The organism is Paraburkholderia acidicola (assembly GCF_002362315.1).
In the GTDB taxonomy this organism is placed as follows: Bacteria; Pseudomonadota; Gammaproteobacteria; order Burkholderiales; family Burkholderiaceae; genus Paraburkholderia; species Paraburkholderia acidicola.
This window is the reverse complement of sequence record NZ_MTZV01000004.1, coordinates 1,654,602-1,712,272: the sequence shown is the minus strand read 5'-3', so window position 1 is coordinate 1,712,272 and position 57,671 is coordinate 1,654,602. Positions and strand designations below refer to the sequence as shown.

The window sequence follows — 57,671 nt, the reverse complement described above, 5'->3', positions numbered from 1 at the left end:
CTCGGCGGGTTCGGCGAAGCACGGCGGTGTCCTCGTGCTCGCCGGCGACGATCATGCCGCGAAATCCTCGACGCTCGCGCACCAGTCGGAGCACATGTTCAAGGCATGCGGCCTGCCGGTGCTGTTCCCGTCGAACGTGCAGGAATATCTCGACTTCGGCCTGCACGGCTGGGCGATGAGCCGTTACTCCGGCCTCTGGGCCGCGATGAAGTGCGTGACCGACGTGGTCGAATCGTCGGCTTCGGTCGATATCGATCCGCACCGCACGCAGATCATCCTGCCGTCCGATTTCGCCATGCCCGACGGCGGCCTCAACATCCGCTGGCCCGATCCGCCGCTCGTGCAGGAAGCGCGTCTGCTCGACTACAAGTGGTACGCGGCGCTCGCGTACGTCCGTGCGAACAAACTCGATCGCGTCGAGATCGATTCGCCGCACGCGCGCTTCGGCATCATGACCGCCGGCAAGGCGTATCTGGATGTACGCCAGGCGCTGACTGACCTCGGTCTCGACGACGAAACCTGCGCGCGCATCGGCATCCGGCTCTATAAGGTCGGCTGCGTCTGGCCGCTCGAAGCGCAAGGCGCGCAAGCGTTCGCTCGCGGCCTCGACGAAATTCTCGTGATCGAGGAAAAGCGCCAGATTCTCGAATACGCGATCAAGGAAGAGCTGTACAACTGGCCCGACACACAACGGCCGCGCGTGTACGGCAAGTTCGACGAGAAAGACGGCGCCGGCGGCGAATGGTCGGTACCGATGGGCAAGTGGTTGCTGCCCGCGCACTATGAACTGTCGCCGGCGATCATCGCGAAAGCGATCGCGACGCGGCTCGACAAGTTCGACCTGCCGTCGGACGTGCGCGCACGCATCGCGACGCGCATTGCCGTGATCGAAGCGAAGGAAAAAGCGCTCGCCCGGCCACGCGTCGAAGTCGAGCGCAAACCGTGGTTCTGTTCCGGTTGCCCGCACAACACGTCGACCGCCGTGCCGGAAGGCTCGCGTGCGATGGCCGGCATCGGTTGTCACTACATGACCGTGTGGATGGATCGCAGCACGACGACCTTCAGCCAGATGGGCGGCGAAGGCGTCGCGTGGACCGGCCAGGCGCCGTTCACGAACGACAAGCACGTGTTCGCGAATCTCGGCGACGGCACGTACTTCCACTCGGGTCTGCTCGCGATTCGCGCGGCGATCGCGTCGAAGGCGAACATCACGTACAAGATTCTGTACAACGATGCGGTCGCGATGACCGGCGGCCAGCCGGTTGACGGCACGCTGACCGTGCCGCAGATCACGTTGCAGCTCGCCGCCGAAGGCGCGACGAAAATCGTGATCGTCACCGACGAACCGCAGAAGTACCAGGGCGCGATGCAGCAGCTCGCCGCGGGCGTGACGATCCATCATCGCGATCAGCTCGATGACGTGCAGCGCGAGCTGCGTGAAATCGCCGGCACGACGATCCTGATCTACGACCAGACCTGCGCGACTGAAAAACGCCGCCGCCGCAAACGCAATGCGTACCCCGATCCGGCGAAGCGTGTCGTGATCAACGAGGCGGTCTGTGAAGGCTGTGGCGATTGCTCGGTGCAGTCGAACTGCCTGTCGGTCGAGCCGCTCGAAACCGAGTACGGCACGAAACGCCAGATCAACCAGTCCACCTGCAACAAGGACTTCTCGTGCCTGAAGGGCTTTTGCCCGAGCTTTGTTTCGGTCGAAGGTGGTCAGTTGCGTAAGCCGAAAGCTGCCGGCGGCATCGCCAGCGATACGTTGGCGCCCGTGCCGGATCCGCAAGTGCCGGCAATCGGTCGTCCGTACGGCGTGCTGATCACGGGCGTCGGTGGTACGGGGGTTGTCACGATCGGTGCGCTGCTGGGCATGGCTGCGCACCTCGAGAACAAGGGTGTGACGGTACTCGACGTTACCGGCCTCGCCCAGAAGGGCGGTGCCGTGATGAGCCACGTGCAGATCGCGAACCAGCCCGCCGACATCCACGCCACGCGTATCGCGATGGGTGAAGCGAGCCTCGTGATCGGCTGCGATGCGATCGTCACCGCCAGCGACGAATGCGTGTCGCGGATGCAGGGTGGACGCACACGCGTCGTGTTGAACAGCGCGGCCACACCGACCGCCGAGTTCATCAAGAACCCGAACTGGCGTTTCCCGGGCGCTAGCGCCGAAGCCGACGTGCGCGCCGGTGCGGGCGACGACGGTGTGTCGGCTGTCGACGCGAACCGCTTCGCGCTCGCGCTGCTCGGCGACGCGATCTACACGAACCCGTTCATGCTCGGTTACGCGTGGCAGCGCGGCTGGATTCCGCTCACGCACGAATCGCTGATCCGCGCGATCGAACTGAACGCCGTGCAGGTCGACAAGAACCGCGCAGCATTCGAATGGGGTCGCCGCACCGCCCACGACCCTGCCGGCGTGAGCAAGCTCGCGAACCTGCAGGGCCGCAGCGAAGAAGCCACGGATACGGCAAGCAGCAAGATCATCTCGCTGCATACGCCGAAGGCACTCGACACGCTGATCGACAAGCGCGTGCAGTATCTGACCGCTTACCAGAACGACGCGTATGCGGCGCGCTATCGCAAGCTCGTCGATGAGGTACGCGCAGCGGAAACGTCGCTCGATTCTATGGACAGCCAGTTGCCGCTCACCGAAGCCGTCGCGAAGAATCTGCACAAGCTGATGGCCTACAAGGACGAGTACGAAGTCGCGCGTCTGTATGCCGACCCGGCATTCGTCGAGAAGCTGAAGGCAAACTTCGAAGGCGACTGGAAGCTCAAGCTGTATCTCGCGCCGCCGGCGTTCTCGAAGAAGGATTCGCACGGGCATCTCGTGAAGAAGCAGTACGGTCCGTGGGTGTTCAGCGCGATGCGCGTGCTCGCGAAGCTCAAGTTCCTGCGCGGCACCGGCCTCGATGTATTCGGCAAGACCGAAGAGCGTCGTACCGAGCGTGCGTTGATCGGCGAGTATGAAGCGCTGGTTCGCGAGCTGGCCGGTAGTTTGAGCCCGCAGAAGCGTGCTCTTGCCATCGAACTCGCCAGCCTGCCGGACGGCATTCGCGGCTATGGTCACGTGAAGGAAAACAACCTGAAGGGCGTGCGGACGAAGTGGACCGCGTTGCTTGCGAAGTGGCGGGCGCCGGAAGGGACTGGCGAGCGGCACGTCGCTTAAACCGGCAGCGGTCCGGTAAGGACCGTGCATGAACAAGGGCGCTACGTCGAAGCCGACGTAGCGCCCTTTTCTTTTGCTACGCGTCCGGCCTTTTGAGCTGGACGTACAACGTGTACTAACTAGCGATTACTTCACCGCCGCCCGCTGCACGTTCGCGTTGGCCGACGCAACCGCCGTCATGTTGATGATCCGGCGCACGGTCGCAGCCGGCGTCAGGATATGCACCGGCTTTTCCGCGCCCAACAGGAACGGACCAACCGTCACACCGTCGCCACCGATCATCTTCAGCAGGTTGTACGTGATGTTCGCTGCTTCGACGTTCGGCATGATCAGCAGGTTTGCTTCGCCGGTCAGCGTCGAGCCCGGGAACGCCGCCTTGCGGACTGCCTCCGACAACGCCGCATCGCCGTGCATTTCACCGTCGATCTCGAGCGTCGGTGCGCGTTCCGCGATCAGCTTGCGCGCCGCCGCCATGCGCTGCGACGAAGCCGACGGAATGCTGCCAAAGTTCGAGTTTGACAGCAGCGCGACCTTCGGCGTAATGCCGAACTTCTCGATTTCACGCGCGGCGAGGATCGTCATGTCGGCGAGCTGCTCGGCAGTCGGCACTTCGTTGACATACGTATCGCAGATAAACAGATTGCGGCCCGGCAACATCAGCAGATTCATCGCGGCGAAGTTCTGGACGTTCTCCGCCTTGCCGAGTACCTGTTCGACGAACTTCAGGTGGCTGTGATAGTTGTCGATCATCCCGCAGATCATGCCGTCCGCGTCGCCGAGACGCACGAGGATCGCGCCGATCAGCGTGTTGGACTTGCGCATCGCGGCCTTCGCGAGTTCCGGCGTCACACCCTCGCGTGCGCCGATCTCGTGATAGGCCTGCCAGCATTTCTGGAAGCGCGGGTCGTCTTCCGGATTGACGATCTCGAAGTCCTCGCCGCACTTGAGCTTCGAGCCCATCTTCTGCAGTCGCATCTCGATCACCGCCGGCCGGCCGATGATGATCGGTTTCGCGATCTTCTCGAGCAGCACGAACTGCGCCGCGCGCAGCACGCGTTCGTCCTCGCCTTCCGCGAACACGATGCGCGCCGGCTCCGACTTCGCCGCGGCGAACACAGGACGCATCACCATGCCCGTGCGGTACACGGTCGTGCCGAGTTCCTCGCGGTACGCATCCATGTCCTTGATCGGCCGCGTCGCCACACCCGAATCCATTGCGGCTTGCGCAACGGCGGGCGCGATCTTGATGATCAGGCGCGGATCGAATGGCTTCGGAATCAGGTAGTCCGGGCCAAATTCCAGCGAGTGCCCTTCATACGCCTTCGCGACTTCGTCGCCCTGATCGGTTTCTTCGGCGAGTTCCGCGATCGCGCGCACGCAGGCGAGCTTCATTTCTTCCGTGATCGTCGTCGCGCCGACATCGAGCGCGCCGCGGAAAATAAACGGAAAGCACAGCACGTTGTTGACCTGGTTCGGATAGTCCGAACGGCCTGTCGCGATGATCGCGTCCGGGCGCACCTTCTTCGCATCTTCCGGGCGGATTTCCGGCTCGGGGTTGGCAAGCGCGAGGATCAGCGGGCGCGTGCCCATCTCCACGACCATTTCCGGCTTCAGCACACCAGCGCTCGAACAGCCAAGGAACACATCGGCACCGCGAATCGCGTCGGCCAGTGTGCGCGCATCGGTATTCGCCGCATAACGCTCCTTCGACGGATCGAGATTGCCGCGTCCTTCGTAGATCACGCCCTTGGAATCGGCGACGAGTACGTTCTTCTTCGACAGCCCGAGGTGCACCAGCAGGTCCAGACACGCAATCGCCGCAGCACCTGCGCCCGAACAGACCAGCTTCACTTCGTCGAGCTTCTTGCCGACCACCTTCAGACCATTGAGAATCGCCGCCGACGCGATGATCGCAGTACCGTGCTGATCGTCGTGAAACACCGGAATCTTCATGCGCTCGCGCAGCTTCTTCTCGATGTAGAAGCACTCCGGCGCCTTGATGTCCTCAAGGTTGATACCGCCGAGCGTCGGTTCGAGCATCGCGATCGCATCGACGAGCTTGTCCGGGTCGGTCTCGGCCAGTTCGATATCGAACACGTCGATGCCCGCGAACTTCTTGAAGAGACACCCTTTGCCTTCCATCACCGGTTTCGCCGCGAGCGGTCCGATGTTGCCGAGGCCAAGCACCGCGGTGCCGTTCGTCACCACACCGACGAGGTTGCCGCGCGAGGTGTACTTCTGCGCGTCGAGCGGTTCTTCGTAGATCGCCATACACGCGGCGGCCACGCCCGGCGAATACGCGAGCGACAGATCGAGCTGGTTCGACAGCGGCTTGGTCGGCGTGACCGAGATCTTGCCGGGTTTCGGATTCTGGTGATACGCGAGAGCGCTTAGCTTCAGTTGTTCGTCCATTTTTGGCCTGCGAGGCGAGAGAAATTGGGTCCGGCGCATCGCGTCATGAGTGCCTGGTCGCTTGCAAGTATCGAAGGGGTAGTCGACTGTGCGGCGGTTCGAGCGTGCGCCGGTTGGGCGCGGCATTGAACTTCGGCGGGAGGCAGATGACGCAGGGAGATGCGGGTCGGTTAGTGTACACCGCAGGCGTGTCGCGGCGCCTGGGGCTATAACGGATAGGCGGCTGCGCAAAGGGCGCCGATCATCTTGCGGCGGCGGGTTGGCGGGCCTACTCCAGAGCAGTGCCCCGCCGCTCGGGAATCAGAAACAGCGTCGCCAGTATGTCCAGCGCATAGATCGACGCCAGCATGCCAAGTGCGACACCGAACGAAAAGCGCGCCGCGAGGGCGCCGACCGCCACCGGCCCAAAACCGCCGACCGCGCGACCGATGTTGAACAACACGTTCTGCGCGGTAGCGCGCGCCTCGGTGGGATACAGCTCGGAAATCAGCGCACCGTATCCACCGATCATTCCGTTGACGAACACGCCCATGATCGCGCCGCCCACCAGCAGCGCAAACGGCGTAGTGAGTTGCGCATAGACGAACACCATGACGATGGCGCCGGCCTGATAAACGAGAAACGTCGGCTTGCGACCAAACCGGTCGGCTGCGATGCCGAACAGCCAGATGCCCGCGCCCATTCCGACGACCGTTGCCGCGGTCCATAGACCGGATTTCGTCAGCGAATAGCCGAAGGTTTTCGACAGATAGCTCGGCAGCCAGATCATCAGCCCGTAGTAGCCGAAGTTTTGCACCGAGCAGAGGATCGCGATGCCGATGCTTGCGCAAGTGCTGCGCCGGTCGGCGATCAGGCTTTTGAGCGGTAGCGGGCGGCGTACGTTGCCAATAGTGCTGCGGCGGTGCGCAGCGCGTTCGGTGAAAAGCGCAGGCTCTTCGACGCGCCGTCGCACGACGAACGACACGACAGCCGGCAGCAGACCGACGGCGAACATGCCGCGCCAACCGATCAGCGGCAGCAGCAGGGGCGTCAGCAACGCAGCGGCCAGCACGCCGAGCTGCCAGCCGAGCCCGACATACGACGACACCCGCGCCCGCCGCTCGGCCGGCCACGCTTCGGCGACGAGCGTCATGCCGATACCAAACTCGCCACCGAGCCCGATGCCCGCGATCGTCCGGTAGAGCAACAGATCCGCATAGCCCTGCGCGAGCGCGCACAACCCGGTGAACACCGCGAAGATCAGGATCGTCCACGTCAGCATCCGCACCCGGCCGAAGTAATCGCTCAACACGCCGAAGATCAGACCGCCCGCTACGGCGCCGATCAGCGTCCACGTCACGAGCGAGCCGGCCTGGGCCGACGACAGATGCAGATCGGCGGCGATGACCGGCAGCATGAAGCCGAGGATCAGCAGATCGAAGCCGTCCATCGCGTAGCCGAGCACCGCGGCGAGCAGCGCACGGCCGGCGTGGCCGCGCCGCACGGTAGCAGCGGGAACGGGTGAAGGGGAAGAAGACGGAACGACGCTCATCGAGGACACCTTGTCGGCGCAGCGAGATCGGTGCGCGCGCCGGACCATGAAAATCGCGTGAGTGTAATGCATGCCGACTCAACGTGACCTCCTGCCCCCGATCCGATTCGGGTAAAATGTCGGCCTACGCGCGCAGCAAACCGGTCTCACATACCGGGCCGCGTGTTCCGCCCGGCTACCGGCCCCGGAACACCGCCCGAATGCCCCGAGCACGTTTTGCCGCGCCATCGGGCCCCGCGCCCACCCTCCCGCTCAGACCAAGGATCCGCCCATGACAGGCTTCGATCGCCAGACGATCTCCGACACCACCGCGCGCATGCTGCTCGAAGTGCAGGCCGTGCACTTCAACGCCGAGAAACCGTACATCTTCACGTCCGGCTGGGCGAGCCCGGTCTATATCGACTGCCGCAAGCTGATCTCCTATCCGCGCGTACGCCGCGGCCTGATGGACATGGCCGAAGCGACCATCCTGCGCGATGTCGGTTACGAACAGATCGACGCCGTCGCCGGTGGCGAAACAGCCGGCATTCCGTTTGCCGCCTGGCTGTCCGACCGGCTGATGGTGCCGATGCAATACGTGCGCAAGAAGCCGAAGGGTTTCGGTCGCAACGCGCAGATCGAAGGGCTGCTGACCGAAGGCCAGCGCGTGCTGCTGGTCGAAGACCTGACCACCGACAGCCGCAGCAAGATCAACTTCATCAATGCGCTGCGCACGGCCGGCGCGACGGTGAACCACTGCTTCGTGCTGTTCCACTACAACATCTTCAAGGAAAGCGTCTCGGTCCTGAAGGACATCGACGTCGACCTGCATGCGCTCGCCACGTGGTGGGACGTCCTGCGTGTCGCGAAGGAAGCCGGCTACTTCGAAACGAAGACGCTCGACGAAGTCGAGAAATTCCTGCACGCGCCGGCCGAATGGTCCGCGGCGCACGGCGGCGCGACGGCTGCACCGCAGTAAGCGTTTCGCAGTTTCGGCCCGGTAGTTACGGGCCGGTGCCGGTGCCGTAGCAAAAACGTAGGGCCGCCAGTCATCACGACTGGCGGCCTTTCTTTTTGGTGTCACTCCGCTGCCGGCCACGTGGCACTCGTTTGATCGTCGATGATTTCCGACATATGCATGTGCGGCGACAGATTCAGCAGCCCGCTGCGTTGCGCATACTGGAAAAGCTGCGCGTCGTGCGCGAGCCCGAGCTTGCGCATGGCCGCCTTCTTTTGCGTGCTGATGGTCTTGATGCTGCGGTTCAGTAACCCGGCGATTTCCGTCGGCGTCATCCCCGACACGAGAAGCCGCACCACTTCGAGTTCGCGTGTCGACAGCATCGCTTCCGCGGCGTTGTCGTCGCTGTTCAGGCGCGACGCATCGAGCGATGCCGCGACCGCGGGGCTCAGATATCCACTTCCGCGAATCGTGTACAGGACCGCGAGCCCGACATGGCTCAACGCATCGGATTTGCTCACAATCCCCAGCACACCGAGGTCGCGCAACCGCTTCAGCAGCGCGACGTTTTCGAGCATCGTCAGCACGACGACCGGCAGCTTCGGGAAGTGGCGGCGCAGATAGACGATCAAGGGCAGGCCATCGCCGTACTGACCGCCGGGCATCGCGAGATCGGTCACGAGCACATCGCAGCGTGTGTTCTGCAGCACGTGGATCAGATCGGTCGACTGGCGGGCGCGTGCCACCACCTTGATGTCCGGGAATGCCTGCAGTGCCTGCTCGACACCGAGCAGTAGCACCGGATGATCGTCGGCCAGCGCGACCTTGACCGGAAGCTGTATCGCGCGCTTTCTTTCGCTCTGTCGCACTGCTGTACCCCGGGCGTTCGTTCGATGCGCTCACCGTGCTCGACGGATGCGATCGAAAAAGCAATGAATCGATTTGTTCGCCAGACTATAGCCGAACGCATCGGCTGAGATGCCTTTCCACGCGGAATGTTGGACGTCAATCGCGTTCGCAGCAGAAAATAGGGACAATGATCGAAGATCGCAGTACGCCCTTCTGAGGAGAACCGGCACATGCGCCCGCGCTACCTGGTCGTTTCGCTTGCGTCGCCCCGCCCTCGGTTGCCGTCTTTCGGGTTGCTGCTGCTCGGTCTCGCGCTCGTCACTGCCCACGGTCCACGCGCGCTCGCTGAAGGACCGTTCTCGCTGACCAGTGCGAGCTTTCACAACGGCGGCACCGTCGACCCCGCCCAGGTCTACGGCCAGGACGATTGCAAGGGTGGCAACCGCTCACCGCAACTGTCATGGCAAGACCCGCCCACCGGCACGCGCAGCTTCGCCGTTACCGTATTCGATCCGGATGCACCTGGCCGCGGCTGGTGGCACTGGGCGGTCGCCGGTATTCCGGCCACAGTTGAGCAGTTACCTGAGAATGCCAGCGCGTCCGGTCTGCTGAAAAAACTCGGTGCCGTCGAGGCGCGCAACGATTTCGACGACGAAGGCTACAGCGGCCCGTGCCCGCCGCCCGGCAAGCCGCACCATTACATCGTCACCGTCTACGCACTCGACACCGTCGACCTGCGGCTCGCACAAGGACGCCCCGCGCTGATGTTCGATCACGAGATCTCGACGGCGACGCTCGGCTACGCACGCATGACTGTCACTTACGGCCGCTAGCATTGGCGTTGCAGGGCACGGAATACCGTCGATGCCCCGCGAATGCGCTATCAACGGCATGCAACTGCGTGCATAACGTGTTTTTTTGCCGACTGCCGCGCACACCGCCGCATCTGTCCGCCAAACGGTCTTAAAATGTCGTTCCGGCGCTGCGGCGCCCGTCTTTCAGCTAGCCAGTGAGAATGAGATGAGCACGAAAGTTTTTGTCGACGGACAGGAAGGCACCACCGGCCTGAAGATCTTCGAATATCTGTCAGCGCGCGCCGACGTGGAAATCCTGCGTATCGACGAAGCGAAGCGCAAGGATCTCGACGAACGCCGCCGCCTCATCAACGCTTCGGACGTGACGTTCCTGTGCCTGCCCGACGTCGCGTCGCGCGAATCGGCGACGCTCGTCGACAACGACCACACCGTGCTGATCGACGCGAGCACCGCGTTTCGCACCAGCGCCGACTGGGCCTACGGCCTGCCCGAACTGAACCGTACGCAGCGCGAGCGGGTTCGCAGCTCAAAGCGCATCGCCGTGCCGGGCTGTCACGCATCGGCGTTCGTGCTGGCCATGCGCCCGCTCGTGGATGGCGGCATCGTGGCGTCCGATTTCGCCGCGCACAGCTACTCGATCACCGGCTACAGCGGCGGTGGCAAGAAAATGATTGCCGAGTACGAAGCCGCCGGCAATGCAAAGCTGAAAAGCCCGCGCGCCTACGCACTGGCGCTCACCCACAAGCATCTGCCGGAAATGGCCGCGCATACGGGCCTGAAAGCGGCACCGCTCTTCACGCCGATCGTCGGCGATTTCTACAAGGGTCTCGCGGTGACGACGTACTTCTCGCCCGCTCAGTTCGCGAAGAAAGCGAAACCGCAGGACGTGCAGGCGCTGTTCGCCGAGTACTACGCCGGCGAAGCGTTCGTGAACGTTGCGCCGTTCAATGCGGACCAGAACCTCGACGACGGTTTCTTCGACGTTCAGGCCGCCAACGACACCAATCGCGTCGACCTCTTCGTGTTCGGCAACGACGAGCACTTCGTCACCGTCGCGCGGCTCGATAACCTCGGCAAGGGCGCATCGGGCGCGGCGATCCAGTGTATGAATCTGAGCATCGGCGTCGCCGAAGACAGCGGCCTGAAACGCTAACCCAGGCGCCGGACCGATCCGGCAACTTATCGTATTGAACCAGCAGCCGGCTTTCAAACAGCCGGCTGTTTTTTTGCCCGCAATTACCCATTATCGAATTGGCGTTAACCCGCCGATCAGTAAAAACCCCGAATAGTATTTAATCATCCCGCATGATTACCAGCCGGTAATTCATTCCTCACTCCTGATTCGCTCCGCATAGTTTTTTCGTCTTAGGGAAAGCACTGACTTTTTCTCGAACGATCGTTCGAAGAAGATAGAGCCATTTTGCCGGCGCCGTTGCCCGACAGGCGCGTGCTGCAAAGCAACGCTATGGCGTGTTCGCTGAAAAATCGTTTTTTGTTTAAAAGGCCCGGCACGCTCGCCATAGTGCGAGTTGCGCGAATCTTTAGTTGTTTGAATCGATCTTTTTAGACGGTTCTATCAATTGACAGTCCTTTTAAGCGCAGCGAAATTACATCGCACAATTAGAGAAGGGAGACAGCAGCATGTCGTACGCCATATTCAGAGGCGTTGCTCTAGCAATTTGCGCAGCGCCCCTGGTGATCGCCTGTGGAGGCGGAAACGCCGGCAATCCCGGGCCGATCAACTCAGCTCAATGCTCGGGAGCGAGTTGTGGCGTACAGGGTCCGCCTACGTCAGGTGCGGGCAATGGCTCTGGCTCCGGCACCACCGCTGGCGCGCTGTGTCCTGCCACCAGCGATATCGTGAAGAGCACTTACCTTGGCGGCGCGGGCAGCGGCGAAGTGGTGTCGTTGAACATCGACGCGCAGGCGATGACCTACACGCTGAAGTGGCTCGAGTCGCCGATTCCGCTACACACCGGCACGGTGACGCCGTCGCGTGCAGGTGTGCAGATCACGGGTGCAGTGGCGCATCCGCCCACCGGCGCACTGCCGACCGCCGAGCAGATCCGCTGCGCGTTCATCCTCACGCCTGGTAGCGGGACGGCTTCGGTCGATGGCTCGACGTACAGCACTGCGGCTGCGTTTAACCAGGCCAATCCGCCGATGATCCTTGTGGGTCTTGGTGTGGCTGGCGGTGGGATTCCTGGTGCGACTGTTGAATTCGATGGCTTGACGATCCCGTTAGCCGGTAGCGGTATCGGCGCGGTGAAGAACCGGCATTTCGATTTCTATCCGTTCCTCGGCTTCGCAAGCACGACTACCGACATCTCCAAGCTGCCTGGCACTTACAACGGCCTGCTCTATCACCTCGTGCCGTCGGGTAACTATCAGACGGTCGCGACGAACACGAGCGAAACCTTTGACGCGAACGGTGGGTGCACGTCGTCGAGTGCGGTACCTGCAGGTGGCACCGCCAGTCCGACCGGCTGCCTGACGACCGGTACAGCGTGGACCGCGAACAGCAGTGGATATTTCGACAGCCAGCAGGCTCCGCAGATCCTGCCGCAATTCCAGCGCCCTCTCAACCTCGGACCAAGCACGCCTAGAACCGGTACTGCCCATATGGTGCTGGGTCAGATTAACGGTGCAGCAGTGCCGCTCGTGGTTCGCACAGGCTCGATCAACCTCGGGACAGCACCGTTCTACCTCGACGCGAAGATCGACGACGAATCCGGCATCTCGCTTCTCGCAAAAGCGACGGCGATCGCATCGGGCGGCTTCGACGGCGGTTACGTCGGTGCCGACTCCAACTTCAAGTACACAGCCTCGCTGATCCAGGGGACGACTGGCTCGTTCATCAGCCCGAGCACGTCACAGCTCGAAGAGCCGCCGTTCACACTGAACTACGGCCTGTCGACGCCAGGTCTCATCGGCGTCACCGACAGCAACGGCAAGACCGGCTACGCGATCGCTTCCGGCGGTCTGTATGCGATCACGATCCAGGGTGAAGAAAACGGTGGTCTGACCTCGACATCGGCCAATTCGGATACCCCGAACACACCGTACTTCGGCGTCGGAGCCCAAATCAGCAAATAGATAGCAAATAGCCGCGATGCAGGCGGGGACAGTGGCAGCAGTGAATTAAAGCAAGAGGCGGCTGGACAGGGAGCTGGCTGCTCACAAACAAAACATAGGATAGGAGGCGCGGTATGGAATGGAAAATCGTCTCGGCGCTCGCTCTTGCTGCGCCGCTTCTCGGGGCATGTAGTGGTGGTGGCAACGATCCGCCGCCGACACCGGAGGTCAGGCTCTGTCCGGCGACCCTCGACTACACCACGGTCTTCACCGGCGGTGGCGGCGACGGCGAACTCGCCAAGCTGCAGATCGACACGACGAAGATGACCTGGCAGGTCAGCTACGTCGAATCGCCGATTCCGGCCACGGTGGGCACGGTTATGCCGACCCGCGCAGGCCAGACGGCGAGCGGCACGATGACGCAGGAAACGACACTGCCGACGAAGAAGCTGAACGAGTGCGCGTACCGTCTGAACGGCGCGAGCCTCGACCCAACCCGTGTGGCGCGCGTCTTCATCGGCGAAGGCGTCGCGGGCGGCACGATTCCGGGGGCAGAAATTTCGTTCGGCGGGGTGCTCGGCACCGGTGCAGTGCCTGACACGAAGTTCCCGTACTACCCGTTCATCGGCTTCTCGACGCTGGAAACGAATCTGGCGAACGTGGCGGGCACGTACAACCAGCTCGGCTATCACCAGGTTCCGTCGCAAGCCTTCGCGCCGGTCGCCGTCAATTCGAAGATTGTCATCAACGCCGACGGTACGTGGACCGAGACCGACCTTACCGGCATCAACACGGGCATCACCCAGCAGCCCGGCTCGAACTTCACGCAGTCGCCGGATGGCAGCGGTGCTTTCGTCACCAACGGCTTCCTCGGTCAGGTCAAACCGACGCTCTCGGCCACGCCGCAAGCGAAGGGCTACATGATCGTCGGCAAGCTGCGCGGCCAGAACGTGCCGATCCTGGTCCGCACGGGTGCGGCCAGTTCGTCGCCGACAGGTCCGTACGCGGACGACGAATCGGGTATCTCGATCCTCGCGCCGCAGACAGTCATCACCAGCGGTTCGCAGGACGGCGAGTACATCGGCGTGGACAGCGAGTTTGACTATCGTACGACCGCGATCGCAGGCACTCAGGCGACGTTGCTCGATCCGTTCCAGCCCTCGCAGGCGTCACTCACGCGGGTGCTGAACTTCGACTTCACGCAGACCACGCCGGGTGTTGTGACGACGACGATGAATAGCGCCGCAGCAGGTAGCGCACCGACCGGGAAGTTCATCTTCACGGGCGGCGTGTTCGGCTACCTCGACCTGTCGACGCCGTCGGCCCCGTATTTCACGGTCGGCGCATTCGTCCAGTAAAGGGGATGCGGCAACGCATCCTGAGCGCAACCACATGACGCCTCCCTGCCCGCCGCCACTGTAGCGGCGGGTAAGGAGCCGAGGGGAATGCGGGTAGCCGGAATGTCGCAGTGTCCAGTGCTGCAGGAAGCCCGCATGAGGTCGGAACAGGAGCTAAAGCGGTTGGAATAAACGCTAAAGCATCGACGCCGATCGACCGCTGTGCATGGGACCGGAGTCAGCGCTAAAGCGCGCACTGCGGTCGACAAGGAGAGGAAAAAGATGAAAAGAATTATTGTTGCAGCGCTGGCCGCCTGCCTGTCGGCAGGCGCCTATGCGCAGCAGGCGGGCGATAACGTCGTCGCACTCGGCTGGTTTCACGTCGCGCCGCTTAACCCGAACTCGGGGCCGCTGACGACGGGCGTCGCACCGACGCCAATCAACACGCCGCTACGGCTACCCAGCTCGTTCACGTCGCAAGGAACGGGGCTGTCGACTAACAACGCCGACACGCTCGGCCTCGTGATCAGCCACTTCTTTACCGATCACATCGCTGTGTCGTCGGTGGCTGGCGTGCCGCCGGTGTTCAAGCTGTCCGGTCACGGCACGATCAAGCCGCCCGGACCGGCCGGTGCGCTCGGTAGCCAGAACCTGAGCGACGGGCCCGCGAACCCGATCGTGAAGAGCGTGCGGCAGTGGAGCCCGGCGGTGATATTCCAGTATTACTTCAACTCGTCGACCTCGAAATTCCGGCCGTTCGTCGGTATCGGCGTGTCGTACAACTGGTTCTCCGACATCCAGCTGAACAACAACTTCGTCACCTCGACGCAGAACAACCTCGGCTCGATACTCGCGGCGGGGGCCGGTAAGCCGGGCCTGACTTCGGTGGAAGGGAAGGCGTCGTCGTCGTGGCAGCCGGTGTTCAACGTGGGTGCGACTTACGCCCTCTCGAAGAACTTTGGCGTCGTGGCATCGGTGACCTACATCCCGTTGAAGACGACCTCGTCGGTCATCATCAAGGCCGCGGACGGCAGCGAACTCGGCGTGAGCAAGGCCGAGCTGAAAGCGGACCCGATCATCACGTTCCTCGCGCTGTCGTACAAGTTCTGAGCGTGACGCGGCGTGCGCCCTGCGCGCCGCGTGCCTAAGCGCAGCATGGGGACACGGCCGCCCTCGCATGCAAAAACTACAGACGAAAAAAAGCCCGCCATGTTTGGCGGGCTGAATCCATATCAGGAGACATGGAGGAGACAGTTCCAACTATAGCAAAGTGCGTGGTGCGACGCAACATTTTTGTCTGAATCCATGCTCTAAAATTGCTCTTCGGTAACAAATACAGGCTATTCCGGGATGGTGCGTCGCACCGCTCCAGCCCTCTTCAGTGCCGTACGAGCGCCATCATGGCGCCAAAACCGACGAACACACTGCCGGTTAGCCGGTTGAACGCCTTCGCGACGTTGCGGCTCTTCAGATGCGCGCCGATCCGCGAACCAAAGCCCGCGTATACGCAATACCAGCTCACCTCGATCACCGACAGCGTGGCCACGAGGATGCCGAATTGCGGCAGCACCGGCCGCGCGGCGTCGATGAATTGCGGCAGCAGCGCGGCGGCGAACAGGATTGCCTTCGGATTGCTGCTCGCCACCAGGAAGCCGTTGCGAAAGAGCGCAGCGCGCGAGCGGAAGTGCGTCGCCGGCAGGTCAGCGGACGGCGCGGACGCTTCAACAGCGGGCGCGCGCCACGCCTTGACGCCGAGATAGACCAGGTACACCGCACCGGCGATCCGCAGCGCGTTGAACATCGCCGGCCATGCCTTCAGAAACACGCCGAGCCCCGCCACCGACACTGCCAGCATCAACACGAGCGCGGACAGGCTGCCAGCCATCGTCGCACTCGAGCGGCGCAGCCCGTGTCGCGCCCCATGCGTCATCATCAACAGCATGTTCGGGCCCGGAATCGCGCACACGACGAACACCGTCGCGAGGAACAGCCACCAGGTATGCAGGCTCATGGCAACGCTTCAGAAGAACGAATGGGCAGCCATTATGCCCGCGTACGGTGCATCGCGGGCAGGCCGATTCAGCGCCCGGCCCGCCGTGCCGCCACCTTGCCCAGCACCGCAAAATCCTTATCGCCGTCACCGTGTGCAATCGCTTCGAGCAGGCTGTCGCGCACGGCGCTGCCCACCGGCAGCGGCGTCGAGACGAGCTCGGCGGCCGCCAGCGCGAGCCGCACGTCCTTCAACCCGAGACGCGCCTTGAAGAGTGCGGGCTCGTAGCGCTGCTCCGCGATCATCTTCCCGTACCCCTGATAAACCGGGCCCGGAAACACGCTGCTCGTGATGATGTCGAGAAAGTCCTGCATCGCAACGCCGTGACCGCCCAGCAGCGCCGATGCCTCACCGAGCGTTTCGACGGCCGAGGCCAGCATGAAATTGGCCGCGAGCTTGGCCACGTTCGCCTGTTGTGCAAGCGAACCGATACGCCACGTCTTCTGGCCGATCGAGTCGAATACCGGCTGCACACGGTCGATTGCTTCGGCGGGACCAGCAGCGATGATCGTCAGTTTCCCGGCGGCGGCGACGTCGGGGCGTCCCATGACGGGCGCGGCGACATAGTGCAGACCGCGTGCCGCATGGGCATGCGCGAGTTCTTCGGCAAGCGTCACCGAAATGGTCGCCATGTTCACGTGAATCAGACCGCGCGCGGCGCCTTCCAGCAGGCTCGCGTCGACGACTTCGCGCAACGCGGTGTCGTCGGCGAGCATCGAGAACACGGCGTCGCCGGCGAATGCCTCGGCGGGTGTCGCGACGACCTGTGCGCCTGCCTGCGCGAGCGGCTGCGCGCGTTCCGGCGAGCGGTTCCAGACCCGTACGCGATGACCGGCTTTCAGCATGTTGGCTACCATCGCGGCGCCCATTCCACCGAGACCGATAAAACCGATGTCCATCTGTCACTCCCAATCTGCGAAAAACGAAAGTAAAGCACAGCCGTGTGACGTGTGCAGTGACACGCCGCACGTGCGGCGCCGCTAGCGGTGGCCGCGATGCGTACAATGCGGACTTGTTCTTTCCGTAGAGGCTATCCGTATGGCAATGAAAAAGACCGACCTTGAGAAAAACAAGGCGCTGAAACTAGGCAACGCAATGAAGCTGGCTACCGCCGACCGTTTCGGCAAAGGCGCAGCCGCACCGAAACTCGACCGCCGCGAGCAGCGCAAGCTCGATCAGGCGCAAGGGCTCGTCCCGTTTGCATGCAAACTCGAAAGCGAACTCGTCGAGCAATTGAAGACACGCGCGGACGCACACGCCGGCGGCATGAACGGCCTGCTCGACGAACTCCTCAAACGCGGTCTCGCCGCCGATGCGTCGTAGCCCGAAACATCTCGTGAAGCCGGGCGCCGACACGTCGGCTCTGGCAGCACGTTGACCGCAACGCGAACTCATGCAGGACTCTTGAGCAAGCAGACCGTAAGAAAAAATTTCAGCCGCTCAGGTATTTTTCATTGACTTGCCATCTGGCGAGTGCCTAAAATCCCGCTGTTATCACAAAAGGGGCGAACGCCTTGGACAGTAGCAGTAGTCGATCTTCGACCAGTTTCTCTGCCTGACAGGCAGGACGTCCCGCGCTAAGTCTCTTCCCTAGCCGCCGTCTTGCCCCAAGGGCAAACGGTGCGCGCCGTAGTTACTCGTAGCAGTATCCGCAGTACTCCTCCGTGCACATTGACTGACCGTTGCCGTTACGGCATGCGTGCGTTTGCGCGTATGCGTCACAGCCGGTCTGGCGTTGCGGGCATTGCCCGTTGCGCTGCGTCGTCACGCCCGTCATCCGCGTTGTCGCGGGACCGGCGTGTGGATCAACGTACCTGCGCACATACACATGCGCAAAGGAGGCCGTCATGCCTGACAGTGACTCTAGTGACTCTTGCCCTTCCCGCTTTTATTGCCGCACGCACTCGCGGCGCATGAGCAGCCCCTGCGCTGCATTGCGCGTCGCCTGACGGAAAGTCCGCCGCATTCTTCCGGTCGCCGCCGCCCTTTGGCGCGGCCGCACGTGAAACGGCGCAGCCGGCTTTCCGCGCGCCCGTTTTAACGTCTTACCGGAGGAATCGCCATGCAATTCGCTCTCCTCGTTTCACAGCTGCCGCGCATCCACGAAGCGCGTACCCACTACAACGACATGCTGTCGCTAGAGCCGCGCCGCCGTAGCCTGCGCGCGTCCGCAGTGGCGGCGTTCAACGCAGTTCGCGCTGCGTTGAAAGTACGGCGTCGATAAAACACATCACACAACGCGGCCGGCAACGGCCGCGAAAACAATACTCACGCTTCGGAGAACAACATCATGTCCACGCCAACCCAGGTTTCACCACCACGCAATGCTGCACTCGAGCGCAGCGCCGTCCTCGACGAAGCGCATCTCGGCGATATCAAGGGGGCATTCGGCACCATTGCACGTCACGACGTCGCCCCACGCAACACCTGGTTCGCACGGATACGCACGCTGCTCGCGATCCTCGGGCCCGGTCTCATCGTGATGGTCGGCGACAACGATGCCGGCGCATTCGGCACCTACACGCAAGCCGGCCAGAACTACGGCACCACACTGCTGTGGACGCTCCTTCTCCTGATTCCCGTCCTGTTCGTGAATCAGGAGATGGTGCTGCGGCTCGGCGCGGTTACCGGAGTCGGCCACGCACGGCTGATCTTCGAGCGCTTCGGCAAATTCTGGGGCGCCTTTAGCGTCATCGATCTGTTCATCCTGAACGCGCTCACGCTAGTCACCGAATTTATCGGCATTACGTTCGCGCTCGACTTTCTCGGTATGCCGAAGATCCCCGGCGTGATCATCGCGGCGCTACTCACCGGCGCGGCGGTCAGTACCGGCAACTTCCGACGATTCGAACGCTTTGCGCTCGGGCTATGTCTGTTGAGCCTGCTGCTGGTCCCAGTGCTGATCTCGATCCATCCACCGGTCGGCCAGATGACGCGCGATTTCCTGATTCCGAACTGGCCCGCCCACTCGAAGCTGAGCGACGTGATGCTGCTCGTGATCGGTATCGTCGGTACGACGGTCGCACCGTGGCAACTGTTCTTCCAGCAGAGCTACATCGTCGACAAGCGCATCACACCGCGCTTCATGAAATACGAAAAAGCGGACCTGTGGATCGGTATCGCGTTCGTGATGATCGGCGCCATCGCGATGATCTCGTTCTGTGCGGCGCTGTTCCAGGGCCGGCCGGAGTTCGGCAATTTCACCGATGCCGGCGGTGTGATCGCCGGGCTCGACAAGTACGTCGGCAAGTGGCCCGCGGTGATCTTCGCGGTGGCGCTGCTGGATGCCTGCATCATCGGTGCGGCTGCCGTGTCGCTGTCGACCGCCTATGCGATCGGCGACGTGTTCCGCATTCGCCACTCGCTACATCGTGGCGTGTCCGACGCGAAGGGCTTCTACTTCGTCTACTTCGGCATCATCGCGTTCGCTGCGGCGCTCGTACTGATTCCCGGCAGCCCGCTCGGTCTGCTGACAGAAGCCGTGCAGACGCTCGCTGGTGTGCTGTTGCCAAGCGCAACCGTGTTCCTGCTGCTGTTGTGCAACGATCGTGCAGTGCTCGGGCCGTGGGTTAATTCGACCCAGTTGAACGTCTTTACGGGTGCGGTGATCTGGGTACTCGTGATGCTGTCGATCGTACTGACCGCATCGGTCATGTATCCGGACATCACCGGTGAAACGATCCTCGAAGTGCTCGGCGGCGGTACGGCGCTCGCACTGGCCGTCGCTGCGATCGCGATCCCGTTGCGCAAGCGCGGGATCAACGGATGGGCGGATGCGCTGTCGGCATCGCTGGAAAAAGGCTCGCGCGACACGTGGCGCATGCCGCCGCTCAATGAGTTGCCGCCACCGAACCTCACGCTCAGCAAGCGGATCTGGATGGGTGTGCTGCGCGGTTACCTGGTGATTGCCGTTGCACTGGTGCTGGTCAAGGTCATCGAAATGGCGCTGCAGTAACTGCATGTGCGCGCCGCGCACGCGGTGCAGAAAACAGAAAGGCCAGAGCAACCGCTCTGGCCTTTCTGCTGAAACGCGTCGCGCCGGTCTACTGCGCGCGTACCGTTCAAGGACGCGCCGACGCAGCGTCCGGCTTACTGTTGCGTACCCTTGTCGTTGGTACCGGCAGCCGATGCTGCCTCTTCAACCTTGGCACGCTTGCCGTGGTGCTTCAGTTGCTTGTGGTGCTTCTTCGGCGTGCTGGCAGCGGCGGCCGGCGCTGCTGCGTCCGATGCCTGTGCGAAAGCCTGAACGGACACCAGCGCCACTGCGACGGTTGCGAGCGAGGCAATGATCTTCTTCATATGTTTATTCCCCAGACCTGAACGACGTTTCAAATTGAATGGAAAAGCAGAACGGTGAAGCGGACACGGCGGCGTTGCGTCGGCCGATTCCCCGCCGGGCAGTATCACGCAGCGTAGGCGGTTTGTCATCTCATAAGAGTCGATATGTATTTTCCTGGAGACACGTTTCTTTCAAAAAGCTTTCTTGCGCTGGAAAGCCCGTCACAGGCCGTACAAAGTCGCGTTTCATCTGCTCGACGATGCCGATTCCTTGTGACGTACGCACACATTCGTTCAGGTAATCGGTGAACGGCAGCGGGTCGAAACCGATCTCTTCACGCAGGTGCCGGTTGTCGAAAACGTAGTCGAGTTGCGCGAAGCCCGCGTACAACCCGAGCGCCCGTTCCACGAGGTGGCTATGGGGCGCGTGGTCGCCGCCGGTTGTCTCGCGCGCAATCGCGCGTAGCTCGCGCGGCGCACACATCGAGTAGCGTCTTCCCGACGTGCCCGTCGCTTCGTCCATTGCATTGACGATCTGCGTGATGGTCGCCGCGTTAGCACCGGCCGACACGTGATACGTGTCGTGCGCAAGCTTCGGCTTGACGGTGAGCAGCGTCAGCGCACGCGCGCAATCGTCCACCGAAACCACGTCGATACGACTCACCGCGCGCGCTGCAAACCGACGCGCAGCATGCACGACGCGAAACACCCAGAAACTGCGTGCCGACGGCGATGTTCCGAGCACCGTGTGTCCGACTACGGTCGACGGTCGTACGACCACCATCGGCAGGCGCGGGTATGTGATGCGCAGCAGCCGCTCCGCTTCGCGTTGGATCTGCGTGTGCGGCACCAGATGCCGCGATTCGCCATAGCCGAATACCGACTCCGGCACGACCGCGCTACAGCGCGTGCCGCACGCCATCGCCGCGCTCACATGCACGAAACGCTGCAACGTCTTGCTGCACGCGAAGTGCGACGCGAAGCGCAGTGTGTCGCGCACATTCATGTCGAGCTGACGCGCGTGCGTCGATAGCGACGCCGGCGCCGCGCAGTTGATCACGTGCGAGGCACCGGTAAGACGTGCTTCGTCGGCGGGCGAGAATTCGCCACCCAGTTCGCCGACGATAACGTTCGCCTGCGTCAGGCGCTCCGCGCGATAACGCGGCAGACCGCTGCGCACCGCCGACATGCGCAGCCGCGCCAGCGCATGCGCCGCGCTCGTGCCGCGCACGAGACAGATCACGCGGTCGAGCAATCCCGCGTTCACCAGCGTCGCCAGCACACTGCCGCCGATAAAACCGGTCGCGCCGGTCAACACCAGCGAGTCGACGCCGATTGCGTGCGTGCGCGCCGAAGTAGTCAGGCTGTCCTTCCATGTGGTCGACAGCGGGGTTTGCCAGGCAAACATCGCGAACTCCATTTGAGCAGCGGCGGTCCGGGGCCGTCGTTACTCAGTATCGATAGGTGACGGCCGTCATGCCGAACCAGTTGTTCTTCGTCTGCACGATCGGGCTGTTGCTCGACGAACCGACGAGACGCGTGAGGCCAGCCGTGGTGTTCAACGACCAGCGCGGCGAGAACGTGTAGTTCCAGGCCGCGGAAATCGTCGCGTGATCGAAACCACCTTTGGTCGAGTACGACTGGAAGCGGCTGGCCGCGGCTTGCGCGTCAGTCACACCGAAGAAGGTCTGCGTATAGCGGCCGCTGCCTGCGTGCAGGCTGCCGGTGATGCTGATGTCGTTGGTTGGCGTCTGCAGTACCGGCACGGTCAGGTCGATGTGGCCGCTGATACCGCGCGTCGTATGCGTGAGCGGCTGGTCGAGCGTGATGCTGACGGTCGAACTACCGAACAGGTGCGCACCAGCCTGCACCGAAACGAGCAGCGAACCCGGGATGTTGCCCATCCCCTTCAGGTAGTCCGAACCGGGGCGGTCGAAGCGCTTTTCGTCGGCGCGGCCGTCGTCGTAGCTAAGCGCTGCCGATACGAACAGCCCGTTGGCGAAGTCCTTGCGATAACCGGCGCCATCGGTCGTGCTGATGAAAAAACCGTTGCCAAATTGCGCCGCGAACGCGGGTCCGATAACCGGCCGATAGTCGCGGCTGCCTTCATAGCGCGACGTCACGCCGGTGGCGAGCGAAAACAGGTAGGTATTCTCCGCGTGAGCGGCAGAGACGCAGGTCAGGCCAAGCAGCGGGGCACAGCAATGCAGGAGACGTTTGCGCACGGTCAGGTCTTTTTGGGATGGAATGCCGCAGTCTAGGGATAGCCCGCACCCACGTCTGTCTCGAAACCCTTTGAATTTGTGCGCAATTGTGTGGAAATGTCCAAGAGTGTCCCGCCCGCCCCTCGCGCGTACGGGGCCGGATAAAATCGGCGCTTCAGCGGGGAGAAAACAATGGAAGAACAGATACCGCTCAAGCATCCGGTCATGCTGATCGAGGACGACGACCGCCTCGCCCAGCTGATCGCCGAATACCTCGGCAGCTACGAATTCGCGGTAACGATCGTGCGACGCGGCGACATCGCTGTCGCCGCGGTGCGCGAACACAAGCCGGCGCTCGTGATTCTCGATCTGATGCTGCCGCATATGGACGGCATGGAAGTGTGCCGGCGCATCCGCGCCTTTTCGAGCGTGCCGGTGCTGATCCTGACCGCACGAGTCGACGTGTTCGACCAGATCGCGGGCCTCGAAATCGGTGCCGACGACTACGTCATCAAGCCGATCGAACCACGCGTGCTGGTTGCACGGGCGCGAGCGCTGCTGCGGCGCGCGCCGCGCGAAAGCGCGGCGGCGACAGACACGGGCGAAATGCTGGTGTTCGGCGAACTGCAGATCTCGCCGCCCAACCGCACCGTGACCTGGCGCGGCCAGCTGGTCGAGCTGAAAACCGCCGAATACAACCTGCTTTTGATCCTCGCGCGCGCCGCCGGCACGGTGCTGAGCCGCGACGACATCCTGAAGCAGTTGCGCGGCATCGAGTTCGACGGCATCGATCGCACCGTCGATTCAGGCATCTCGCGACTGCGCCGCCGCTTCGAGGATGCCTCGCCGGAGCCGCACAAGATCAAGACGATCTGGGGGCGCGGCTACCTGTTCAGCCCGTCGGCGTGGGAGGAGTGACATGCTGCGCTCGCTGATCAAGCTGTATCTGCTGGTGGTGCTGGGCGGCGCTCTCGCCATCGCGTTCATCGACCATTCGTTCCCGCAGCTGTTTCACGACCGTGTCACTGCGGACGCGCGCGACAGCACGAAAGCGTACGCCTTCGTGCTGTCGGAATATCTGCAGCGTCATGCCGGTCCCGAGCGTGCGGCTGCGCTTGCAGCGCTGCAGGCACACGGCAGCGAGGGTTTCAGTCTGCTCACGATGCGTGACGTTATCCCGCTGATGGACGAAGAACAGCTGCGTGATCTGCGCGCCGGCATGCTGGTATTGAGCTTCGATGCCAAAGACTACTATCTGCCGCTGCCGGACGGGACGATCGTTCATGCGCATCCCGACGATGCGGCGAACCTTGGTATCCAGATCTACGCGTACATCGTGATCGCGCTCGCGACGCTGCTCGCGGTGATGCTATGGGTGCACTACCACTGGCGCGATCTACGCAAGCTGCAGGCAGCCGCGCACGCGTTCGGCGCGGGTAAGCTCACCACCCGTGCGCAACTGTCGAGGAAGTCGAACATCTACGAACTGTCGCAGCAGTTCAACGAAATGGCGCGCCAGATCGAAGCATCGATCCTGCACCAGCGCGACATGATGCACGGCATCTCGCACGAGCTGAAGACGCCGCTCACGCGACTCGAATTCGGGCTCGCGCTGTTGCAGTCGCCGGAATCCGCCGAGCGTCAGCGCGAACGGCAACAGGCATTGCGTGCGGACGTACGCGAACTCGACGACCTCGTCACCGAGCTGCTGACGTTGAGCAGCCTCGAACAGGGCGAACGGCACATGCTACTGATGAAGGTCTCGGTCGGCGAACTGCTCGACAGTGTCGCTGCGAGCATCGCGCACGATGTCGCCGACCGCAGGCTGACACTTGCCGTGACGACGGCCGGGGCGCCCGCGTATCATGTGTGCGATCCGAAGCTCGTTGCTCGCGCGTTGCTGAATCTGATTCGCAACAGCACGCGCTACGCGCATCGCTCGGTGTCGTTGCGTGCGTCGATGGGCACAGCCGGCTCGCTGGTGCTGACCGTCGAGGACGACGGCCCTGGCATTCCCGTTGCAGACCGTGCGCGCGTCTTCGAACCGTTTCATCGGCTCGACTCCAGCCGCGATCGCCACACGGGCGGCTTCGGCCTCGGCCTCGCGATCGTGCGGCGCGTGGCGCTCGTACATGGCGGCGAAGTGCACCTCGACGACGGCTCATGGGGTGGCGCACGCTTCGTGATCACGCTGCCGCCGATGTCGATGTCGGTCGCGGATGCTGCCCAGGCCGCGTAACGCCATACAGAAACCGTTATTTGAAGTCCGATTAGAAGCCCGCTTTGAAACCCGATACCCGCAAACACCTCCGTGCCAATCTGTTGATGCTGATCGCCGCGATGATCTGGGGCTCCGCGTTCGTCGCACAGCGCCTGAGCCTCGACACGATCGGACCGTTTCTGTTTACCGGCTTGCGGTTCCTGCTAGGCGCGGGCGTGGTGCTGATCCTGGTGGCGTTCCTGCGGATGCGGCGCAAGGCAAGCGGTGTGCCGCACACCACAACGCACGATACCGCTTCGCTACTGCGCGCCGGCGCGTTGCTCGGCCTGCTACTAGCCATAGCCATCTCGATGCAGCAGATCGGCCTGCGCTACACGAAGGTCGCGAACGCAGGCTTCATCAGTTCGCTTTACGTCGTGATCGTGCCGTTGATCGGCGTGCTGGCCGGCCACCGGACCGGTCTCGGCACATGGTTCGGCGCGCTGCTCGCCGTGCTTGGCATGTACTTCCTCAGCGTCGACGAACATTTCTCGATCCTCTACGGCGACTGGTATCAGCTGGCCGGCGCGGCGGTGATTTCCGCGCAGGTCTTGCTGGTCGGCCGGTTCGCGCGGCGACACGATCCGCTTTCGCTTGCGCTGGTGCAGTTCGTCACGTGCGGCGTGGTGTGCCTGGCGATTGCGCTTGCGTATGAACCGCTGCGCGCCGCCGATATCGTGCGGGCTGCGCCTACGCTGCTGTACGGCGGCGCGCTGTCGGTCGGCATCGCGTACACGATCCAGGTCGTCGCGCAGAAAGACGCGACGCCGGCGCACGCGGCTGTGATCTTCAGCATGGAAGGTGTGTTCGCCGCGCTCGCCGGATGGCTCGTGCTCGGCGAAACGTTGGCGGCGCGCGCGCTGATTGGATGTGTGTTGATGCTTGCGGGGTTGATCGTGTGTCAGGTCATGCCGCTTGCGGCGGCTCGGCGCAGCGTACCGTCGGCGGGATCGGTCTGAGATGCGGTCTGAGATGCGGTCTGAGCTGTGGTCTGAGATGCGTTGCTGCGCTTCTTCGCATGACTGCGAGGTGCGTTATGACGTGCACTAGGCCGCGCGATGGCACACACAACACAGCTTGTTGCCGTCCAGGTCCCTGACGTACGTGCCGTAGTAGTTCGGCGAGTAGTGGAGGCGCAGACCGGGCGGCCCTTCGTCGGTGGCGCCGCGCGAGATGGCGTGCGCGTAGAACGCATCGACCTGCGCACGGCTCGTCGCTTCGAACGCGACGGTTACGCCATTGCCCGCGGTCGCGGGTTCGCCGTTGATCGGTGTGTAGACACAGAACGCCGCGCCGTCGGGCGCGTCCGCGGCGGCGTAGAGCGCGCGCTCCGGGTTATGGCGACGTGCCAGCATCCGGATGCCGAGCGGGCCGAGTGCCGCGTCGTAGAAAGCGATCGCGCGATCGAGATCGCGCGTGCCGACGGTGATGTGACTGAACATGGCCTGTCTCCGTGTGATACCGCCTCACGATGATACCAGGCCATGCTGCGTCGCTCGATCGATCGACGCCTTGCGCTACACGTCGTCCAGCGCCAGCATTTCTTCCGCGTGCCGCAGTTTGTCGGGCGTAGGTGGAAACACACACCAGCATCCGTCGTCGTGGCGAAAGAAAAACAGCGCACGCGAACCGCTCGCATGCCCGGCTTCGACGCAGACATACCGCCGATGGTCCCAGCGCGTGCGGCTGAATTCGATCACGTGAATAGGCGCCGATGGCCCCGGCGAAAGCCATTTCTCGACGAGAAAGCGCAATGAGTGCTCACTGGAGGTTTTCACGGTGGGCTCCCCGAACGAGCGTGATGTCCTGCGAAGCGTCCTGCCCGTCATCGATTTCCAGCGCTTCCTCGCATTCCTTGTCGTTCAGCGTGCGCTCGAGCTCCCTGCTTGCCGCCGCTGACCGCAAAGCCGTACACCTCGCAGCGTAGTTGAGGTCCGAAAGCAAACGGACCAGCTGCCGTGGCGTTCTTCTTTTCATGACACACCCCCTGCACTGCACAATAAACTTGAGAAAGCACTTTAACTTTATGCCTTAAAGCGCCTCTGCGTTTATTTTTTGACGAAATAGCAACACCTGGTTTTAAAACGTGTGATGGTCTGTCACACGGCTCGCTTCCAGCGTGCACCAGGGAGTTCGTCGCGTATGTGCGATATCCGGCGGAGCGTCGAAAGCGTTTTCGACACAGCGTGAGTGGGTTGCAACACCTGTGGTCACTGCGATGTCGTTAATCTATATTCGGCCAAAAAACAGACGAAATAAATGAGGGTATTCGATTGGCCTGGCGCAAATCTTTTGTTCGAACGGGGAATTATTTCCGCTTTAAAACTGCGCGACCGCCGAACTGCATCGGTACCGTTATCGTTAAAGGCCCGCGCCCGGCATCGACCATAGACGCGATCTCGCCGGACGGGCCTCGTTCAACGTGTTACTGGGTTTGCGCCACGGCCTGACGACGCTCCGCGGCCTGCTCCTCAGCGTGTTTCTTCGCGAGATGGTGACCCACTACACAGCCACCCACCGCGCCAACGACCGCGTGATGCCCCGCATAGTGACCCGCCACCCCGCCTACGACGGCGCCCTTCAGGCACCCCGCAGCGTGTGCCGTTCCTGTCGTTGCCAATGCCAGCGCGGCAATCGTGAGAGCGGTCTTGATCGGGCTTGCTTTCATGGAAGTGTGGTCCCACAGAGTTATGTCGACTGCATATTGCGATGTTTTGCGTGGAATCAATATCCGTCGCGCATCTGGGGAAATTGCGTCGGGAATTCAGAAAGAGAAAGTCTATGTTCCTGAAAATATGCAATACGCAAGATATTCACTCGTAACGCCCGATTCAAAAAGCATAACGTTACGTTACATCGTATTCAATAGGAATAATGTTCCTCATCACGTCGATCTCGGGAAAATTTTCCGAATTGGATGATGGCGATATAAACCATTGATTAATTTCAAAAAAATACCCATTCACCGGCAAATTTCCGATGGCATACAACCTGCAAACAACCCGACTTGCCTTTCACCGAAGTACCTACCAAGTCGAGGTCACAAAATGCACGGCAATTTCGCTTATAGCGTTATCGCTATTTCGTTAGCGGCAGCTTTCGGGACGGTGGCAAGCAGTCCCGTGATGGCAGATTCGACAATCGTTGTACCTGTAGCTGGACTAGGCGGTGGTATCAATATCGACAGGCTCTCAACCGGCGATGTTCTGGCGACAGCCAGTTCAAGCGCCTCGCTACCCCAGGCGAATCTCGGCGCGGGCATCAGCGCCACGGGGACTGCCGGGCCGAGCGGCGCGGCAGTTGGTGTGGGTGCCTCGGGTAACGTCGCCGGTGTCTCGGCTGGCTTGAACGGTAGTGGGTCGGTTGGACCCACGGGTGCCGTCGTTAGCCTCGGGGGCTCCGGCAGCGCAGGTGGCGCTACGTTGGGTGCCACTGCCGGCGCATCGGTCAGCCCCGGTGGGATTGCGATCAGCGGAGGGATCAACGGCGCGGGCGGCAACGGCGCTGTGACGATCGGGCTCGGCGGCAACGGCGGGATCAATCTCGGGCTGGGCAGCATCGGCGATCCGGTTGGCGTGGTGACCGGTGCGGTCAACACGGTGACCGGTGCGGTGAGTGGTGTGATTGGAGGTGGCGCAGGTGGTGTGCTGGCTCCGGTTACTGGGGTGGTCAATACGGTCACGGGGACGCTTGCGGGTCTCGGTGGTAGTGGTGGCGCGGGCGGTGTGCTCGCTCCGGTTACTGGTGTCGTCAACTCGGTCACGGGAACGCTCGCGGGACTCGGTGGTAGTGGCGGCGCGGGCGGTGTGCTTGCTCCGGTTACTGGTGTCGTCAACACGGTCACGGGGACGCTCGCGGGACTCGGTGGTAGTGGCGGCGCGGGCGGTGTGCTTGCTCCGGTTACTGGTGTCGTCAACACGGTCACGGGGACGCTTGCGGGACTCGGTGGTAGTGGCGCAGGTGGTGTGCTCGCTCCGGTCACGGGTGTGGTCAATACAGTCACCGGGACACTCGCGGGTCTCGGTGGTAGTGGCGCAGGTGGTGTGCTCGCTCCTGTCACCGGTGTCGTCAATACGGTCACCGGGACACTCGCGGGTCTCGGTGGTAGTGGCGCAGGCGGCGTGCTCGCTCCGGTAACAGGTGTCGTCAACACAGTCACAGGGACACTCGCGGGTCTCGGTGGCAGTGGCGCAGGCGGTGTGCTCGCTCCTGTCACGGGCGTCGTCAACTCGGTCACAGGCACGCTCGCGGGTCTCGGTGGTACCGGTGGCGCAGGTGGTGTGCTCGCTCCTGTCACCGGCGTCGTCAATACAGTCACCGGGACACTCGCGGGTCTCGGTGGTAGTGGCGCAGGTGGTCTGCTCGCTCCTGTCACCGGTGTCGTCAATACGGTCACAGGGACGCTCGCCGGCCTCGGTGGCAGTGGCGCAGGTGGTCTGCTCGCTCCGGTCACGGGTGTCGTCAATACGGTCACCGGGACGCTCGCTGGTCTTGGTGGTACCGGTGGCGCAGGTGGTGTGCTCGCTCCGGTCACGGGCGTCGTCAATACGGTCACCGGAACACTCGCAGGTCTCGGCGGTACTGGTGGCGCAGGCGGCGTGCTCGCTCCGGTCACGGGTGTCGTCAACACAGTCACCGGGACACTCGCTGGTCTTGGCGGTACTGGTGGCGCAGGAGGAGTACTCGCTCCGGTCACCGGTGTCGTCAACTCCGTCACGGGAACACTCGCAGGTCTCGGCGGTACTGGTGGCGCAGGTGGTGTACTCGCTCCTGTCACGGGCGTCGTCAACTCCGTCACCGGAACGCTCGCGGGTCTTGGCGGTACCGGTGGCGCAGGTGGTGTGCTCGCTCCGGTCACCGGTGTCGTCAACTCCGTCACGGGAACGCTCGCAGGTCTCGGTGGTACCGGTGGCGCAGGCGGTGTGCTCGCTCCGGTCACCGGCGTCGTCAACTCCGTCACTGGGACACTCGCGGGTCTCGGTGGTACTGGTGGCGCAGGCGGTGTGCTCGCTCCGGTAACAGGCGTCGTCAACTCCGTCACGGGAACGCTCGCAGGTCTCGGTGGTACCGGTGGCGCAGGCGGTGTGCTCGCTCCGGTCACGGGCGTCGTCAACTCCATCACGGGAACGCTCGCGGGTCTTGGCGGTACTGGTGGCGCAGGAGGAGTACTCGCTCCGGTCACCGGCGCCATCAACACGGTCACGGGAACACTTTCCGGTCTCGGTGGTAGCGGTGGTGCCGGCGGTGTACTCGCTCCGGTAACGGGCGTGGTCAACTCAGTCACTGGTACGCTCGCGGGTCTCGGTGGCAGCGTCGGTGGCGGTAGTCCACTGGCACCGATCACGGGTGCGCTCAACACGGTAACCGGTGCAGTGAACGGCGTAATCGGCGGCGGCGCAGGTGGCGTGCTCGCTCCTGTCACCGGTGCGATCAGCACGGTCACGGGTACGCTCGCAGGTCTAGGCGGCGCCGCGGGCGGTGGCAATCCGCTCGCACCGGTAACGGGTGCGCTCAACGCAGTGACAGGTGTAGTGAGCGGCGTAACCGGCGGGGCCAGCAGCCCCATTGCGCCGATCACCAGTCTTGTCTCGTCCTTGACCGGCTCCCTGTCGGGCAGCGGCGGTGTCGGTGGCGTGCTGGCGCCGGTAACCGGCGCACTCGGCAGTGTCACCGGCACGCTGAAAACCGTGAGCGGAGCATTGGGCGGCACCAACCTCGGCGGCTCGGTGCTCGCACCGGTTACGACGGCACTCAACAGTGTGGTCGGTTCGACTGCCGGTGCGGCCGTCTCAGTCGCCGGTGCGTTAGGCGGCGGCGTGAGCGCAGGCGGTGGAGCGCTCGGCTCGACCCTTGCCGCGGCAGGTGCGGCAACGTCATCGAGTACTGCTGCAATCGGCGGTGCGCTGAGCGCTGGAGCCAATGCCGTCGGATCGGCTGCAGCTCCGACTACAGCGGGTCTGCTCGCACCGGTGACGAGTCTCGTCGCATCGTTGACGAGCGGACTGGCGGGTGGTGTGACGATCGGTGGTGGCGGCACGTCCTACCCGTTGGGCGGATCGTTGAGCGCGGCTAACGTCGCAGCGAAGAAGTAAGCGAAGTCACGCGCTGCACTGGCAGGTCGGGATACCGGATCCCGGCCTGCCGTGCGCAATCGACGCCCGCTCGAGAGAGCGGGCTCACGCTGCACACTCGAGCGACTGCAACAGCTCTCCAGTCGCGAGGCTCAACTGCTGTTCATCTAACTGCAAAAGCTAACGACCAATATCCCAGGGCACCAGTACCGCGCCCATCCCTCTTACCGATCGAAGTAGGTCAAACCCAACGCGCCCTTGACCTCGGACAACGTCCCGCCCGCCACTTCCCGCGCGCGCATCGTCCCTCGACGCACGATATCCAGCACCTCAGCCCGGTCGCCCTCGAACTCACGACGACGCGTACGAATCGGCTCGATAATCGCTTGCAGCCGCTCGTTCAGCGCACGCTTGACGACAGAGTCGCCCAATCCGCCGCGACGATAGTGAGCCTTGAGTTCATCCACCTTCGGCACATCTGGCTCGAACGCATCGAGAAACGCGAACACGACGTTGCCCTCCACCTGACCAGGGTCGCTTGCCCGCAGATGGTTGGGGTCCGTGTACATCGAATTGACCGCCTTCGTGATCTCGTCCGGACTGGCGCCTAGCGGAATCGCATTGCCCAGCGACTTGCTCATCTTCGCCTTACCGTCGAGCCCAGGCAGTCGCGTCACCTGCGACAGCACCGCCTCACACTCGACGAGCACTTGCCGCTCGACGGTGTTGTTAAAGCGGCGCACGAGTTCGTTGGTTTGTTCGATCATCGGTAGCTGGTCGTCGCCGACCGGTACGTGCGTTGCCTTGAACGCCGTGATGTCGGCGGCCTGGCTCACCGGATAGGTGAGGAAACCTGCCGGGATGTCGCGCTCGAAGCCACGCAACTGAATCTCCGCCTTGATGGTCGGATTGCGCTCGAGGCGCGCGACCGTGACCAGGTTCAGCAGATATTGCATTAGCTCGGCGAGTTCGGGCACCTGCGACTGAATAAAGATCGTCGACTTCGCCGGGTCGATGCCAACCGCGAGATAGTCGAGTGCAACCTCGATGACGTTTTCGGTGACCTTCTGATGGCGACCGACATTGTCGGTCAGCGCCTGCGTATCAGCGAGCAGCAGGAACTGCTGCGCCTCGTGCTGCAGTTGTACGCGTGCGCGCAACGAGCCTATGTAGTGACCTAGATGGAGCGGGCCAGTCGTGCGATCGCCGGTGAGGACGACGGGTTGGGTTACGTGTGACATGGTGTGCTATTCCGGATGTTTGTCGACACCGCCAGTCATCGGCGCGCAGATACAAAAATGCCGCCAGGACTGGCGGCATCACGTTTTCAATCTGTATGGGGAAACGGGCCGCCAGGTTCAGGCGCGCCACCAGCAAAGCAGATTCAGCGAGGTTCGTTTCATATCCATCGACGGAGTATAGCGCAGCACGCAGGCAGCAATTGCGCTGGGCGAGCCTCAAAAATCGAAGTCGCCACGGGGTCGTTATGTGCGGCAACGCTCATTCCACGCTATTTCGCCGGATATCTCCGCGCAGCCCCATCTGCATTGACGCGAGCGCTGCGGGCACCCGGTTTTGGCACAGGCAAACGGCTGCACTGTGTTGAAACGCATGAGGGCATGTCCGTTTGAGTTATCAGATTTACCTTTGATACGACCGACGAGGCGCTTGCCTTAAACAGCCACTTCAGTCGCGTCAGAGTCCCTGCATCTCCGCAGAAACAATCATGATTCGCGACTACGAAGGTTGTCCGACATTTCTGTCCGGCGGCTTTTCGACGCCGGTCAACAGAATGATCAGAGGTCTTCATGTACTGGTTTACTCGACAGATCCTGGCACTTGCAAAAGCCAGGGAGGACGACAGGCTCACTATGAGTCCGCTTCGTCTGATGCCCATTTCGCCATTGAGCTGCGCAGTCATGCGCTCGCCATCCGCATCCGTAGCGACGCCGTCAAGCTTGAAGAGAAACAAGCTTCATCTGGTGAGTCAGGCGACCCCACCTGCGGCGGTAAGCGATGTGGCCGCGGACGGCCGATATGAATCGATGGGACAAGGCATATCGATCTGCCTTTCCCGCGTGGGTGCCAACACCTACACATGGTCGTTCCGCAACGACAGCTTTGTCACGGTCACGACCCTGCGGTTTCGTAGCACGTATATCGATCTGAAAACCGGACGGGAAACCTGGGATGAAAACACCGTGCCCGTTCACCTGGCACCGGGCCGCTCGATCGGCGGCTGGAGCGCATGGGTCGCGTATTCACCCACGCCACCGGTCGTGAAATTGCTGGAGATCGAACGAATAACCCAGCGGCTCTACAAACGCTGCAAGCGGTTTTGAGCGCTGCGAATCTGGTCTTTCCGCTTCTGCCAGAGGTTTCTGAAAACCGAAACTATTGGAAATGAGCGAGGTGTACGCACCTGCCGTGTACCGGAACAGTCAGTCTCTCCAGCACGGAGCGCTGGATGGCAAATTGCACTACGTCTAACGCGATGGGTTTTCCTGCCGTGCAAGCGGGCTGCCCGCAAACGGGTCATCTCGCCAGTCCACACCGGCCTTAGGTGCAGGCGCGGCTGCCGGCGTAGCGGACAATTCAAAGTGTTCGATGGATTGCCCCGCGCTGATCGCCTGCTTAAGCCATTGAGGCATCTCCCCCTCGCCGGACCAGGTATTGCCGGTCGCACTGCGGTAGCGCGCGCCCGTCTGTTCCGATTGTCCGCTTGCTAGCGCTTCGGCGAGGTCGTCTGGTGTGATACCAAACTCCTCCATCCTGTGGCGGAGATAAGCAATCATGCTGTCTCTCTTACGTTCGTCCATGAAAGATTCCTTCTTGAGCCAATGGCCTGGCGTTCATTGAACGCCGATTGTGGTAAATCGCACCGTGCGTGGATTGCGCCGATGTAACGAAAATCATGCCTGTAGAGCAGGTTGCCGCATCCCTCGATGCTCGGGGAGCAGGCGCACGTGGCCTTTCCGGGTGAAGAACCAGGATGTCTGGTACTCCGCTGTCGTATTTGGCGGTTGGATTGATCTAGAAGGTTTCCGTTCAACGAGGGTCGCACATGACTGCGACCGGGGCACTTAACGGTCCCTTCAATGCTACATAGTTTATCGCTTCAATCACGATCCGGTACGGCGCAATTCGGGAAATCTGCATTAATTTTACAGAATTCACCCTTCCGAATTACGTCATCAATGTGCAAACCTGTGAACAGATTGTCGATTAGACGTAAGACAAATTACTGCTCACAGATGCAATGAAAGCTCATTATGGCCGCCGGAGTTTGCGTGGAACTCGCCCCCGACACCGAACAATCAGGTTTATCGCTCGCCCGTTCGTAAGGAACAACCTGATTCCGGCCGTTCCGGGCATGTGATCTATCGAAGATCGGCTCACAGCATCCGCGCGAGGCGACGCAACATAGTACAACAGTTCGTCGGCACGTCCGGCGGACGCCACCTCCCCTCATCGCCCGTATTCGACCGTCGGCCTGTCTCTTTGCGATATCGGTCAACGGCTCTGACCATCTCACCTGGCGGCGCTGTCAATCTGGCTGCAAGAAGTCGACCAGATCGACGGCGCGCAGGAATCCTGATTTATGGCTTTCTCCACCATACAAACTTCAGAAAACCTGCCGTAAACCGGAAAGGAGGATAAGCCGACCGGTCTGTCCACAAAGACGCAATATCCAACGATCCAATATGAATAGCGATGTTACTGCACCCGTCGCCGACGCCTCCACGTCAGGCGCCTCTGTACCAGGACCTGCCGCCGGACGACCTCAAACACCGGCCTACCCACCGCCCGCAAACGTTCCAACCCAGCAGGGGCCGGCCGGCATCCACTTCGACTTCAACGACGGTTGTCGCGTCACACTGCCCGTGGGTAACTGGCACGTCTGCCTGCGCGACTGCGATACAGGCAACGTGTTGTTCGAAACGGAAATCGCGCGCGGTTATGTAGCGAGCACGCGAAAGTACTACGCCCGCTTCGAGATTCTCGTCTGGGCGCGTGTCGCGCTCGCACGGGACAGCAAGGCACCGCCGACGCTGCATCACGTCTACGACGCCTCGGGCAAGGAGGTGCTCGTGCAATTCCCGGTCGGCACGATCGGCGACACGATCGGCTGGATGCCGTACGCCGCCGCGTTCCAGCGCCGGCACGGATGCCGGCTCACCTGCGCGATGTCGGAGAAGCTGATTCCGCTCTTTCGCGACGCCTATCCGGAGATCGGATTCGTTACGCATGAACAGGTGCAGCCGCAACGGTACTACGCGACCTACAGCCTCGGCCTCTTCTTCGATGACGACGAAAAAATCCATCAGCCGAGCGACTTCCGCCTCGTCGGACTGCACCGCACAGCGGGCTATATCCTGGGCGTCGATCCGCGCGAGGAGCCGCCGGAAGTCGAACTTCCCGACGATACGCGCCCCATCGACGAACCCTACGTCTGCATCGCCGTGCAGAGTTCAACGCAGTGCAAATACTGGAACAACCCGACTGGCTGGCACGACGTGATTGCGTTCCTGAAGGAGGCCGGCTATCGCGTCGTCTGCATCGACCAGAAGAAAGTGCACGGCACCGGTATGGCGTGGAATCACATTCCGCACGGCGTGGAAGACGAAACCGGCGATCGGCCGCTCGTCGAGCGTGCCCGCTGGTTGAAGCACGCGGCGTTTTTTATCGGCTTGTCGAGCGGCCTGTCGTGGCTCGCATGGGCAGTGCGCACGCCGGCCGTGATGATCAGCGGCTTCACTCATCCGGTCAATGAGTTCCATACACCCTACCGTGTCATCAACTACCACGTCTGCAACAGTTGCTGGAACGACCCGCGCGTGCGTTTCGATCATCACGACTTTCTCTGGTGCCCGCGGCACAAGGACACGTCGAGGCAGTTCGAATGTAGCCGTCTGATCGAATCGAAACAGGTGATCGACGCTATCCGCACGATTCCCGGCGCGCTCCGTTGAGACCCGCGCCCGCAGCAAGTCACCAGGCAAGGAAGCAGCAATGAGGCTAGACGCGACTGACACCAACGCATATTCGACGACCTGGCACAGCATCACACTGCTGGGCGCTGGCCCGGGTACAACTGGCCAGATGCCCGTGCCTGACACGCCGCAGCGGCGCGCCTCGCGTCTGCTGACCGGGTTGCTCGCGACACCCGCGATCTACGCCGCGAGCTTCGCGCCCGCCGCGGCGAACGTGCAAACAACCGTTGCCGCGGGCATCACGGTCAACGGCATAACTGTCGGTCCAAACCAGAGTCTTCTCGTTTTCGGCGAGGCGGACGAATCGACGGTGAACGCGCAAGGTGCACTGAACGTAGAGTCGGGCGGTGTGGCGCGTTCGAGCTTCATCGATCCGTTCGGCCTGCAGGCGGTGATGTCGGGCGGTATCGCGTACGCGACGCACGACCTCGGCACCGAAGTCGTGATGAGCGGCGGGATCGCGAGCGGCACCCTGGTCGGTACCGGGGCCCAGCAGATTGTCTCGTCGGGAGGCATTGCCAGCGGCACGACGATCAGCGGCAGCGGCGCGCAGTCGGTCACAGGTGGCTTCGCCGTGGCGACGCTCGTCACGAGCAACAGCCGGGAAGACCTGTCGTCCGGCGGCGTAACGAGAGGCACGATGCTCGCAAGCGGCGGCGCACAGAATGTGCTCGCGACCGGCGTTGCGAGCGCTACGACGATTGCAGGCGGCGCGGCGCAAACGGTGCAGTCGGGCGGCCTCGCTGTCTCGTCGACGGTGACGAGCGGCGGCCGGTTGCGAATCAGTTCCGGCGGCAACGCAACCGGTGTGGTGCAGCAAAGCGGCGGCATCCTGATCGCGGACACCGGCGCCGGCAACGTCACAGGCACGAATGCGGCCGGCACGTTCGTCATCGGCGGCGGCGTCGCGTCGGGCGTGCTGCTCGACAACGGCGGGCTCTTCACCGTGCTGTCCGGCGGCACGGCGAGCGGCACGATCGTCCACGCCACGCAGATCGTGATGGGTGGCGGAACAGTCGTCGATACGCAGGATATGTTCACGCAGATCGTCTCGTCCGGTGGCCTCGCGCTCGATACGCACGTCTTCGGTTTCGCGCAGCACACGATACTCGCGGGCGGCATCGCGAGCGGCAGCCTCGTCGACAGGAACTCGCGCGAGGACGTCACGTCGGGCGGCATTGCACGCGACACCACGCTCGGCAGTACCGGTGTGCAGAACGTCGCCGGCGGCGGGTTCGCGTCGGGCACGGTCGTGTCGAGGGGCGGCGCGCAACTCGTGGCGGCGGGCGGGGTCGCGGGCAGAACCACGGTGTTCGGAAACGGCACGATCACCGTCAGCTCCGGCGGCACGGCCATCGATATCACGCTGAACGCAGGCGCCACGTTCAGCGGCACCACCGACGACGCGTTCGTTAGCGGCACGAATTCGCTCGGCGCGTTCACGATCTCCGGTGGCATCGCGTCCGGCGTGCTGCTCGAAAACGGCGGTACGTTCATCGTGACGAAGGGTGGCATCGCGAGCGGCACCGTTATCAATGCATACGGCAACGGCTTCGTCGTCTCCGGTGGGCTCGCCGTCGGCACGCTCGATACGTCCCAGTTGACCGTGTCGGCTGGCGGGATCGCGAGCGGCACGGTGGTGTCGAACTTCGGTCGCGAAAACGTCGCGATGGGCGGCGTGACGAACGGTGCGCAAGTGTCGGACTTCGGCCAGGAGAACGTGTCGTCGGGCGGTATGGCAAACGCGACGTCGGTTGGCAATACCGGTTCGATGACGGTTTACAGCGGCGGCGTTGCTAACGGGACCGCCATCGGCAATGGCGGCACGCAGACGATTTCTTCCGGCGGCATCGCGAACGCGGCGACGGTGGCGAGTGGTGGCTTGCAGGTTGTGTCGACGGGGGCTGCTGCAAGTGGCACGACCGTCTCGAGTGGCGGTGCACAGACGGTCTCGGCCGGCGGCATCGCCACAGCGACGACCGTTTCGGGCGGTGGCCTGCAGAGCGTGCTGTCGGGGGCTGCGGCAAGCGGCACGACCGTGTTGAGTGGCGGTGTACAGACGGTCTCGGCTGGTGGCATCGCGATGACGACAACCGTTTCGGGCACCGGTCAACAGAACGTGCTGTCGGGTGGCACGGCCAGCGGCACGACGCTCGTCGGCGGCGTACAGACGGTCTTCGGTGCGGGCCGCGCGACCGGCACACTCGTTTCGAGCGGCGGCACGCAGACCATCTCGGCCGGCGGTACAGCAAGCGGCACCGCGGTGATGAGCGGCGGCGTGCAGAGCATCCTCGCGGGCGGTGTCGCGAGCGGCGCGACCATCGGTCTCGGCGGCGACCAGCGCGTCGCAAACGACGGCGAGGCGGATGGCACGACCGTGTTGAGCGGCGGGCAGCAGATCGTGTCGTCCGGTGGTATTTCGGTCGGCACACGCGTTGCCGACGGCGGCACGCAGACGCTCTATCAAGGCGCGATCGTCGCCGGCACGATAGTTGGCAGCGGCGGCACGCAGTACGTGTCGTCGGGCTCGACAGCGAGCAGTGCGCAGCTTGTCGGCGGCACGCAGTATGTGTCGTCCGGCGGCGTTGCGACCGGCTCGCTGATCAGCGCCGGCGGTACGCAGAACGTGCTGGAGCTCGGCGTCGCGAGCGGCGCGCATATCGAGAGCGGCGGCACTCAGGCCGTGATGTCGGGCGGCGAAGCAGACGCCACCGTCGTCGACGTCGGTGGCAAACAACAGGTCGGTTCCGGCGGTGTCGCGAGCGGCACGCTCGTCAACAGCGGCGGCATGCAATCCGTCGAAGCTGGCGGCATCGTCGCAGCCGCGACGCTGCTGACGGGCGGCACGCAAATCGTCTCTTCCGGCGCGACGACGAGTGGGGTCACGCTGAGTGGTGGCGTTCAGACCGTGCTGTCGGGCGGCGTCGTGACGGCGACCGGTATCGGTTCAGGCGGGCAGCAGTTTGTATCGTCGGGCGCGCTCGCGAACCTCGCTATGGTGTCGAGCGGCGGCACGCAAACGGTGTACGCGGGTGGCATCGTAGGCGGCACGCAGGTGAGCAGCGGCGCGCTACAGGATCTGTTCGGCTCGGCAGACCTGTCGGTCGTACAAGGGACACAGACAGTGCACGCAGGCGGCATCGCGAGCCGCGCGACGATCGACAGCGGCGGCGTGCAGACCGTGATGTCCAGCGGTATCGCCAATGGAACGACCCTGGTCGCTGCACTGCAAATGGTGTCGTCGGGCGGCACGGCCAATGCGACAACGGTCCGCAGCGGCGGCCGGCAGACGGTTGCGAGCGGCGGTGTCGCCAACGGCACAACGATCGCACAGGGTGGCATCGCACAGATTTTCGGCACGCTAAGCGGCGCGACGATCGACACGGGCGGCACGCTGCAGATCGCGGGTGGCAACGTGACAGGCAATCTCGCGAACAACGGCTCGCTCGTCTTCAACCGCACTGACGACAGCCGCTACGCGAACTCGCTGTCGGGTGACGGCGCACTCGTCCAGGCAGGCACCGGCACGCTGACGCTGACTGGCGACAGCGGCGCGTTCGCCGGCACGACAGTCGTGAGCGCGGGACGACTCGCCATCGGTGACGCAGCGAATCCGGCGGCGAAACTCGGCGGCAATATCCAGGTGGAGACGAACGGCACGCTGCTCGGACACGGCACGGTACTCGGTTCGATCGCGAACGCGGGCGTCGTGCAGCCGGGCGGGTCCATTGGCACGTTGAGCGTCGCGGGCGATTACGTCCAGCAACCGGCCGGTACGCTGACCATCGAACTGAACCCGACCTCCGCATCGAAATTGCTGGTGAACGGCATCGCGACGCTCAACGGCGCGCTGCATCTGCTCTACGATCCCGGTACGTACGCGGCGAGCAAGACTTACGAGATCGTCTCGGCGACGACCGTCAATGGCAAGTTCGGTAGCGTCAATGCAGACGGTGCGGGTGCGTCGCAGGTTACGCAGAGCGTCGTGTATGGGGCCACGGCCGTCGACCTGAGCGTCAACGCCATCGACAATGCAGGCACCGGCACACAGCCCCCGCCGCCGCCAGGCCAGCCGGCGCCGCCGGTGACAGTCGTTGCGCCGATCGATACCAGCATCTTCACCGCGCTCGGCTCGACTGCGCTGCTCGCCGGCGAAGCCGCGGCAACGCAGCTGCTGCGGCACGACGCGCGGCGCTGCGATGATGCCGCCGCACATTGCCCTTCGGACGACGGCTCGCTGTGGATCGCGGGTTCCGTAGATCGTCTGTCGCTGCACGGCACAGCCGGCGGTACGCCGGGTTTCAGCGTCAATCAGTATCAATTCACTGCTGGCGTCGACTGGCGGCGTGGACCGTACACCATCGGCGGCGCGTTGGGTTATGGACACAGCGATCTGTCGGAAAGCACGACCGGCGACGATGGCCGCATCGATACGTTGCGTGCCTCACTGTATGGATCGCGCCGTCTCGGACCGGTCGTGCTCTCGGCACTGATGTCGTACGGCTACGACGACATGCACCTGCGTCGACCGTTCGGCGCGACCGGTACGGCGAACGGTGACCCCGACGGACACGACATCGAACTGGGCACGCAGCTGAGCCTACCGATGCCGATACGCACGTTCACGCTGACACCGCGTGTGGGTCTGTTGTACGGCTACTTCCATCGTAGTGTCTTCGCGGAGCACGGCGCGGGAGGACAGGATCTGCAGGTCGGCACCGACAACGCACACAGTGTGCAACCTTACGTCGGCATCGAATTCGACAAGCGCTTCGGCGAAGGTGCGCATCCGCTGACGCTGCAACTAAGCGTCGACTACGCGCAGGAACTCGCGCGGCGTTCGCGCGCAGTGGCGGTGTTTAGCGGCGACGGGACGGTGTTTTCCGCGGTTGGGGCGCCGCTGCCGCACGGTCGGTTGATGACTGCGGCGCGGATCTCGGGCGCGGTGACGTCGAGGATCGAAGTCAGTGTGGGTTACTCAGGGTGGCTGGCGACCGGCGGTGGGCATTCGCAGCAGAGCGTCGATCTGATGTTGCGGAGGTCGTTCTGAGCGGGCGTGGTGGAGTACTGGCAAGCGGGTGATCCCGGTTCAAGGCAGACACCCACGCAACAGCCAATACCCAGTTATTCCACCGTCACCGATTTCGCCAGATTCCGCGGCTTGTCCACATCCGTTCCGCGCGCGCAGGCCGTGTGATACGCGAGCAACTGTAGCGGCACGACATGCAGGATCGGTGACAGCATCCCGTAGTGTTCCGGCATGCGGATTACATGCAGCCCTTCGTCGTTGACGATACGTGTATCCGCGTCGGCGAACACATACAGTTCGCCACCGCGCGCGCGCACTTCCTGAATGTTCGATTTCAGCTTTTCGAGCAGCGCGTCGTTGGGCGCCACCGTGACAACCGGCATCGCCTCCGTCACCAGCGCGAGCGGGCCGTGCTTCAGCTCGCCAGCCGGATAGGCTTCCGCATGGATATACGAAATCTCCTTGAGCTTCAGCGCGCCTTCCAGCGCGATCGGATAATGCAGCCCGCGCCCGAGGAACAAGGCGTGCTCCTTGCGCGAGAACTCTTCAGACCACGCGATGATCTGCGGCTCCAGCGCCAGCACGCTGTTCAGCGCCGCCGGCAGGTGGCGCAACTGACGGATGTAATCGGCTTCCTGTGCCGCACTGACATGGCCGCGCAGCTTGCCGAGCGTCGCCGCCAGCACGAACAGGCCGACCAGTTGCGTCGTGAATGCTTTCGTCGACGCCACACCGATCTCACGGCCTGCATGCGTCAGGAACGACAGCTCGGTGAGCCGCACCATCGCGCTCGTCGCGACGTTACACACCGACAGCGTATGCCGATGCCCGAGCCCCTGCGCATGCTTGAGCGCCGCGAGCGTATCGGCGGTCTCGCCCGATTGCGAGATCACCACGACGAGCGCCTTCGGGTTCGGCACCGACTCGCGATACCGGTACTCGCTCGCAATCTCGACCTGAGTCGGAATCTTTGCAATCGATTCGAGCCAGTATTTCGCCGTCAGCCCCGAGTAATAGCTGGTGCCACACGCAAGAATCAGCAGGCTGTCGATTCCGGCAAATGCCTTTGCCGCATCGGCGCCGAACAGCGACGCATCGAAGCCATCGCTTTGCGGAATCGTGTCGCTGATCGCACGCGGCTGCTCGAAGATTTCCTTCTGCATGAAGTGCCGGTACGGTCCGAGTTCGACCGCACCGCCATACGCAGCTACCTGACGAACCTCGCGCTGTACGTCGCTGCCGCTACGGTCGGCCACCCGCACGCGCTCCAGCGTCAATTCGCAGACGTCGCCTTCCTCGAGGAAAATAAAGCGCTCGGTGCTGCCGGCCAGCGCCAGCGCGTCGGAGGCCAGAAAGTTTTCGCCGTCGCCCAACCCCACGACGAGCGGCGACCCCTGGCGCGCACCGATCACCGTGTGCGGCTGGTCCTTGTGCAGCACCGCGATCGCATAGGCGCCGTGCAACTGTTGCACGGCTTCCTGCACCGTCGCGAACAGGTCGCCGCGATACAGGCTGTGGATCAGATGCGCGATCACCTCGGTGTCGGTCTGCGACACGAACACGTAGCCCTTGCCGCGCAGCATCTCGCGCAACGTCTCGTAGTTCTCGATGATGCCGTTGTGCACGATCGCCAGCGCGTCGCGCGAGAAGATCGGGTGAGCGTTGTCGGTCACCGGTGCGCCGTGCGTCGCCCAGCGCGTATGCGCAATGCCCGTTGTGCCTTCGAGATGCGACTCGCGCACCTGCTCATCGAGGTCGGCCACGCGCGCCACGCTACGGGCGCGGCGCGGTTCGCCGTCCGCCAGCACGGCGACGCCACACGAGTCGTAACCGCGATATTCGAGGCGCCGCAAACCTTCGATGAGAACGGGAACGATGTTACGTTGCGCAACCGCGCCAACAATACCGCACATGATCTATCTGTCCTTGCAGGATGGAGGTCCGCGAGCGCGGCCCTTCAGCTTTTCTTTTTGACCGGGCGCACGTAGCCCGGTTTGCTTGTCTGGGTCTTGTCGTTCAGCACGAGCTGGTCGGCGGCAACGTCCTTCCAGACGGTCGTGCCCGCTGCGATCGTCACGCCGCGGCCCACGCGCACCGGCGCGACGAGCTGCGTATCCGAGCCCACGAACACGTCGTCTTCGATGATCGTGCGATGCTTGTTCGCACCGTCGTAGTTGCACGTGATCGTGCCCGCACCGATGTTGACCCGCGCGCCGATGTCGGCATCGCCGATATAAGTGAGGTGATTGGCCTTCGAACCATGGCCGATCACCGCATTCTTCACTTCGACGAAATTGCCGACATGCGATTCGTCCTTCAACTGTGCGCCGGGTCGCAGCCGCGCATACGGGCCGAGCACGGCCTGTGCCCCGACTTCCGCACCATCGATATGCGTGAACGCATCGACACGTGTGCCGGCGCCGATCGTCGCATTGCGGATCACGCAGTTCGGGCCGATCGTCACGTTGTCAGCCAGCGTCACCTTGCCTTCGAACACGCAGTTCACATCGATCGATACATCGCGGCCGCACTCGAGCGTGCCGCGCACATCGAGGCGCGCCGGGTCCGCGAGCGTCACGCCGGCAACCAGCAGCGCTTCGGCGACGTTGCGTTGATACACGCGCTCCAGCTCGGCGAGTTGCTGCTTGCTGTTGACGCCGAGCGTTTCCCACTCGTCGTCGGGCTGCGTCGTGACGATCTCGATGCCGGCTTTGATCGCCAGTTCAACGACGTCGGTCAGATAGAACTCGCCCTGCGAATTATCGTTTTTCAGCGATACGAGCCAGCCGGCAAGCTGCCCGGTCGGCGCCGCGATGATGCCGGTGTTGATCTCGGCGATCGCCTGCTGCTCCGGTGTCGCGTCCTTCTGCTCGACGATGCGCAGCACCTTGCCGCGCGCATCGCGCACGATCCGGCCGTAGCCGCTGGGGTCGTCGAGCGTGACGGTGAGTACGCCATAGCCGTGCTGGCCGACGGCGTCGGTGAACTGCTTCAGCGTGCCAGCACGCGTAAGCGGCACGTCGCCATACAGGACGAGCGTCGGCACGGACGGATCGAGCAGCGGCAGCGCCTGCTGCACCGCGTGGCCGGTACCGAGTTGTTGCGCCTGCAGGGCGAATTGCACGTCCGGTGCGGCGACGGCGGCACGTACCGCATCGGCACCGTGCCCGATGACGACGACGAGCCGCGTCGGGTTGAGCGTGCGGGCAGTATCGATGACGTGTGCAAGAAGTGGCCGACCGGCCAGAGGATGCAGCACCTTGGGCAATGCTGAGCGCATGCGCTTGCCGGTGCCCGCCGCCAAAATCACGATGTTCATGGCGTAAGCGAAAGGACGGATTCAGAGCGGGCAATTCTAGCACGCGGCCCGTCGTGTCAAGGCCCGGCGGGCGGGCATGGCCAGCTTCAGAGGTCGTCGAACTGGACGATCGAAATCGGTTGGGCACCGTTGGGTCCGGCGCCGGTCGTCGTCGCGGTGGAACACGGGTCTTCGTCGAACGCAATATCGCCGTGCGGATCGGCTTCGCCCGTCGCGCGCAGGCCCGCGAACGGAAACAGCGTGTGGTCCATTAAATGCGACGGCACGACATTCGATAGCGCGTTGAACATGTTCTCAACGCGCCCCGGGAAGCGCTTCTCCCAGTCGCGCACCAGCGCTTTCATCTCGGCACGCTTCAGGTTCGGCTGGCTGCCGCACAGGTTGCACGGGATGATCGGGAATTCGCGCAGTTCCGCGTACTTCTCCAGATCGGTTTCCTTCACATACGCGAGCGGCCGGATCACGATGTTCTTGCCGTCATCCGATTGCAGCTTCGGCGGCATGCCTTTCAGCTTGCCGCCGTAGAACAGGTTCAGCAGCAGCGTCTGCAGGATGTCGTCGCGGTGATGGCCGAGCGCGATCTTGGTCGCGCCCAGTTCACCCGCCACGCGGTAGAGAATGCCGCGCCGCAGCCGCGAGCACAGCGAACAGGTCGTCTTGCCCTCGGGCACGAGGCGCTTGACGATGCTGTACGTGTCCTGATTCTCGATATGAAACGGAATGTCGAGCTTCGATAGATACTCGGGCAGCACATGCTCGGGGAAGCCGGGCTGCTTCTGGTCGAGATTGACCGCGACGATGTCGAAGTGAATCGGAGCGCGCTCGCGCAGGCGCATCAGCACGTCGAGCATGGCGTAGCTGTCCTTGCCGCCCGACAGGCACACCATCACCTTGTCGCCTTCTTCGATCATGTTGTAGTCGCCGACCGCCTGACCGACCAGGCGCGCCAACCGCTTGAAGAGCTTGTTGTTCTCGTACGCTTCCTTCTGCTCGCGACGTGTCAGCACGGGGCGTGCGTCGGCTTGCGCTGTTGCCGTGGCTTCGCCGGCAACCGTATCGTGCTCGGCGAGGCCGGCCATTTCAGCAGCATTCATGGCTCAGTCCTCCTTGATGCGAAAAACCTCGACGCCAACGGCGTCGCAGTCCGGGTACACGTCCGGCTTTTCCGTCGACAGCCGCGCCGCCCGCACATGCGGATGCGCAAGCAACGCGGTCAGCAGATCGTCGCAGAGCGTTTCCTGCAGATGGATATGCCCCTGTTCGACGCGGCGCGCGATGGTCGAGCGCATGAAGTCGTAATCGACGACTTCGCGCAGCTTGTCTTCGACAGGCGTGGACAGCGCGAGCGGCACGAACAGTTCGACGTTGATCACCACGCGCTGCTCGCCGCGCTTTTCGAAGTCGTGCACACCGATGTTGATGTGCACTTCGTAATTGCGCAGGAAAAGCCGGCGGCAATCGGCAAGCCGGGGATGCGAAAGATCGGCAAACATGTTCGTTCCGATTGAAAAAGGCAAAAAAGCGTGCGGACACGCAAAGGGTGCAGTGCGCGCGGGCCCGTTGGGCCGCGCGCTCAGGCGCCCGTCAAAAACATCATGTCGCGCGGCGACGGCACCAGATGCTGTCCGCCGTCGACCACCAGCGTCGTCCCCGTGACCGCCGTGGCATCCGCGAGATACAGCGCTGCTGCGACCAGGTCTTCGGGGCGCGCCGAGCGATCAAGCGGCGTTACCCGGTGAGCGGCGGCAAAACTGTCGGGGGTCTGGCCCGCCGACTGCAACGTCAACCCCGGCGCAAGCCCGACCACACGAACCTTCGGCGCCAGCGCCTGGGCGAGCGTGACGGTCGCAGTCTGCAGCGCGGCCTTCGTCAGCGTGTAGGACAGGTAGTCCGGGTTCATGTTGTACAGCTTCGGGTCCAGCACGTTGACGACGACGCTGCGTTGCGACTCGTCGGTCAGCGCTGCGTCGGGTGTGGCGTCGAACAGCATCCGCGCAAGCACGAGTGGCGCGCCAACATTGATCGCCGTGTGCTTCAGCAGCCGCTCGTAGCCGACGTTGTGCAGGCTGTCTTCATCGACCAGCGACGCGTTGTTGATGATGCACACCGGCCGGCCGAGCGCAGCCGTACACGCCGGCAGCAGTCGCTCGACCTCGGCCTCGACCGCCAGATCGGCCTGTAGCGCCACCGCGCGGCGGCCCAGCGCCACGACTCCGGCGACGACTTCATCCGCTTCGGCCTTCGACCCACCGAAATGCACCGCCACGTCCCAACCCCGCGCCGCAAAGCCCAGCGCGAGCGCGCGACCGACCCGGCGGGCAGCGCCGGTAATCAGGACGACACGTGCAGCGCCCGCAGATTTGCCGTCGGCAGCGGAAATGTCAGAAGGAACGGTCATTTACAATACGCGGATGAATCCGAAAGCTCACGAACCCGACAGTTTACCTGCTCCAAGCCCAACCGCGCTCGCGCAGTCCGAAACGCTGGCCGTGCAGATCCGCGCTGAAATCGCTGCGGCCGGTGGCTGGCTACCGTTCGACCGCTACATGGAACTCGCCCTGTACGCGCCCGGACTCGGCTATTACAGCGGCGGCGCCGTCAAATTCGGCCGACGCGCCGAGGACGGCAGCGACTTCATCACCGCCCCCGAACTATCGCCACTGTTCGCCGCCACGTTGGCGCGGCCGGTCGCGCAGGCGCTCACCGAGAGCGGCACACGTCAGTTGCTGGAGTTCGGCGCCGGCACCGGCAAGCTCGCGGCAGGCCTGCTGCGCGCGCTCGCCTCCGCCGATGTCCCGTTCGACAGCTATGCGATCGTCGACCTGTCCGGCGAACTGCGCGAGCGCCAACGCGAGACGCTCGAAGCCGAGGTGCCGGATCTCGCCGACCGCGTGCGCTGGCTCGATGCCTTGCCTGCGAGCTTCGAAGGCGTCGTGATCGGCAACGAAGTGCTCGACGCAATGCCGGTGCGGCTCTTTGCGCGGCTCGGCGGTGTCTGGCATCAGCGCGGTGTTTCGCTGCAGGACGACGGTGCATTCGCTTTCGCGGACCGCCCGGTGGATCCGGCACGCGACGCATCCGACACCGCGCTGCTGAGCGAACTCGACGATTCCCACGACAACAACAGCGACTACGTCACCGAAACGCACGTTGCCGCACTCGGCTTCACGCGCACCGTCTGCACGATGCTCGCGCGCGGCGCGGCATTCTTTATCGACTACGGTTTTCCGCGTCACGAGTACTACCACGCGCAACGCACGCAGGGCACGCTGATGTGCCACTACCGGCATCGCGCGCACGACGATCCGTTTGTCTACCCAGGCCTGCAGGACATCACGACGCACGTCGAATTCACAGGTATCGCGGAAGCCGGTGTCGAGACGGGCGCGGATCTGCTCGGCTACACGTCGCAGGCGCGCTTTCTGCTGAATGCGGGCATCACGGAAGCACTCGCCACGATCGATCCAGCGGATACCAGGCACTTCCTGCCCGCTGCGAATGCCGTGCAGAAACTGCTGTCCGAAGCGGAAATGGGCGAGCTGTTCAAGGTGATCGCGTTTTCGCGCGGGATCGACGGGACGCTCGATGCGTTCGCGAGCGGCGACCGGACGCATACGCTGTGACGCGCTTCCTCAGGTACCGACCATGATCCGCTGGCTGCTGACTACCTTCATCGCTGTCGCGATCCTGTCGGGCTCATGGCCGTGGCTGCGCAAGATCGGCATCGGCCGTATGCCTGGCGATGTCACGCTGCGACTGCTCGGACGCGAGTACCCGTTTCCGTTCATGTCGACGCTGGTGCTGACGATGGTGTTATCGCTGCTCGCACGGGTGTTTTGAACGTCGTTGCCTGCGTCAACGTCTACGTTCAGGCTTTCAACGCCGCCTCAACCGCCCGCACCCGCTCGCGATGCACGGCATCCTTGATCTGCGCCGGCTTGTCCTCATGAGCTTTGGCGACCGCGCCGGCATCGACCGCGCGCGCTGCCACGAGCGCGACCCGCAACCGCTCGGCCTGCGGATACTCGCGCGCCTCGAAGCCGAGCCGCCCGCGCGCGTCAGCCTCGCAGGCCTGCAGCGCTTCGGCGAAACGGCCAGGCTTGCGCAGCGCATCGCTACGCTCGAACAGCCGCACCAGCGCCGCGGCACCCAGCTCCATCACGCGATGAATATTGCCGTGCTCGCGCGCGACCAGCACAGCCAGATCGCGGCACTCGTTAGGCACGCGCAGCCGCTCGCACAGCAGCTTGAGTAGATCGACGCTGCGCCCTTCATGGCCGATGTGCCGCGGCAACACGTCGGCCGGCGTGGTTGCCTTGCCGAGATCGTGAGTAAGCGCCGCGAAGCGCACGCTGAGCGCATAACCCTGCGCCGCCGCGTGATCGACCACCATCATGACGTGCACGCCGCTGTCGATCTCCGGATGGTGCGCGGCGGGCTGCGGCACACCGAACAACGCATCGACTTCCGGCAGAATCCGCGCGAGCGCACCACACGCGCGCAACACGTCGAACATCCGCGACGGCTGCTTTTCCATCAACCCGCGCGACACTTCCTGCCAGACGCGCTCCGGCACCAGTGCATCGACTTCGCCAGCGGTGACCATGCCGTACATCAGCGCCATCGTTTCGGGAGCGACGGTGAAATCGGTAAAGCGCGCAGCAAAGCGCCCGATGCGCAGAATCCGCACCGGGTCTTCGAGAAACGCATCGCTGACATGCCGGAACACGCGCGCGCGCAGATCCGCCTGACCATCGAACGGATCGATCACGGGACCGACCAGTTCGCCGTCGGGCCGCACTTCTCGCGCCATCGCGTTGATCGTCAGATCGCGGCGCGCGAGGTCTTCTTCGAGCGTCACGTCCGGCGCGTAGAAAAACTGGAACCCGTGATAACCGGCCGCCGTCTTGCGCTCGGTGCGCGCGAGCGCGTACTCCTCATGCGTATGCGGATGCAGGAACACGGGGAAGTCCTTGCCGACCGGCCGGTAGCCCTGCGCGACCATCTGCTCCGGTGTCGCACCGACCACCACGTAGTCGCGATCCTGCACGGGCACGCCGAGCAGCGCATCGCGGATCGCCCCGCCGACGACATAGATATTCATTCGCAGATGTCTTCGCTAGGGATGCGGTGCGTTTCGCGCAACGCGGCTTCGATCCACGCGTGCACGGCGGGCAGCGCCGTGACGCGGCGTACGTACGCGCTCGCGACTTCGGACAGCGCGGGCTGGAACGTATTGAAGCGCATCACCACGGGCGCGTACATCGCATCGGCAATACTGAACTCGCCGAACAGGAACGGACCGCCGTACGTATCGAGACAGTCGCGCCACAGCGCTTCGATGCGCGCGATGTCGGCCAGTGCGCCGGGTGTCGCACCTTTGCCCGGAAACGACGCGCGGATGTTCATCGACATGTTCTGGCGCAACTCGGCGAAGCCCGAGTGCATCTCCGCGCTAACGCTGCGGGCGTGGGCACGTGCCGTCTCTGCGCGCGGCCACAATGCGTGCTGCGGAAAGCGTTCGGCGAGCGTCTCGGCGATGGCCAACGTATCCCATACGCCAGAGCCCTCGTCGGTGATCAGGCATGGCAGCTTGCCCGACGGCGAATGCGCGAGGATCGCAGCCTTCGTGCCGGGTTCACGCAATTCGATCAGCACCTCCTCGAATGGAATACCGAAGTGCTTCAGCAGCACCCACGGACGCATCGACCACGACGAATAGTTCTTGTCACCGATAACCAGTTTCATGCGGCACACACAGGTAGTGAAAGAAAAAGTTAGCGCCTTGCATTGGCGCGGAACGCGTTAAAGCGCGAACGCGGCGATGCGCCGGTCAGGTACACGGGCGCAATCGTCTCGATGCTCGCGGGTTCGATACCGAGTTCGGGCGCGAGCGGTGCGCTCAGCACGTTATCGACGCTCATCGAGTCGAGATTGTCGCGTGAAATGACCGGTACGCCGGGCGCCATTTCGAACGTCATCGCCTGCAACCGCGCAAGCGGTTCGGGCAGCCGCACGATGCGCGCGTGCCGGCCGATCACGTCGCCGCAATAGCGCACGAGCTGTTCGAGCGTATAAACGCTCGGACCACCGAGCTCGTAAGTACGGCCGCTCGCGGCATCGAGATCGAGCACGTTGACGATCGCCTTCGCGACATCGCCGACAAACACCGGCTGAAACTTCGCATCGGGCATGGCGAGCGGGATCAGTGGAAAGACGCGTTGCAGGAACGCGAACTTGTTGAGCAGTTCGTCTTCGGGGCCGAACACGACGGATGGTCTGAACACTGTAGTAGCCAGCGAAGACGCAAACACCGCCTTTTCGCCGTCACCTTTCGAGCGCAGATACATGCTCGGCCCATTCGACGCAGCACCGAGCGCGCTGAAATGGATCAACCGGTGGACGCCCTTGCCTTCGCAGGCGGCGGCGATCTTCGTGGGCAGTTCGACGTGCACGCGTGCAAACTCGGGGCCGTATGGGTCGCCGCGTCCGCCGTGCAATGTGCCGACCAGGTTGATCACGGCATCGGCGTTCTCGACGAAACTGGCCAGTTGCACCGGGTCGTAGACATCGGCTTCGATCACGTCGATGGGTAGCAGCGTGAGATGGCGTGCGTTGTAGCGGCGACGCGTCGCGATGCGCACGTCCTTGCCGATCTCGACGAGCGCGCTGACGAGATGGCTGCCGATCAACCCCGAGCCGCCGATAACCGCAATGGCTTGATGTCGCATTCTCGACTCCCTGACTGGAAGCCGCGGCAACGGCCGGCACCGCATGCCGCCGCGCCGTGGCACGGCGGCGGTGCAGCCTCGACGCTTAAGGTGCGATGTAGCCTAGGCGCGCCTTCAGCGATTGCGGCCGGCCTTCGAACAATGCCGCGTAGTAGACGGTGTTGGAGAGGACGTTCTTCACGTAGTCGCGGGTTTCCTGGAACGGGATCGCTTCCGCGAAAATCGCGCCTTCCACCGGGCGTTGCAACGACTGCCGCCAGTTGCGCGGACGGCCGGGACCTGCGTTGTAACCCGCTGTGGCCAGCACGTCGGACCCGTCGAACTGATTGTAGATCATGGACAGGTAGTTGGTGCCGAGCAGGATGTTGGTGTTGATGTCGTTCATCTGCGCGCGCGAAATCGTGCCGAGACCGATCTTCTTCGCGACCAGTTGCGCGGTGGCCGGCATCAGTTGCATCAGCCCGCTTGCGCCCACTTCGGAACGCGCATTCATGATGAAGCGCGATTCCTGACGAATCAGCCCGTACGCCCATTCGACGTCGAGACCGGTCGACTGCGAGTCGCGCTCGACGATATCGCGAAACGGCGACAGATAACGCAGCGAGAAATCGTGGTCGGTCTTCGTGCGATCGGCCGTGTTCACCGCGCGGTCGTACAGCTCGATACGGCGCGCGTACTCGGCGACGGCGATCAGTTGCCGGTCGGTCATGGTGCGCAGCGGCCAGTTCCACTCGCGATTGCCTTCAAGCCGCAGATTCAGGTTATAGAAGCGCTGCGCGAGATCGAGACCCGGTGTGCTCGCGGCTTGTTGCACTTCGGCATCCGTGACTGTCGTCTTGGGCGGAACCGTGATTTTCTGGCCGAGTTCTTCAGAAGCAAGCTGGCCGTAGAAGTTGAAGCCCTGCGAAATCTGCTCGAAGTCCTGGTTGGCTTGCACCGTGTCGCCGGCCTGCTTCAGCGCGCGACCGTGCCAGTAAACCCACGCCGGCTGGCTGCGCAGCGACGCCGGCATCTGCTCGATCGACCAGCGCACCATCGTCCAGTCGCCAGCCAGCAGCGCAGTGCGCGTGCGCCATTCATAGGCGGGGTTGGACAGCGGTGCGTTCGCCGACAGCCGGTACCAGTCGACTGCGCCCGGCATCTGCTTCGCCGCCGCCTGATAACCGATCGTGCCCCAGCCGATCGCGCGCTCCGGCGTACTCAGCGAAGGCGCCACCGATGCGAAAGTCGCCGCCGCCGTGGCCGGATCGTTGCGCGCCATCCGCGTGATCGCGAGCAACGCCAGTTGATGTGACTGCGAATCGGGGCCGACGCCGCGTGCGAGCAGCAGCGGCGGCGTACTCGCTGCCTGATTGAACAGCACTGGATCGGGGCGCTGGTTGCCGAGTGCATCGAGCAGCTTGCTGCCGGTCGTAGTCTGATTCTGTTCGTACGCGAGGCGGATCTGCTGCCACACATCGTCGCTGCTGAACTGCTGGTTGATCGACAGCGCGGTGATCAGGTCGACGCAGCCGTCGCCATAATTGCGCGGCTCGACGAGCAATGCGCGCGCTGCATCGGCGATGTTCTCGCCGCGCGACGCACGCGATTCGAGTGCATAGCACTTCACCTGCGTATCGTCGTTCAGCACGAAGCGCGCGTACTGCTGGTCGAAGTTGCGCCAGTCATGTCGTGCACCGAGCACGACGAGATAGTCGTTGCGCAGCCGGTCGGCGATCGCCTGGCCATCGTACTTTTGCAGGAACGTCAGCACCGGTGCATCGGGCGCATCGACGATGGCGTGCCCCTGGCTGTCGAACAACTGCGGCTTGATCTGGAAGTACTCGAGATACGACGGCGCCGGATAATCCGGAATCATCGCCGCCAGTTGCGCAGCACGCGCCGGGTCGTTATTGCGTGCGGCTTCGCGAAGCTGAACGAAAATCTGGTCGTCGTTGGTGAGTTGGGAAAGCGGAACGGGTTTGACCGCAGAGGCCGTGCTGCACGCGACAAGCGCCGCTGCGGCAAGCATCACACTGGCCGCGCGATATACTCGATGGAAGCTTTTGGACATCGTTGTTTCTGGAGCACGAAGTGAAGCCAAGCATAGCATGCAACCCCACGGCAAATTCGAAAAGCGCGTTGCGTCAAGCGCTGCTCGAAGCGCGTCGCGAAGCGGCTCGCGAGCCGGCGCATAACCGTGCGTTGAGCCGTCGGGTGCTCGATGCGTTGAAGCGTTACGAGCCGGTGTGCATTGGTTTTTACTGGCCACTCGAGGGCGAGTTCGACGCGCGCAGCGCGATCGCAATCTGGCTCGCCGCCGATGACACGCGCGTGGCAAGTCTGCCAGTCGTCGCCGAACGCGGCACGCCGCTCGAATTCCACGCTTGGGCGCCCGACACACCGATGCGGACCGGTCACCATCGCATCCCCGAACCTGCCTCGGCGCGTGTCGTGCTGCCCGACCTGCTGTTCGTGCCCTGCGTCGGTTTCGATGCGCACGGCTATCGGCTCGGCTACGGTGGCGGCTACTACGACCGCACGCTTGCCGCGTGGCCCGGTGCGCACAAGCCCGTGACGATCGGTATCGCGTACGAAGCGTGCCGCACCGACACGCTACAACACGAAGCGCACGACATTCCGCTCGATGCGATCGTCACCGACGCAGGCGTCTATCCCACCGACGCCGGTTAAATGCGATGAGTGTGGTGATTGCGCTGCGTGTGGTGAAGCCGCGCACGGCAAGCCGATGAAGAACCCCCGCCGCCCGCCAGACTAGCCCCAGATCAGACACCTAGAGCGAAGCAGCAGCCCGCGCAGCGGTGTCATACAGACCGGACGCGTTGCGCATCAACTGTGCGGCCTCGCCAATCTGCTCATTGGTCAAACCGCTTTCCTTGAGCGTCGCGATCAGACAGCTTTCGCGCACCTCGCGATATTTCGCGCACAGGTCGCGCCCTGTCTCCGTCGCTGAAAAGAACACTTCCTTGCCGATCTTTTCGCTTTCCACATAGCCTCTCGCGACCAGCTTCTTGAGCGCGTAAGTCGCCACGTGGGTGTCCTCGATGTTCAGCACGAAGCAGATATCGGCCAGCTTCTTGCGACGCTCGCGATGGCTCACGTGATGCAGCAGCGAGACCTCGATGGCGGTCATGTCCTTCTCTCCCGCCGCCGACATGCAGCGCACCATCCAGCGGTTGAACGCGTTGCTCGCCATGATGAGCCCGTATTCCAGCTCGGAGAGTTCTGCGCTCGTTTCGGACACGAGGTGTTCCGAGGAGACGATGTTGGTCGGTTGTCGCGCCATGACAGTCGCTTTCAATACGCATAAAGGGGAGTGTCCGGAGTGTACGACGACTGCCGGTCGATGTGAGCCTGGCGAAAACGCTTATTGATAAATCGTAGATAATTTATTGATAATGTACGCTATGCAACACGAATACCGGCTGCCGTCGGATGATGGCAGGCAATCCAGCATCCGACACCACCCTGAATGCGCATGAGCCAACCCCGCATTTTCCCGTTCGGCGACACCGCTCTCGTCTGCGAAGCGCCCGCGCCCGCCACGCTCGATTGCCAGCGGCGCGTCTGGGCGGCCGCCCAGGCCGCGCGCGACTGGCCGCATGTGCTGGAAGTGGTGCCGGGCATGAACAATCTGACCATCGTCTTCGACCCGCTCGAAACCGATAGCGACGCCCTGGCCGACCGGCTGCGGTCGGCATGGGACGCGGCCGACAGCGCCCCCGCGACGAACCGCGAAGTCGAAGTCCCGGTTCAGTACGGCGGCGAGTTCGGTCCCGACCTGGCGGTGGTCGCCGGTCATACCGGCCTGTCGGTGGAAGAAGTCGTGCAACGGCACGCGAGCGGGGACTACATCGTGTTCTTCCTCGGCTTCCAGCCAGGCTTCGCCTATATGGGCGGCCTGCACGAATCGCTGCACACGCCGCGGCGCGCCGAGCCGCGGCTTGAAGTGCCGGCCGGCTCGGTGGGTATCGGTGGGGCGCAGACGGGGCTTTATCCGGCCGTGTCGCCGGGCGGCTGGCAGCTGATCGGGCGCACCGAAGTGCCGCTCTTCGATCCGGCACGCACGCCGCCCACCCTGCTCCAGCCCGGCGACCGGGTGCGCTTCACGATCGCGGGGATACACGAATGATCGATGTGATCCGCGCGGGCGTACTCACCACGGTTCAGGATCTCGGGCGCCACGGCTACCGGCATCTGGGTATTGCAATGGGAGGGGCGCAGGACCGTCTCTCAATTGAAGTCGGCAATCGCCTGGTCGGCAACCGGCCGGACGCGGCCAGCCTGGAAATCACCCTCGGGCCCGTCGTGCTGCGTTTTGCGCGCGCGACGCGTATTGCGATCACCGGGGCGGATTTCGGCGCGACGCTCGACGGCAAGCCGGTTTATCCGTGGTGGAGCCTGCCGGTCCAGGCCGGGCAGGCACTCAGTTTGCAAGTGGCAAAGCATGGCATGCGCGGTTATGTATCGATTGCGGGCGGCGTCGATGTGCTGCCGATGCTCGGCTCGCGCAGTACCGATCTCGCGGCGGGATTCGGCGGCCTTGGCGGTCGCGCGCTGCGCGACGGCGACCGCTTGCCGGTCGGTGTGCCGCCCGCGCGCAGCGGTTCCGGGTTCGAGCCCGACGCGCCGGGGTTCGGCGTGAAAGCGCCCGCCTGGTGCAAGTTCGCGCTCGCCGGTGAACCAGTGCGACGCGGCCGGCATCTGGCGGGACAGGCACCGGCGGTATCGGTCCGTGTGCTGCGCGGCCCCGAATACGACAGTTTCACCGTAGACGCCCAGCAGGCCGTCTGGTCAGATGAATGGCGCGTGACGCCGAACAGTAACCGCATGGGCTACCGGCTGTCCGGCAGCGAACTGAAGCGCACTCGCCATGCCGATCTGCTGTCGCACGCCGTATTGCCCGGCACGATCCAGGTGCCGCCGAACGGCCAGCCGATCGTCCTGATGAGCGACGCGCAGACCACCGGCGGCTATCCGCGGATCGGCGCCGTGATTCGCGCCGATCTGTGGAAGCTCGCGCAGGTGAGGTTGAACGGCAGCGTGCGCTTCGTCGAGACAACGCCTGACCTGGCACGCCGCGCACTGCTCGACGAACGCACGTATCTGCGGCAGATCGACGCGGCAATCGCGATGCACGAGGAGCGCTACCTGCGCCGGATGGCATCCGCGGCGCTGCAGGAACTCTAGAGGACATTATGGAAATCGATCTCAACGCCGATCTCGGCGAAGGCTGTGGCTCCGACGAAGCGCTGCTCGACCTCGTCAGCTCCGCCAACATCGCGTGCGGCTGGCACGCGGGCGACGCCAACGCGATGCGCGACTGCGTGCGGTGGGCCGTCGAGAAAGGCGTGTCGATCGGTGCGCATCCGAGCTTCAACGATCCAGAGAATTTCGGCCGCAAGGAAATGCATCTGCCGGCCAGCGAGATCTACGCCGGGGTGCTGTATCAGCTAGGCGCGCTGGCGGCGATCGCCCAGGCCGAGGGCGGCCGCCTCGTGCACGTCAAGCCGCACGGCGCGCTCTACAACCAGGCGGCACGCGACCCGAAAATTGCCGATGCGATCGTGTCGGCGGTCCACGATTTCGATCCGTCGATGGCGGTGTTCGCACTCGCCAGCAGCGGGCTCGTCTCGGCGGCGCGCGCCGCAGGACTAACCGCAATCGAAGAAGTGTTCGCCGACCGCGGCTATCAGGCCGACGGCTCGCTCGTGCCGCGCAAGGAGCCCGGCGCGCTGCTCGATGACGAAGAACTCGTGCTCGCCCGCACGCTGTCGATGATCCGCGAGCATCGCGTGCAGGCGGTGAACGGCCAGTGGGTCGCGCTGAATGCGCAGACGATCTGCCTGCACGGTGACGGCCCGCACGCGCTGGCGTTCGCGCGACGGATTCGCGCGGCACTCGACGAAGCCGGTATCGATGTACAGGCGGCCGCGACGGTTCGGGGCTGAGCGCAGCAGCAGCCATGCAGTGCCCACATCAACTGCACCAATCGCACTAACCGCAATAAACGAGAGAAGCAGTACCCATGCGGCCGCCAAGAGCCGCAGCATGCAAAAAGGCGCACGGCACGTCCGTGCACTGGCCCGGGTCGGCTGCGCCAGACGGCCACCCGGTAAACACCCGTTTGGAGATCGGAATGCAGACAACAGTCAATTTATGGCCGCTTATCGGCGTGGCCGTCATCATCGTTGGGTTTGTGCTGCGCTTTAACCCAATGCTGATCGTTGCGGTCGCGTCGATTGTCACGGCACTCGCCGCACACTTCCCGCCAGACCGGATCCTTGCCGCCATCGGCAGCGGCTTCATCAAGACACGCAACATCCCGCTCATACTTTTTCTGCCGCTCGCGGTGATCGGATTGCTCGAGCGGCACGGTCTACGCGAGCGCGCGCAGGCCTGGATCGGCGGGATCAAGGCGGCTACCGCCGGGCGCCTGCTGATCGTCTATCTGCTGGTGCGCGAGCTGACGGCAGCGGTGGGTCTGACCGGCCTCGGCGGCCATCCGCAGATGGTGCGCCCGCTCGTCGCACCGATGGCCGAAGGCGCCACCGAAACCCGCTTCGGCAAGCTCAGCGATGCGGTGCGCTACCGGCTGCGCGCC

At 63.5% G+C, this 57,671-nt stretch carries 48 protein-coding genes (2 of these 48 cut by a window edge); 24 read left to right on the top strand and 24 right to left on the bottom strand.

Annotated elements, in window-relative coordinates; all coding sequences use genetic code 11:
• Nucleotides 1–3,175, top strand: partial view of an indolepyruvate ferredoxin oxidoreductase family protein gene (locus BWP39_RS18010; protein WP_096722347.1) — the 3' portion only. 431 nt of this gene lie to the left of the window's left edge; 3,175 of the gene's 3,606 nt are visible here — the last part of the coding sequence; its start codon lies beyond the left edge, outside the window; its stop codon occupies nucleotides 3,173–3,175.
• Between the two features lie 126 nt (nucleotides 3,176–3,301).
• On the opposite strand, the gene BWP39_RS18005 is transcribed toward BWP39_RS18010, so the two are convergent.
• On the bottom strand, nucleotides 3,302–5,587 hold the full coding sequence (locus tag BWP39_RS18005) for an NADP-dependent malic enzyme (RefSeq protein WP_096722345.1): 2,286 nt from the start codon (nucleotides 5,585–5,587) through the stop codon (nucleotides 3,302–3,304).
• Nucleotides 5,588–5,855: 268 nt separating this feature from the next.
• Nucleotides 5,856–7,118 (bottom strand): MFS transporter, encoded by a 1,263-nt coding sequence (locus BWP39_RS18000; protein ID WP_096722728.1) that lies wholly within the window; start codon nucleotides 7,116–7,118, stop codon nucleotides 5,856–5,858.
• Nucleotides 7,119–7,389: 271 nt separating this feature from the next.
• Between BWP39_RS18000 and BWP39_RS17995 the strand changes: the two genes are divergently transcribed.
• The gene (locus BWP39_RS17995; RefSeq protein WP_091017462.1) at nucleotides 7,390–8,076 is read left to right on the top strand and encodes an orotate phosphoribosyltransferase; all 687 of its coding nucleotides are present in this window, start codon (nucleotides 7,390–7,392) and stop codon (nucleotides 8,074–8,076) included.
• A 101-nt stretch (nucleotides 8,077–8,177) separates the two neighbouring features.
• On the opposite strand, the gene BWP39_RS17990 is transcribed toward BWP39_RS17995, so the two are convergent.
• The gene (locus BWP39_RS17990; protein ID WP_096722726.1) at nucleotides 8,178–8,897 is read right to left on the bottom strand and encodes a response regulator; all 720 of its coding nucleotides are present in this window, start codon (nucleotides 8,895–8,897) and stop codon (nucleotides 8,178–8,180) included.
• A 237-nt stretch (nucleotides 8,898–9,134) separates the two neighbouring features.
• Between BWP39_RS17990 and BWP39_RS17985 the strand changes: the two genes are divergently transcribed.
• From BWP39_RS17985 to BWP39_RS17965, 5 genes are all read left to right on the top strand, one after another.
• The gene (locus BWP39_RS17985) at nucleotides 9,135–9,737 is read left to right on the top strand and encodes a YbhB/YbcL family Raf kinase inhibitor-like protein (protein ID WP_096722343.1); all 603 of its coding nucleotides are present in this window, start codon (nucleotides 9,135–9,137) and stop codon (nucleotides 9,735–9,737) included.
• Nucleotides 9,738–9,924: 187 nt separating this feature from the next.
• A complete protein-coding gene (argC, locus tag BWP39_RS17980) occupies nucleotides 9,925–10,872 on the top strand; it encodes an N-acetyl-gamma-glutamyl-phosphate reductase (RefSeq protein WP_096722341.1) in 948 nt (315 codons plus the stop codon).
• A 488-nt stretch (nucleotides 10,873–11,360) separates the two neighbouring features.
• Nucleotides 11,361–12,815 (top strand): DUF2957 domain-containing protein, encoded by a 1,455-nt coding sequence (locus BWP39_RS17975; RefSeq protein WP_096722339.1) that lies wholly within the window; start codon nucleotides 11,361–11,363, stop codon nucleotides 12,813–12,815.
• A 113-nt stretch (nucleotides 12,816–12,928) separates the two neighbouring features.
• Nucleotides 12,929–14,152: a DUF2957 domain-containing protein gene (locus BWP39_RS17970; RefSeq protein ID WP_096722337.1), complete on the top strand. Its 1,224-nt coding sequence runs from the start codon at nucleotides 12,929–12,931 to the stop codon at nucleotides 14,150–14,152.
• Between the two features lie 261 nt (nucleotides 14,153–14,413).
• On the top strand, nucleotides 14,414–15,241 hold the full coding sequence (locus BWP39_RS17965; RefSeq protein WP_096722335.1) for an OmpW/AlkL family protein: 828 nt from the start codon (nucleotides 14,414–14,416) through the stop codon (nucleotides 15,239–15,241).
• A gap of 268 nt (nucleotides 15,242–15,509) precedes the next feature.
• Here BWP39_RS17965 and BWP39_RS17960 read toward each other — a convergent pair whose 3' ends face one another.
• Together BWP39_RS17960 and BWP39_RS17955 are read right to left on the bottom strand one after the other, a co-directional pair.
• A complete protein-coding gene (locus tag BWP39_RS17960) occupies nucleotides 15,510–16,142 on the bottom strand; it encodes a LysE family translocator (RefSeq protein ID WP_096722333.1) in 633 nt (210 codons plus the stop codon).
• Nucleotides 16,143–16,210: 68 nt separating this feature from the next.
• The gene (locus BWP39_RS17955; protein ID WP_096722331.1) at nucleotides 16,211–17,080 is read right to left on the bottom strand and encodes an NAD(P)-dependent oxidoreductase; all 870 of its coding nucleotides are present in this window, start codon (nucleotides 17,078–17,080) and stop codon (nucleotides 16,211–16,213) included.
• Nucleotides 17,081–17,219: 139 nt separating this feature from the next.
• Here BWP39_RS17955 and BWP39_RS17950 point away from each other — a divergent pair, with 139 nt between their 5' ends.
• The 3 genes from BWP39_RS17950 (at nucleotide 17,220) to BWP39_RS17945 (ending at nucleotide 20,136) form a co-directional block, all read left to right on the top strand.
• Nucleotides 17,220–17,504 (top strand): hypothetical protein, encoded by a 285-nt coding sequence (locus tag BWP39_RS17950; RefSeq protein WP_096722329.1) that lies wholly within the window; start codon nucleotides 17,220–17,222, stop codon nucleotides 17,502–17,504.
• Nucleotides 17,505–18,243: 739 nt separating this feature from the next.
• The gene (locus BWP39_RS31765; RefSeq protein WP_157915154.1) at nucleotides 18,244–18,405 is read left to right on the top strand and encodes a hypothetical protein; all 162 of its coding nucleotides are present in this window, start codon (nucleotides 18,244–18,246) and stop codon (nucleotides 18,403–18,405) included.
• A 66-nt stretch (nucleotides 18,406–18,471) separates the two neighbouring features.
• Entirely contained in the window at nucleotides 18,472–20,136 is a 1,665-nt protein-coding gene (locus BWP39_RS17945; protein WP_096722327.1) for an NRAMP family divalent metal transporter, read from the top strand.
• Nucleotides 20,137–20,270: 134 nt separating this feature from the next.
• Here BWP39_RS17945 and BWP39_RS17940 read toward each other — a convergent pair whose 3' ends face one another.
• From BWP39_RS17940 to BWP39_RS17930, 3 genes are all read right to left on the bottom strand, one after another.
• Nucleotides 20,271–20,480: a hypothetical protein gene (locus tag BWP39_RS17940; protein WP_096722325.1), complete on the bottom strand. Its 210-nt coding sequence runs from the start codon at nucleotides 20,478–20,480 to the stop codon at nucleotides 20,271–20,273.
• A gap of 130 nt (nucleotides 20,481–20,610) precedes the next feature.
• A complete protein-coding gene (locus BWP39_RS17935; RefSeq protein WP_096722724.1) occupies nucleotides 20,611–21,867 on the bottom strand; it encodes an SDR family oxidoreductase in 1,257 nt (418 codons plus the stop codon).
• A 43-nt stretch (nucleotides 21,868–21,910) separates the two neighbouring features.
• Nucleotides 21,911–22,684 carry a MipA/OmpV family protein gene (locus BWP39_RS17930; protein ID WP_207556883.1) on the bottom strand — a complete coding sequence of 258 codons (774 nt, stop codon included), beginning with the start codon at nucleotides 22,682–22,684 and terminating at the stop codon, nucleotides 21,911–21,913.
• Between the two features lie 171 nt (nucleotides 22,685–22,855).
• Between BWP39_RS17930 and BWP39_RS17925 the strand changes: the two genes are divergently transcribed.
• The 3 genes from BWP39_RS17925 to BWP39_RS17915 are packed head-to-tail and all read left to right on the top strand — an operon-like array spanning nucleotide 22,856 to nucleotide 25,882.
• Entirely contained in the window at nucleotides 22,856–23,581 is a 726-nt protein-coding gene (locus tag BWP39_RS17925; RefSeq protein WP_096722321.1) for a response regulator, read from the top strand.
• Between the two features lies 1 nt (nucleotide 23,582).
• The gene (locus BWP39_RS17920; RefSeq protein WP_096722319.1) at nucleotides 23,583–24,902 is read left to right on the top strand and encodes an ATP-binding protein; all 1,320 of its coding nucleotides are present in this window, start codon (nucleotides 23,583–23,585) and stop codon (nucleotides 24,900–24,902) included.
• Between the two features lie 44 nt (nucleotides 24,903–24,946).
• Entirely contained in the window at nucleotides 24,947–25,882 is a 936-nt protein-coding gene (locus BWP39_RS17915; RefSeq protein WP_096722317.1) for a DMT family transporter, read from the top strand.
• An 87-nt stretch (nucleotides 25,883–25,969) separates the two neighbouring features.
• Here the strand turns inward: BWP39_RS17915 and BWP39_RS17910 are convergent, their stop codons facing one another.
• The 4 genes from BWP39_RS17910 to BWP39_RS17895 all read right to left on the bottom strand — a co-directional run bounded on the left by BWP39_RS17910 (nucleotide 25,970) and on the right by BWP39_RS17895 (nucleotide 27,591).
• Nucleotides 25,970–26,365, bottom strand: coding sequence for a VOC family protein (locus BWP39_RS17910; RefSeq protein WP_096722315.1), 396 nt, complete (start codon nucleotides 26,363–26,365; stop codon nucleotides 25,970–25,972).
• Between the two features lie 75 nt (nucleotides 26,366–26,440).
• A complete protein-coding gene (locus BWP39_RS17905; protein ID WP_096722313.1) occupies nucleotides 26,441–26,701 on the bottom strand; it encodes a hypothetical protein in 261 nt (86 codons plus the stop codon).
• Complete coding sequence (locus BWP39_RS17900) at nucleotides 26,685–26,900, bottom strand: hypothetical protein (protein ID WP_096722311.1); 216 nt, start codon at nucleotides 26,898–26,900, stop codon at nucleotides 26,685–26,687. The genes BWP39_RS17905 and BWP39_RS17900 overlap by 17 nt, the downstream gene beginning before the upstream one ends.
• A gap of 448 nt (nucleotides 26,901–27,348) precedes the next feature.
• Nucleotides 27,349–27,591 (bottom strand): hypothetical protein, encoded by a 243-nt coding sequence (locus tag BWP39_RS17895; RefSeq protein ID WP_096722308.1) that lies wholly within the window; start codon nucleotides 27,589–27,591, stop codon nucleotides 27,349–27,351.
• A 457-nt stretch (nucleotides 27,592–28,048) separates the two neighbouring features.
• Between BWP39_RS17895 and BWP39_RS17890 the strand changes: the two genes are divergently transcribed.
• Nucleotides 28,049–31,015, top strand: a complete 2,967-nt coding sequence (locus BWP39_RS17890) for a beta strand repeat-containing protein (RefSeq protein ID WP_207556882.1) — start codon at nucleotides 28,049–28,051, stop codon at nucleotides 31,013–31,015.
• Between the two features lie 203 nt (nucleotides 31,016–31,218).
• On the opposite strand, the gene trpS is transcribed toward BWP39_RS17890, so the two are convergent.
• Nucleotides 31,219–32,235 carry a tryptophan--tRNA ligase gene (trpS, locus tag BWP39_RS17885; RefSeq protein WP_096722306.1) on the bottom strand — a complete coding sequence of 339 codons (1,017 nt, stop codon included), beginning with the start codon at nucleotides 32,233–32,235 and terminating at the stop codon, nucleotides 31,219–31,221.
• Nucleotides 32,236–32,802: 567 nt separating this feature from the next.
• Here trpS and BWP39_RS31540 point away from each other — a divergent pair.
• Nucleotides 32,803–33,336 (top strand): hypothetical protein, encoded by a 534-nt coding sequence (locus tag BWP39_RS31540; RefSeq protein WP_133116894.1) that lies wholly within the window; start codon nucleotides 32,803–32,805, stop codon nucleotides 33,334–33,336.
• A gap of 144 nt (nucleotides 33,337–33,480) precedes the next feature.
• Here BWP39_RS31540 and BWP39_RS17875 read toward each other — a convergent pair whose 3' ends face one another.
• On the bottom strand, nucleotides 33,481–33,813 hold the full coding sequence (locus BWP39_RS17875; RefSeq protein ID WP_096722302.1) for an H-NS histone family protein: 333 nt from the start codon (nucleotides 33,811–33,813) through the stop codon (nucleotides 33,481–33,483).
• Nucleotides 33,814–34,698: 885 nt separating this feature from the next.
• On the opposite strand from BWP39_RS17875, the gene BWP39_RS17870 reads away from it, so the two are divergent.
• Nucleotides 34,699–35,967 (top strand): autotransporter strand-loop-strand O-heptosyltransferase, encoded by a 1,269-nt coding sequence (locus tag BWP39_RS17870; RefSeq protein WP_096722300.1) that lies wholly within the window; start codon nucleotides 34,699–34,701, stop codon nucleotides 35,965–35,967.
• 40 nt (nucleotides 35,968–36,007) lie between these two features.
• Nucleotides 36,008–41,038, top strand: a complete 5,031-nt coding sequence (locus BWP39_RS17865; protein ID WP_096722298.1) for an AIDA repeat-containing protein — start codon at nucleotides 36,008–36,010, stop codon at nucleotides 41,036–41,038.
• Nucleotides 41,039–41,112: 74 nt separating this feature from the next.
• Here the strand turns inward: BWP39_RS17865 and glmS are convergent, their stop codons facing one another.
• From glmS to BWP39_RS17840, 5 genes are all read right to left on the bottom strand, one after another.
• Nucleotides 41,113–42,930 (bottom strand): glutamine--fructose-6-phosphate transaminase (isomerizing), encoded by a 1,818-nt coding sequence (glmS, locus tag BWP39_RS17860; protein WP_096722296.1) that lies wholly within the window; start codon nucleotides 42,928–42,930, stop codon nucleotides 41,113–41,115.
• Between the two features lie 44 nt (nucleotides 42,931–42,974).
• A complete protein-coding gene (gene glmU / locus BWP39_RS17855) occupies nucleotides 42,975–44,336 on the bottom strand; it encodes a bifunctional UDP-N-acetylglucosamine diphosphorylase/glucosamine-1-phosphate N-acetyltransferase GlmU (RefSeq protein ID WP_096722294.1) in 1,362 nt (453 codons plus the stop codon).
• An 86-nt stretch (nucleotides 44,337–44,422) separates the two neighbouring features.
• Complete coding sequence (gene ttcA / locus BWP39_RS17850; protein WP_235851434.1) at nucleotides 44,423–45,430, bottom strand: tRNA 2-thiocytidine(32) synthetase TtcA; 1,008 nt, start codon at nucleotides 45,428–45,430, stop codon at nucleotides 44,423–44,425.
• 3 nt (nucleotides 45,431–45,433) lie between these two features.
• A complete protein-coding gene (locus BWP39_RS17845; protein ID WP_091017405.1) occupies nucleotides 45,434–45,829 on the bottom strand; it encodes a dihydroneopterin aldolase in 396 nt (131 codons plus the stop codon).
• Between the two features lie 80 nt (nucleotides 45,830–45,909).
• Nucleotides 45,910–46,734: an SDR family oxidoreductase gene (locus BWP39_RS17840; RefSeq protein WP_096722292.1), complete on the bottom strand. Its 825-nt coding sequence runs from the start codon at nucleotides 46,732–46,734 to the stop codon at nucleotides 45,910–45,912.
• Nucleotides 46,735–46,747: 13 nt separating this feature from the next.
• Here BWP39_RS17840 and BWP39_RS17835 point away from each other — a divergent pair, with 13 nt between their 5' ends.
• Together BWP39_RS17835 and BWP39_RS17830 are read left to right on the top strand one after the other, a co-directional pair.
• Entirely contained in the window at nucleotides 46,748–47,959 is a 1,212-nt protein-coding gene (locus BWP39_RS17835) for a class I SAM-dependent methyltransferase (RefSeq protein WP_096722720.1), read from the top strand.
• Between the two features lie 22 nt (nucleotides 47,960–47,981).
• Nucleotides 47,982–48,176, top strand: a complete 195-nt coding sequence (locus BWP39_RS17830) for a DUF2905 domain-containing protein (RefSeq protein WP_096722290.1) — start codon at nucleotides 47,982–47,984, stop codon at nucleotides 48,174–48,176.
• A 28-nt stretch (nucleotides 48,177–48,204) separates the two neighbouring features.
• On the opposite strand, the gene BWP39_RS17825 is transcribed toward BWP39_RS17830, so the two are convergent.
• From BWP39_RS17825 to BWP39_RS17810, 4 genes are all read right to left on the bottom strand, one after another.
• A complete protein-coding gene (locus tag BWP39_RS17825) occupies nucleotides 48,205–49,440 on the bottom strand; it encodes a multifunctional CCA addition/repair protein (protein ID WP_096722288.1) in 1,236 nt (411 codons plus the stop codon).
• Entirely contained in the window at nucleotides 49,437–50,084 is a 648-nt protein-coding gene (locus tag BWP39_RS17820) for a glutathione S-transferase family protein (protein WP_096722286.1), read from the bottom strand. The genes BWP39_RS17825 and BWP39_RS17820 overlap by 4 nt, the downstream gene beginning before the upstream one ends.
• A 29-nt stretch (nucleotides 50,085–50,113) precedes the next feature.
• The gene (locus tag BWP39_RS17815; RefSeq protein ID WP_096722284.1) at nucleotides 50,114–51,067 is read right to left on the bottom strand and encodes a complex I NDUFA9 subunit family protein; all 954 of its coding nucleotides are present in this window, start codon (nucleotides 51,065–51,067) and stop codon (nucleotides 50,114–50,116) included.
• An 85-nt stretch (nucleotides 51,068–51,152) separates the two neighbouring features.
• On the bottom strand, nucleotides 51,153–53,120 hold the full coding sequence (locus tag BWP39_RS17810; RefSeq protein ID WP_096722281.1) for a lytic transglycosylase domain-containing protein: 1,968 nt from the start codon (nucleotides 53,118–53,120) through the stop codon (nucleotides 51,153–51,155).
• A gap of 20 nt (nucleotides 53,121–53,140) precedes the next feature.
• Here BWP39_RS17810 and BWP39_RS17805 point away from each other — a divergent pair, with 20 nt between their 5' ends.
• Nucleotides 53,141–53,740 carry a 5-formyltetrahydrofolate cyclo-ligase gene (locus BWP39_RS17805; RefSeq protein WP_207556881.1) on the top strand — a complete coding sequence of 200 codons (600 nt, stop codon included), beginning with the start codon at nucleotides 53,141–53,143 and terminating at the stop codon, nucleotides 53,738–53,740.
• A gap of 100 nt (nucleotides 53,741–53,840) precedes the next feature.
• Here BWP39_RS17805 and BWP39_RS17800 read toward each other — a convergent pair whose 3' ends face one another.
• Nucleotides 53,841–54,353: a winged helix DNA-binding protein gene (locus BWP39_RS17800; protein ID WP_096722279.1), complete on the bottom strand. Its 513-nt coding sequence runs from the start codon at nucleotides 54,351–54,353 to the stop codon at nucleotides 53,841–53,843.
• Nucleotides 54,354–54,545: 192 nt separating this feature from the next.
• On the opposite strand from BWP39_RS17800, the gene pxpB reads away from it, so the two are divergent.
• The 4 genes from pxpB to BWP39_RS17780 all read left to right on the top strand — a co-directional run.
• Nucleotides 54,546–55,199 (top strand): 5-oxoprolinase subunit PxpB, encoded by a 654-nt coding sequence (pxpB, locus tag BWP39_RS17795; RefSeq protein ID WP_096722716.1) that lies wholly within the window; start codon nucleotides 54,546–54,548, stop codon nucleotides 55,197–55,199.
• On the top strand, nucleotides 55,196–56,257 hold the full coding sequence (locus tag BWP39_RS17790) for a 5-oxoprolinase subunit C family protein (protein WP_096722277.1): 1,062 nt from the start codon (nucleotides 55,196–55,198) through the stop codon (nucleotides 56,255–56,257). Before pxpB ends, BWP39_RS17790 begins: the two co-directional genes overlap by 4 nt.
• 8 nt (nucleotides 56,258–56,265) lie before the next feature.
• Nucleotides 56,266–57,018: a 5-oxoprolinase subunit PxpA gene (gene pxpA, locus BWP39_RS17785; protein WP_096722275.1), complete on the top strand. Its 753-nt coding sequence runs from the start codon at nucleotides 56,266–56,268 to the stop codon at nucleotides 57,016–57,018.
• Between the two features lie 188 nt (nucleotides 57,019–57,206).
• Nucleotides 57,207–57,671, top strand: partial view of a DUF969 domain-containing protein gene (locus tag BWP39_RS17780; RefSeq protein ID WP_096722273.1) — the 5' portion only. The gene runs 267 nt beyond the window's last position; 465 of the gene's 732 nt are visible here — the first part of the coding sequence; the start codon lies at nucleotides 57,207–57,209; its stop codon lies off the right edge, out of view.

Bases quoted from the DNA above. Each gene is read 5' to 3' on its own strand.
- BWP39_RS17875 (WP_096722302.1), bottom strand. From the start codon at position 33,813: ATGGACGAACGTAAGAGAGACAGCATGATTGCTTATCTCCGCCACAGG.
- BWP39_RS17810 (WP_096722281.1), bottom strand. From the start codon at position 53,120: ATGTCCAAAAGCTTCCATCGAGTATATCGCGCGGCCAGTGTGATGCTT.
- BWP39_RS17895 (WP_096722308.1), bottom strand. From the start codon at position 27,591: ATGAAAGCAAGCCCGATCAAGACCGCTCTCACGATTGCCGCGCTGGCA.
- BWP39_RS17920 (WP_096722319.1), top strand. From the start codon at position 23,583: ATGCTGCGCTCGCTGATCAAGCTGTATCTGCTGGTGGTGCTGGGCGGC.
- ttcA (WP_235851434.1), bottom strand. From the start codon at position 45,430: ATGAATGCTGCTGAAATGGCCGGCCTCGCCGAGCACGATACGGTTGCC.
- BWP39_RS17845 (WP_091017405.1), bottom strand. From the start codon at position 45,829: ATGTTTGCCGATCTTTCGCATCCCCGGCTTGCCGATTGCCGCCGGCTT.
- BWP39_RS17995 (WP_091017462.1), top strand. From the start codon at position 7,390: ATGACAGGCTTCGATCGCCAGACGATCTCCGACACCACCGCGCGCATG.
- pxpA (WP_096722275.1), top strand. From the start codon at position 56,266: ATGGAAATCGATCTCAACGCCGATCTCGGCGAAGGCTGTGGCTCCGAC.
- BWP39_RS17825 (WP_096722288.1), bottom strand. From the start codon at position 49,440: ATGAATATCTATGTCGTCGGCGGGGCGATCCGCGATGCGCTGCTCGGC.
- BWP39_RS17840 (WP_096722292.1), bottom strand. From the start codon at position 46,734: ATGACCGTTCCTTCTGACATTTCCGCTGCCGACGGCAAATCTGCGGGC.
- argC (WP_096722341.1), top strand. From the start codon at position 9,925: ATGAGCACGAAAGTTTTTGTCGACGGACAGGAAGGCACCACCGGCCTG.
- BWP39_RS18000 (WP_096722728.1), bottom strand. From the start codon at position 7,118: ATGAGCGTCGTTCCGTCTTCTTCCCCTTCACCCGTTCCCGCTGCTACC.
- BWP39_RS17790 (WP_096722277.1), top strand. From the start codon at position 55,196: ATGATCGATGTGATCCGCGCGGGCGTACTCACCACGGTTCAGGATCTC.
- BWP39_RS17900 (WP_096722311.1), bottom strand. From the start codon at position 26,900: ATGAAAAGAAGAACGCCACGGCAGCTGGTCCGTTTGCTTTCGGACCTC.
- BWP39_RS17940 (WP_096722325.1), bottom strand. From the start codon at position 20,480: ATGAAGAAGATCATTGCCTCGCTCGCAACCGTCGCAGTGGCGCTGGTG.
- BWP39_RS31765 (WP_157915154.1), top strand. From the start codon at position 18,244: ATGCAATTCGCTCTCCTCGTTTCACAGCTGCCGCGCATCCACGAAGCG.
- BWP39_RS17985 (WP_096722343.1), top strand. From the start codon at position 9,135: ATGCGCCCGCGCTACCTGGTCGTTTCGCTTGCGTCGCCCCGCCCTCGG.
- BWP39_RS17865 (WP_096722298.1), top strand. From the start codon at position 36,008: ATGAGGCTAGACGCGACTGACACCAACGCATATTCGACGACCTGGCAC.
- pxpB (WP_096722716.1), top strand. From the start codon at position 54,546: ATGAGCCAACCCCGCATTTTCCCGTTCGGCGACACCGCTCTCGTCTGC.
- BWP39_RS17975 (WP_096722339.1), top strand. From the start codon at position 11,361: ATGTCGTACGCCATATTCAGAGGCGTTGCTCTAGCAATTTGCGCAGCG.
- BWP39_RS17835 (WP_096722720.1), top strand. From the start codon at position 46,748: ATGAATCCGAAAGCTCACGAACCCGACAGTTTACCTGCTCCAAGCCCA.
- BWP39_RS17950 (WP_096722329.1), top strand. From the start codon at position 17,220: ATGGCAATGAAAAAGACCGACCTTGAGAAAAACAAGGCGCTGAAACTA.
- BWP39_RS31540 (WP_133116894.1), top strand. From the start codon at position 32,803: ATGTACTGGTTTACTCGACAGATCCTGGCACTTGCAAAAGCCAGGGAG.
- BWP39_RS17820 (WP_096722286.1), bottom strand. From the start codon at position 50,084: ATGAAACTGGTTATCGGTGACAAGAACTATTCGTCGTGGTCGATGCGT.
- glmU (WP_096722294.1), bottom strand. From the start codon at position 44,336: ATGAACATCGTGATTTTGGCGGCGGGCACCGGCAAGCGCATGCGCTCA.
- BWP39_RS17910 (WP_096722315.1), bottom strand. From the start codon at position 26,365: ATGTTCAGTCACATCACCGTCGGCACGCGCGATCTCGATCGCGCGATC.
- glmS (WP_096722296.1), bottom strand. From the start codon at position 42,930: ATGTGCGGTATTGTTGGCGCGGTTGCGCAACGTAACATCGTTCCCGTT.
- BWP39_RS17870 (WP_096722300.1), top strand. From the start codon at position 34,699: ATGAATAGCGATGTTACTGCACCCGTCGCCGACGCCTCCACGTCAGGC.
- BWP39_RS17800 (WP_096722279.1), bottom strand. From the start codon at position 54,353: ATGGCGCGACAACCGACCAACATCGTCTCCTCGGAACACCTCGTGTCC.
- BWP39_RS17945 (WP_096722327.1), top strand. From the start codon at position 18,472: ATGTCCACGCCAACCCAGGTTTCACCACCACGCAATGCTGCACTCGAG.
- BWP39_RS17960 (WP_096722333.1), bottom strand. From the start codon at position 16,142: ATGAGCCTGCATACCTGGTGGCTGTTCCTCGCGACGGTGTTCGTCGTG.
- BWP39_RS17965 (WP_096722335.1), top strand. From the start codon at position 14,414: ATGAAAAGAATTATTGTTGCAGCGCTGGCCGCCTGCCTGTCGGCAGGC.
- BWP39_RS17935 (WP_096722724.1), bottom strand. From the start codon at position 21,867: ATGTTTGCCTGGCAAACCCCGCTGTCGACCACATGGAAGGACAGCCTG.
- trpS (WP_096722306.1), bottom strand. From the start codon at position 32,235: ATGTCACACGTAACCCAACCCGTCGTCCTCACCGGCGATCGCACGACT.
- BWP39_RS17970 (WP_096722337.1), top strand. From the start codon at position 12,929: ATGGAATGGAAAATCGTCTCGGCGCTCGCTCTTGCTGCGCCGCTTCTC.
- BWP39_RS17925 (WP_096722321.1), top strand. From the start codon at position 22,856: ATGGAAGAACAGATACCGCTCAAGCATCCGGTCATGCTGATCGAGGAC.
- BWP39_RS18005 (WP_096722345.1), bottom strand. From the start codon at position 5,587: ATGGACGAACAACTGAAGCTAAGCGCTCTCGCGTATCACCAGAATCCG.
- BWP39_RS17890 (WP_207556882.1), top strand. From the start codon at position 28,049: ATGGCAGATTCGACAATCGTTGTACCTGTAGCTGGACTAGGCGGTGGT.
- BWP39_RS17815 (WP_096722284.1), bottom strand. From the start codon at position 51,067: ATGCGACATCAAGCCATTGCGGTTATCGGCGGCTCGGGGTTGATCGGC.
- BWP39_RS17955 (WP_096722331.1), bottom strand. From the start codon at position 17,080: ATGGACATCGGTTTTATCGGTCTCGGTGGAATGGGCGCCGCGATGGTA.
- BWP39_RS17830 (WP_096722290.1), top strand. From the start codon at position 47,982: ATGATCCGCTGGCTGCTGACTACCTTCATCGCTGTCGCGATCCTGTCG.